53 protein-coding genes, 1 pseudogene and 2 riboswitches are annotated in these 56498 nt (G+C 61.3%); of the genes and pseudogenes, 23 read left to right on the forward strand and 31 right to left on the reverse strand.

Annotated features, from left to right (window positions below; translation table 11 throughout):
• The 3 genes and pseudogenes from VGG47_RS10510 to VGG47_RS10520 form a co-directional block, all read left to right on the forward strand.
• Positions 1-460: pseudogene (locus VGG47_RS10510) on the forward strand (hypothetical protein); the annotation flags it as partial.
• A 35-nt stretch (positions 461-495) separates the two neighbouring features.
• On the forward strand, positions 496-966 hold the full coding sequence (locus tag VGG47_RS10515; RefSeq protein WP_331538226.1) for a chemotaxis protein CheW: 471 nt from the start codon (positions 496-498) through the stop codon (positions 964-966).
• Between the two features lie 243 nt (positions 967-1209).
• On the forward strand, positions 1210-2133 hold the full coding sequence (locus VGG47_RS10520; RefSeq protein WP_331538228.1) for a ParB/RepB/Spo0J family partition protein: 924 nt from the start codon (positions 1210-1212) through the stop codon (positions 2131-2133).
• Between the two features lie 141 nt (positions 2134-2274).
• Here VGG47_RS10520 and VGG47_RS10525 read toward each other — a convergent pair whose 3' ends face one another.
• On the reverse strand, positions 2275-2727 hold the full coding sequence (locus VGG47_RS10525; protein ID WP_331538230.1) for a hypothetical protein: 453 nt from the start codon (positions 2725-2727) through the stop codon (positions 2275-2277).
• Between the two features lie 423 nt (positions 2728-3150).
• Here VGG47_RS10525 and ubiM point away from each other — a divergent pair, with 423 nt between their 5' ends.
• The 6 genes from ubiM (at position 3151) to VGG47_RS10555 (ending at position 9448) form a co-directional block, all read left to right on the forward strand.
• Complete coding sequence (gene ubiM / locus VGG47_RS10530) at positions 3151-4386, forward strand: 5-demethoxyubiquinol-8 5-hydroxylase UbiM (RefSeq protein WP_331538232.1); 1236 nt, start codon at positions 3151-3153, stop codon at positions 4384-4386.
• A gap of 177 nt (positions 4387-4563) precedes the next feature.
• The gene (locus VGG47_RS10535) at positions 4564-6603 is read left to right on the forward strand and encodes an NAD(+) synthase (protein ID WP_331538234.1); all 2040 of its coding nucleotides are present in this window, start codon (positions 4564-4566) and stop codon (positions 6601-6603) included.
• 115 nt (positions 6604-6718) lie between these two features.
• The gene (locus VGG47_RS10540; RefSeq protein ID WP_331538236.1) at positions 6719-7069 is read left to right on the forward strand and encodes a hypothetical protein; all 351 of its coding nucleotides are present in this window, start codon (positions 6719-6721) and stop codon (positions 7067-7069) included.
• Between the two features lie 129 nt (positions 7070-7198).
• Entirely contained in the window at positions 7199-8311 is a 1113-nt protein-coding gene (locus VGG47_RS10545; protein WP_331538239.1) for a WD40/YVTN/BNR-like repeat-containing protein, read from the forward strand.
• Entirely contained in the window at positions 8308-8619 is a 312-nt protein-coding gene (locus VGG47_RS10550; RefSeq protein WP_331538240.1) for a MoaD/ThiS family protein, read from the forward strand. Before VGG47_RS10545 ends, VGG47_RS10550 begins: the two co-directional genes overlap by 4 nt.
• A gap of 175 nt (positions 8620-8794) precedes the next feature.
• On the forward strand, positions 8795-9448 hold the full coding sequence (locus VGG47_RS10555) for a 3-oxoacid CoA-transferase subunit B (RefSeq protein WP_331538354.1): 654 nt from the start codon (positions 8795-8797) through the stop codon (positions 9446-9448).
• A gap of 125 nt (positions 9449-9573) precedes the next feature.
• Here VGG47_RS10555 and VGG47_RS10560 read toward each other — a convergent pair whose 3' ends face one another.
• Genes VGG47_RS10560 through VGG47_RS10575 form a run of 4 tightly spaced genes read right to left on the reverse strand, consistent with a single transcriptional unit; the run spans position 9574 to position 12747 of the window.
• Complete coding sequence (locus VGG47_RS10560; RefSeq protein WP_331538242.1) at positions 9574-10311, reverse strand: amino acid ABC transporter ATP-binding protein; 738 nt, start codon at positions 10309-10311, stop codon at positions 9574-9576.
• A gap of 1 nt (position 10312) precedes the next feature.
• Positions 10313-11161 (reverse strand): amino acid ABC transporter permease, encoded by an 849-nt coding sequence (locus VGG47_RS10565; RefSeq protein WP_331538244.1) that lies wholly within the window; start codon positions 11159-11161, stop codon positions 10313-10315.
• On the reverse strand, positions 11158-11913 hold the full coding sequence (locus VGG47_RS10570) for an amino acid ABC transporter permease (RefSeq protein WP_331538246.1): 756 nt from the start codon (positions 11911-11913) through the stop codon (positions 11158-11160). Before VGG47_RS10570 ends, VGG47_RS10565 begins: the two co-directional genes overlap by 4 nt.
• Before the next feature lie 21 nt (positions 11914-11934).
• On the reverse strand, positions 11935-12747 hold the full coding sequence (locus VGG47_RS10575) for a transporter substrate-binding domain-containing protein (protein WP_331538248.1): 813 nt from the start codon (positions 12745-12747) through the stop codon (positions 11935-11937).
• Positions 12748-13139: 392 nt separating this feature from the next.
• On the opposite strand from VGG47_RS10575, the gene VGG47_RS10580 reads away from it, so the two are divergent.
• Complete coding sequence (locus VGG47_RS10580) at positions 13140-14000, forward strand: SDR family NAD(P)-dependent oxidoreductase (RefSeq protein WP_331538250.1); 861 nt, start codon at positions 13140-13142, stop codon at positions 13998-14000.
• Positions 14001-14136: 136 nt separating this feature from the next.
• Here VGG47_RS10580 and VGG47_RS10585 read toward each other — a convergent pair whose 3' ends face one another.
• The 6 genes from VGG47_RS10585 to VGG47_RS10610 form a co-directional block, all read right to left on the reverse strand.
• Entirely contained in the window at positions 14137-14724 is a 588-nt protein-coding gene (locus VGG47_RS10585) for a PqiC family protein (RefSeq protein ID WP_331538252.1), read from the reverse strand.
• A complete protein-coding gene (locus tag VGG47_RS10590; protein WP_331538254.1) occupies positions 14721-16370 on the reverse strand; it encodes an intermembrane transport protein PqiB in 1650 nt (549 codons plus the stop codon). The genes VGG47_RS10585 and VGG47_RS10590 overlap by 4 nt, the downstream gene beginning before the upstream one ends.
• Positions 16330-17562: a paraquat-inducible protein A gene (locus tag VGG47_RS10595; protein ID WP_331538256.1), complete on the reverse strand. Its 1233-nt coding sequence runs from the start codon at positions 17560-17562 to the stop codon at positions 16330-16332. The genes VGG47_RS10590 and VGG47_RS10595 overlap by 41 nt, the downstream gene beginning before the upstream one ends.
• A 324-nt stretch (positions 17563-17886) precedes the next feature.
• Entirely contained in the window at positions 17887-18714 is an 828-nt protein-coding gene (locus VGG47_RS10600; protein WP_331538258.1) for a sulfite exporter TauE/SafE family protein, read from the reverse strand.
• Between the two features lie 219 nt (positions 18715-18933).
• A complete protein-coding gene (locus tag VGG47_RS10605) occupies positions 18934-19947 on the reverse strand; it encodes a zinc-binding alcohol dehydrogenase family protein (protein ID WP_331538260.1) in 1014 nt (337 codons plus the stop codon).
• A gap of 62 nt (positions 19948-20009) precedes the next feature.
• Entirely contained in the window at positions 20010-20177 is a 168-nt protein-coding gene (locus VGG47_RS10610; RefSeq protein WP_331538262.1) for a hypothetical protein, read from the reverse strand.
• Positions 20178-20309: 132 nt separating this feature from the next.
• On the opposite strand from VGG47_RS10610, the gene VGG47_RS10615 reads away from it, so the two are divergent.
• Positions 20310-21821: a CoA-acylating methylmalonate-semialdehyde dehydrogenase gene (locus tag VGG47_RS10615; protein WP_331538264.1), complete on the forward strand. Its 1512-nt coding sequence runs from the start codon at positions 20310-20312 to the stop codon at positions 21819-21821.
• A 169-nt stretch (positions 21822-21990) separates the two neighbouring features.
• Here VGG47_RS10615 and VGG47_RS10620 read toward each other — a convergent pair whose 3' ends face one another.
• From VGG47_RS10620 to VGG47_RS10635, 4 genes are all read right to left on the reverse strand, one after another.
• Entirely contained in the window at positions 21991-22890 is a 900-nt protein-coding gene (locus VGG47_RS10620) for a LysR family transcriptional regulator (protein WP_331538266.1), read from the reverse strand.
• A gap of 332 nt (positions 22891-23222) precedes the next feature.
• Positions 23223-24746 (reverse strand): SpoVR family protein, encoded by a 1524-nt coding sequence (locus VGG47_RS10625; RefSeq protein WP_331538268.1) that lies wholly within the window; start codon positions 24744-24746, stop codon positions 23223-23225.
• Between the two features lie 8 nt (positions 24747-24754).
• The gene (locus VGG47_RS10630) at positions 24755-26038 is read right to left on the reverse strand and encodes a YeaH/YhbH family protein (RefSeq protein ID WP_331538270.1); all 1284 of its coding nucleotides are present in this window, start codon (positions 26036-26038) and stop codon (positions 24755-24757) included.
• 17 nt (positions 26039-26055) lie between these two features.
• Entirely contained in the window at positions 26056-27996 is a 1941-nt protein-coding gene (locus VGG47_RS10635) for a PrkA family serine protein kinase (RefSeq protein WP_408841905.1), read from the reverse strand.
• A gap of 506 nt (positions 27997-28502) precedes the next feature.
• Here VGG47_RS10635 and VGG47_RS10640 point away from each other — a divergent pair.
• The 4 genes from VGG47_RS10640 (at position 28503) to VGG47_RS10655 (ending at position 32460) form a co-directional block, all read left to right on the forward strand.
• On the forward strand, positions 28503-29924 hold the full coding sequence (locus tag VGG47_RS10640) for a phospholipase D-like domain-containing protein (protein WP_331538274.1): 1422 nt from the start codon (positions 28503-28505) through the stop codon (positions 29922-29924).
• A 1-nt stretch (position 29925) separates the two neighbouring features.
• Entirely contained in the window at positions 29926-30519 is a 594-nt protein-coding gene (locus tag VGG47_RS10645; protein ID WP_331538275.1) for an endonuclease/exonuclease/phosphatase family protein, read from the forward strand.
• Between the two features lie 118 nt (positions 30520-30637).
• Positions 30638-31411, forward strand: coding sequence for an enoyl-CoA hydratase-related protein (locus VGG47_RS10650; protein WP_331538277.1), 774 nt, complete (start codon positions 30638-30640; stop codon positions 31409-31411).
• Positions 31412-31614: 203 nt separating this feature from the next.
• The gene (locus VGG47_RS10655) at positions 31615-32460 is read left to right on the forward strand and encodes a dienelactone hydrolase family protein (protein WP_331538279.1); all 846 of its coding nucleotides are present in this window, start codon (positions 31615-31617) and stop codon (positions 32458-32460) included.
• 163 nt (positions 32461-32623) lie between these two features.
• Here the strand turns inward: VGG47_RS10655 and VGG47_RS10660 are convergent, their stop codons facing one another.
• The 6 genes from VGG47_RS10660 to VGG47_RS10685 form a co-directional block, all read right to left on the reverse strand.
• Positions 32624-33253, reverse strand: coding sequence for a CoxG family protein (locus VGG47_RS10660; RefSeq protein WP_331538281.1), 630 nt, complete (start codon positions 33251-33253; stop codon positions 32624-32626).
• A complete protein-coding gene (locus tag VGG47_RS10665) occupies positions 33250-34131 on the reverse strand; it encodes an NAD(P)-dependent oxidoreductase (RefSeq protein ID WP_331538283.1) in 882 nt (293 codons plus the stop codon). The genes VGG47_RS10660 and VGG47_RS10665 overlap by 4 nt, the downstream gene beginning before the upstream one ends.
• A 34-nt stretch (positions 34132-34165) precedes the next feature.
• Positions 34166-36520, reverse strand: coding sequence for a xanthine dehydrogenase family protein molybdopterin-binding subunit (locus VGG47_RS10670; RefSeq protein ID WP_331538284.1), 2355 nt, complete (start codon positions 36518-36520; stop codon positions 34166-34168).
• Entirely contained in the window at positions 36517-36990 is a 474-nt protein-coding gene (locus VGG47_RS10675; RefSeq protein WP_331538286.1) for a (2Fe-2S)-binding protein, read from the reverse strand. The genes VGG47_RS10670 and VGG47_RS10675 overlap by 4 nt, the downstream gene beginning before the upstream one ends.
• A gap of 4 nt (positions 36991-36994) precedes the next feature.
• Positions 36995-37864: an FAD binding domain-containing protein gene (locus tag VGG47_RS10680; RefSeq protein WP_331538288.1), complete on the reverse strand. Its 870-nt coding sequence runs from the start codon at positions 37862-37864 to the stop codon at positions 36995-36997.
• A gap of 259 nt (positions 37865-38123) precedes the next feature.
• Positions 38124-38276 (reverse strand): hypothetical protein, encoded by a 153-nt coding sequence (locus VGG47_RS10685; protein WP_331538290.1) that lies wholly within the window; start codon positions 38274-38276, stop codon positions 38124-38126.
• Between the two features lie 322 nt (positions 38277-38598).
• Here VGG47_RS10685 and VGG47_RS10690 point away from each other — a divergent pair, with 322 nt between their 5' ends.
• The 4 genes from VGG47_RS10690 (at position 38599) to VGG47_RS10705 (ending at position 42443) form a co-directional block, all read left to right on the forward strand.
• A complete protein-coding gene (locus VGG47_RS10690; RefSeq protein WP_331538292.1) occupies positions 38599-39084 on the forward strand; it encodes a hypothetical protein in 486 nt (161 codons plus the stop codon).
• A gap of 249 nt (positions 39085-39333) precedes the next feature.
• Positions 39334-41355, forward strand: a complete 2022-nt coding sequence (locus VGG47_RS10695) for an FUSC family protein (protein ID WP_331538294.1) — start codon at positions 39334-39336, stop codon at positions 41353-41355.
• The gene (locus VGG47_RS10700) at positions 41352-41558 is read left to right on the forward strand and encodes a DUF1656 domain-containing protein (protein ID WP_331538296.1); all 207 of its coding nucleotides are present in this window, start codon (positions 41352-41354) and stop codon (positions 41556-41558) included. The genes VGG47_RS10695 and VGG47_RS10700 overlap by 4 nt, the downstream gene beginning before the upstream one ends.
• A gap of 12 nt (positions 41559-41570) precedes the next feature.
• On the forward strand, positions 41571-42443 hold the full coding sequence (locus tag VGG47_RS10705) for an HlyD family secretion protein (RefSeq protein WP_331538298.1): 873 nt from the start codon (positions 41571-41573) through the stop codon (positions 42441-42443).
• A 124-nt stretch (positions 42444-42567) separates the two neighbouring features.
• On the opposite strand, the gene VGG47_RS10710 is transcribed toward VGG47_RS10705, so the two are convergent.
• Genes VGG47_RS10710 through VGG47_RS10720 form a run of 3 tightly spaced genes read right to left on the reverse strand, consistent with a single transcriptional unit; the run spans position 42568 to position 45442 of the window.
• Positions 42568-43698, reverse strand: coding sequence for an NAD(P)/FAD-dependent oxidoreductase (locus tag VGG47_RS10710; RefSeq protein ID WP_331538300.1), 1131 nt, complete (start codon positions 43696-43698; stop codon positions 42568-42570).
• Positions 43695-44393, reverse strand: coding sequence for a methyltransferase domain-containing protein (locus VGG47_RS10715; RefSeq protein ID WP_331538302.1), 699 nt, complete (start codon positions 44391-44393; stop codon positions 43695-43697). Before VGG47_RS10715 ends, VGG47_RS10710 begins: the two co-directional genes overlap by 4 nt.
• Positions 44390-45442 carry a type III polyketide synthase gene (locus VGG47_RS10720; protein ID WP_331538304.1) on the reverse strand — a complete coding sequence of 351 codons (1053 nt, stop codon included), beginning with the start codon at positions 45440-45442 and terminating at the stop codon, positions 44390-44392. Before VGG47_RS10720 ends, VGG47_RS10715 begins: the two co-directional genes overlap by 4 nt.
• A 335-nt stretch (positions 45443-45777) precedes the next feature.
• Here VGG47_RS10720 and VGG47_RS10725 point away from each other — a divergent pair, with 335 nt between their 5' ends.
• Positions 45778-45987: a hypothetical protein gene (locus VGG47_RS10725; protein WP_331538306.1), complete on the forward strand. Its 210-nt coding sequence runs from the start codon at positions 45778-45780 to the stop codon at positions 45985-45987.
• A gap of 147 nt (positions 45988-46134) precedes the next feature.
• Here VGG47_RS10725 and speE read toward each other — a convergent pair whose 3' ends face one another.
• The 5 genes from speE to gcvT form a co-directional block, all read right to left on the reverse strand.
• Positions 46135-46995, reverse strand: coding sequence for a polyamine aminopropyltransferase (gene speE / locus VGG47_RS10730; protein WP_331538308.1), 861 nt, complete (start codon positions 46993-46995; stop codon positions 46135-46137).
• 54 nt (positions 46996-47049) lie between these two features.
• Complete coding sequence (gene speD / locus VGG47_RS10735; protein WP_331538310.1) at positions 47050-47502, reverse strand: adenosylmethionine decarboxylase; 453 nt, start codon at positions 47500-47502, stop codon at positions 47050-47052.
• 179 nt (positions 47503-47681) lie between these two features.
• The gene (gene gcvP, locus VGG47_RS10740) at positions 47682-50552 is read right to left on the reverse strand and encodes an aminomethyl-transferring glycine dehydrogenase (protein ID WP_331538312.1); all 2871 of its coding nucleotides are present in this window, start codon (positions 50550-50552) and stop codon (positions 47682-47684) included.
• On the reverse strand, positions 50552-50929 hold the full coding sequence (gene gcvH, locus VGG47_RS10745; protein ID WP_331538314.1) for a glycine cleavage system protein GcvH: 378 nt from the start codon (positions 50927-50929) through the stop codon (positions 50552-50554). Before gcvH ends, gcvP begins: the two co-directional genes overlap by 1 nt.
• A gap of 11 nt (positions 50930-50940) precedes the next feature.
• Positions 50941-51993, reverse strand: a complete 1053-nt coding sequence (gene gcvT / locus VGG47_RS10750) for a glycine cleavage system aminomethyltransferase GcvT (protein ID WP_331538317.1) — start codon at positions 51991-51993, stop codon at positions 50941-50943.
• 45 nt (positions 51994-52038) lie between these two features.
• Positions 52039-52136: riboswitch (glycine riboswitch) on the reverse strand.
• Positions 52137-52230: riboswitch (glycine riboswitch) on the reverse strand. It abuts the riboswitch before it with no gap.
• A gap of 244 nt (positions 52231-52474) precedes the next feature.
• Here gcvT and VGG47_RS10755 point away from each other — a divergent pair.
• Positions 52475-53407 carry a DnaJ C-terminal domain-containing protein gene (locus VGG47_RS10755; RefSeq protein ID WP_331538319.1) on the forward strand — a complete coding sequence of 311 codons (933 nt, stop codon included), beginning with the start codon at positions 52475-52477 and terminating at the stop codon, positions 53405-53407.
• Complete coding sequence (locus VGG47_RS10760; RefSeq protein WP_331538321.1) at positions 53404-53721, forward strand: hypothetical protein; 318 nt, start codon at positions 53404-53406, stop codon at positions 53719-53721. Before VGG47_RS10755 ends, VGG47_RS10760 begins: the two co-directional genes overlap by 4 nt.
• Before the next feature lie 145 nt (positions 53722-53866).
• Here VGG47_RS10760 and VGG47_RS10765 read toward each other — a convergent pair whose 3' ends face one another.
• Both VGG47_RS10765 and lpdA read right to left on the reverse strand, forming a co-directional pair.
• A complete protein-coding gene (locus VGG47_RS10765) occupies positions 53867-54589 on the reverse strand; it encodes a pyridoxine 5'-phosphate synthase (RefSeq protein WP_331538323.1) in 723 nt (240 codons plus the stop codon).
• A gap of 4 nt (positions 54590-54593) precedes the next feature.
• Positions 54594-55985, reverse strand: a complete 1392-nt coding sequence (lpdA, locus tag VGG47_RS10770) for a dihydrolipoyl dehydrogenase (RefSeq protein ID WP_331538325.1) — start codon at positions 55983-55985, stop codon at positions 54594-54596.
• A gap of 193 nt (positions 55986-56178) precedes the next feature.
• Here lpdA and VGG47_RS10775 point away from each other — a divergent pair, with 193 nt between their 5' ends.
• Positions 56179-56358 carry a DUF3309 family protein gene (locus tag VGG47_RS10775; protein ID WP_331538327.1) on the forward strand — a complete coding sequence of 60 codons (180 nt, stop codon included), beginning with the start codon at positions 56179-56181 and terminating at the stop codon, positions 56356-56358.
• Positions 56359-56498 lie beyond the last annotated feature (140 nt).

A 56498-nucleotide genomic window follows, 5' to 3' on the forward strand; every position in this document is an offset into this window, starting at 1 on the left:
CAACGCCTCCAAGGCGATCTTCGCCTTCAGCGACGCATCAATCGTCCGTCTCGTCTTGCTCATAATCCGCTCCATCTACACGACAGAACGGCGCCTTTTCCACCTTAACCAGTGGTCCCAAATCCGGGGGCCAGCTCAGAATTCGGCGGTCAACCAGATGGACCAGGTGACGCAACAGAACGCGGCGATGGTCGAGCAAGCGACGGCGGCGAGCCACAGCCTGTCAGAAGAAGCCGAGGAGCTGGCGCGCCTGGTCGGGCAGTTCCACATCGGCCAGGATTCTACTCCCGAAACAACCAAACCACGGGCCAATCAATCGTCTTCGGTGAGAGCCGTACTGACGCCGAAACGCCAGATCCAGAAGAGCAAAACAAAATTCCTTGCTCTTCCTTCCAACAACGGATCGGACCGTCGCTTGGCAACGGCAGGAGCCGGTGAAAATGACTGGAGCGAGTTTTGATCATGGGTCAAACCGCCAACCGCGCGGACAGTCAGATGACGGACGCAAATGAATTTCTCTCCGTGCTGATCGGCACGCAGGAATTTGCTCTGGACATCATGGCCATTCGTGAAATCAGGGGGTGGACAGCGTCCACTCCTCTCGCTCACGCCCCTTCCTACATCAAGGGCATGATCAATCTCAGGGGCGCGGTCTTGACCATCGTCGACCTCGCCGAGCGTCTGAACCTGCCCAGCACCGAGCCGAATGCCTCCTCGGTAATCGTGGTCGTTGAGTTTGGCGATCGGGTCGCCGGCCTGCTGGTCGACGCGGTATGCGAAATCTTCACAGTCACCGACGAGATGAGGCAGGCGACGCCGCATGCCGGCGATGGCGCTGCACGGGAATTCATCGAAGGCCTCCTCATGGTGGGAGATCGGATCATCGGCATCATGTCGATCCCCGCCATCATGCCCGACGCCGCCCTGGACGCCTCGGCCGAACTGCCCCCGGAGGCTGTAGGTTAGGAAAGGCTTCTTTTTGTGAACAAAAAGAAGCAAAAAAACTTTGTTAACCTGGGCCATGGGCGTTGTCGCTGACAATGCCCATGGCCCAGGTTAGCAGAAGTTTTTGCGCCGCTTTTTTCAAAAAGCGGCCGCTTTAGGGGCCCCGGCCAGTGGTTTGCAATACATCTCACCTCATGTACACTTACGATGTTGGCGGGTTTTTCATAGGCCGCTGACTCGCGCATATGTCTGAGGGTCTTTTCTATGGCGTTTGTTGTCACCCCGCTGAAATCTTTTACTGCGGAAGCGCAAGGCCAGAAAAATAGAAAATTATATCTATACCAGGTTGATCCGATGCTTCTTCAGGAAGAGGAAGGGTTCAATCTTCGGTATTATGACGATCCGAAAGTGGTGGCGCATATCGAGGCGTTTTGTGAATCCTACATGGCGGAGCGTTATGTTCCCCCGATGATGGTCCGGGCGCTGGATGACGGGCGGATTGTGATTATTGAAGGTCATTGCCGGCGCCGTGGTGTGCAGCTGGCGATCGCCCGCGGGGCTAAGATCCCCCTGGTCAGCGTCATTCCGTTCCGCGGCAATGATGCCGAGCGCGTCGAGGTGATGTTGCGTTCGGCGCAGGGTTTGAAGCTGGAGATTTTGGATATTGCGCGGGGCTATTCACGCCTGCAGCAGATGGGATTTAGGCCCGCCGAGATTGCCGCCTCTCAGGGCAAGACAGTGGCCCGTGTCGAGCAATTGTTGACACTCTCCGCCGCCAGCCGTGAGGTTCAGGACTTCGTTCGTGCCGGTTCGGTGTCCGCGGAGATCGCGGCCGAAGCGGTTCGCGCGCATGGCGAGCAGGCCGGGACTGTCCTGTCCGAGAAGCTTGAAGCTGTCAAGCAGGAGGGCCGGAAGCGGGTCACGAAAACTGCCGTCCCTGGCCGCTCAGTCTCACGCAAGACAGTCGATGCGGTGTTCGCCCGGGTTGAGTACGCGATGGCCAGAATACCGGCCGCCCTGAGGACGCAGACCGAGGCGTTACGGGCCATCCCGGAACGGGAGCGTGGTAACAAGAAGATAGAGGTCGACGCCAATGTGCTGATCGGGCTGTTACAGGCGGCAGAAGAAATCGAGACGATGAAAGCCAAGCGGGCCAAGAAACTGCTCCACGGCGAGGCGGCTGAGTAGGCCAGCTCGCTACGGAGAGAAGAAAGCAGCCGCTTTTTGAAAAAAGCGGCCTTCACTTTCGCTTGCAGCCTGGGGTTGCGGATGCCAAAAGCCGGACGCGTTTTTCTAGAAACCTCAGCTTCCGCCTAAACGCCTGACTTATTAACAAATTTCCTTAATTGCGGCCAGGATTGATGTTAGTTCTGCTTCAGTGGCTTCGGCATCTTCGTCCGCGTGGTGGGATTCTTCGTTGTCGTAGTTTCGTGTCGACCGTAGTGTCTTTGCGGCGACGGACTGGCCGTAGTTGTCAAGGATGCGCGCAAAAATATGCAGTGACTTGGTGGTGTCAGTTTGGGCAACCGGGCGATTGGAAAACTGCACGCCAAGTCTATTCTCCCTCTGCCAGCGCCTTCGCGCAAGATACGTGGTCCCTGTGCTTAACAGGAGAACGACGTCAGGCGGAACGGGGATGTCGTCGTCTAACTCAATTAACGCCCCATCATCGGACTGATCGAAAACGATGCAGTCATTGGTGGTGCCATCGTGATTAAATATCAGTTTGGCGCTTCTGATGACCCGCTTGCGCGCGGATTTTCTGTGCTCGATGTAGGGCAAGGCAGATGCTCCTTAATTCGCGGGTCCCATAAGGTCCTGATTTTTTATTCTCTAAAAGTTTAAGAATGATTCTTAATTCAGGAGGCGTGGTATGATTAAGGCAGCTCGGAATTTGTTGCAACGGTAAAATGCTGCAACCGGCGGATCTGCCCGAATCCTATGATGCGACGTGAACGTTAGTTATGTCGGTTAGGACTTTCAAGTGGCATCTCTGCAAGCTGTAGGGGGATTGTGTCGCCGTCACCGGTGAGCGTGACCAGATGCCAGGGCTCGACCGCTATGTCCGAGACGCAGATCTGGCCGCACGCGCCCCGGCGGACAGGGGGAGGGGGCTGTCCACCCCGGCGCCATCGTCTGATCTGGACAATCCACCGCCGCGCCCGCAGAAGACCGCATCTGCCAAGGCGCGGATGGAGTGCCAGAATGCTTGAGACCACAACGGATTTCGACGTCGTTATCATTGGCGCAGGGCCGGCCGGCCTCAGCCTGGCTGGCTCGCTCGCGGACCAGGGGCTCGCTATTGCCCTCGTCGAGCGCCTGCCTGCCGCAGCGCTCGCGGTGCCGGACTTCGACGGCCGCGAGATCGCCTTGACCCATTTCTCCGTCGACGTTCTGCGTGGCCTTGGCGCCTGGGAGCGCATCCCGTCCGATATGATCGCGCCGCTTTGTGAGGCGCGCGTGCTCGATGGCGCGGGCGGCCACGCCCTCTGCCTCAGTCCCGGCCGTGAGCAAGGCGAACGGCTCGGCCATCTCGTCCCGAATTATCAGATCCGCCGCGCGCTTTATGCCGCCGCGCAAGACAAGCCGAACATTCGCCTCTTCGCGGACAGCACCGCGATCGGGTTCACGGTCAGGGATGGGCAGGCGACGCTGAGCCTGGCCTGCGGCACCACCCTGACCGCCCGCCTGGTCGTCGCCGCCGATACGCGATTTTCCAAGATGCGCCGGCGCGCCGGGATCGGGGCTGCCATGCGCGATTTCGGGGCGAGCATGCTGGTTTGCCGCATGGCGCATGAGACGCCGCACCATGAGATCGCGACCGAATGGTTCGGCTACGGCCAGACCATCGCTATGCTGCCGCTGAACGGCACGGCGGAGGAAGCGCATCTTTCATCCCTGGTGTTGACCTTGCCGGCGCGCGAGATTGAACGGTTGCGGACCTTGGATGACGTGGCGTTCGGCGCCGAGATCACGCGCCGCTACCAGGGCCGTCTCGGCGCGATGCGCCCCGTCAGCTCACGCCATACCTATCCTCTGGTCGCGGTCTATGCCGAGCGCTTCGTCGCACAGCGCTTCGCGCTGGTCGGAGATGCGGCCGTGGGGATGCATCCGGTCACCGCCCATGGCTTCAATTTCGGCCTGCGCGGCCAGCACGTCCTGGCCGGCCTCATCGCCGGGGCCACGGATATCGGCGCGCCGGCGCTGCTCCAGCGCTACCAGCGCGCCCATCGGCTCGCGACCGGGCCGCTTTATCTGGCGACCAATGCCACGGCCAGGCTCTATACGGATGACAGCCTGCCCGCGCGCGTGCTGCGCGAGGCGATGCTGCGCATCGGCGAGCGCCTGCCGCCGGTCCGCCACGCGATGGTGGCAAAGCTGATGGAGAAGACCACCAAGCCGCGCGGGCCTCTCGGAGAGAGGAAAGCGGCCGCTTTTTAAAAAAAGCGGCGCAAAAATTTTTGGTTATGCTGGGTCGTGGGCGTTGGCGCCGACGACGCCCATGGCCCCAGGAGCAAAAAACTACTTTTTGTTCACAAAAAGTAGGCTTCCTCTTTGCTTGTCACGGGCCGGCCAGCCACGCTTTTTTCGGCGCGGCATTGGTGGCATAGTTTGGGAATGAAATTTTATTCCCTCTACGCTCAGGGGTTTGCCCGCGTGGCCGCCTGCACCACCGAGACGGCGCTGGCGGACCCCGCCCGCAATGCCGAAGCCGTGCTGGCGGCTGCCCGTGACTGCCATGAGCGCGGCGTGGCAGTGGCGGTTTTCCCGGAACTGACATTGTCGGGCTATTCCATCGAGGATCTGCTGCTCCAGGACACGGTTCTGGACGCGGTGGAAGATGTCATTGCTGTCTTGGTGGCGGCGTCAAAAGAGCTGTTGCCCGTGCTGGTCGTGGGCGCGCCGTTGCGCCATGCCGGCCGGCTCTACAACACGGCGCTCGTCATCCATCGCGGGCGCGTCCTGGGCGTCGTTCCGAAATCCTATCTGCCGACCTATCGGGAGTTTTACGAAGGGCGGCAAATCGCGGCCGGCGACGACCTTCGCGGAGACATCACCGTCGGGGGCCAGGCCGTCCCGTTCGGCAACAACCTCATTTTCGCCGCCGAGGATGTGCGCGGCCTCGCGTTGCATGTGGAGATCTGCGAGGATTTCTGGGTCCCGGTGCCGCCGAGCGCGCTCGCTGCTTTGGCCGGGGCGACCATCCTCGCGAATCTCTCCGGCAGCCCGATTACGATCGGTCGTGCCGAGAGCCGGCGGTTATTGGCGCAATCGGCCTCCATGCGCTGCCTCGCGGCCTATATCTACGCCGCGGCGGGCGCCGGGGAGAGCACGACGGAAGTCGCCTGGGATGGCCAGGTGATGATTTACGAAAACGGGGTCTGCCTGGCCGAGGCGGAACGTTTCCCCGAAGCGGGGCAATCGGTCATCGCCGATATCGACCTGGATCTGCTCCGCCAGGAACGGATGCGGATGGGGACCTTCGATGACAATCGCCGGACCCATGTGGCGGCGGATGCGTTCCGCACCATCTCGTTCCGGCTGGCCCCGCCGATGGGCAATCTCGGTCTGCAACGCCGCGTCGAGCGCTTTCCCTTCGTGCCCTCCGACCCCGCGCGGCTGGAACAGGATTGCTTTGAGGCCTACAACATCCAGGTTTCCGGTCTGGTCCAAAGGCTCCGCGCGACCGGCCTCAAGCATGTGGTTCTGGGCATTTCCGGCGGCCTTGATTCAACCCATGCCTTGATCGTCGCGGCCCGCGCCATGGATCGGCTGGGCCTGCCGCGGCGCAATATTCTCACCTACACCATGCCGGGCTTTGCCACCGGCGAAGACACCAAGGCCAATGCCTGGCGCCTGATGACCAGCCTCGGCACCAGCGCCAGCGAACTCGACATCCGCCCCGCCGCGCGGCAGATGCTGGCCGATCTCGGTCATCCTTTCGGTCAGGGGGAGCCGGTTTACGACATCACCTTCGAGAACGTGCAGGCGGGATTGCGGACCGACTATCTGTTCCGCCTCGCCAACCAGAACAATGCCTTCGTCATCGGCACTGGCGACCTCTCCGAACTCGCACTCGGCTGGTGCACCTATGGCGTCGGCGACCAGATGTCGCATTACGCCGTCAATGCCGGCGTCCCGAAAACGCTGATCCAGCATTTGATTCGCTGGGTGGCGCGCTCCGGTGGGTTCGGCGATGCGGTCGGCGCCACGCTCGAAGCGATTCTGGACACGGAAATTTCCCCCGAGCTCGTCCCGGTCGAGGCCGGCGCCACGCTGCAGAGCACGGAAGCGAAAATCGGCCCTTATGCGCTGCAGGATTTCAATTTGTACTACACGCTGCGCCACGGTTTCCGGCCTTCGAAAATCGCCTTTCTGGCTTTGCATGCCTGGGGCGACGTACAGGCCGGGGCCTGGCCGGCCCATTTTCCCGAAACGCGGCGGACGCAATACAGCCTTGGCGAGATCCGGAAATGGCTGGAGCTTTTCCTGCGGCGGTTCTTCGCCTTCAGCCAGTTCAAGCGCTCCGCCATGCCGAATGGCCCCAAAGTGGTTGCCGGCGGCTCGCTCTCCCCACGCGGCGACTGGCGCGCGCCTTCCGACGGCAACGCCACGGCCTGGCTCGATGAGTTGGCGCGCAACGTGCCGAAGGCGTAAAGCGGCCGCTTTTTTGTTCACAAAAAGAAGCCTTCCCCTTCACTAAAACGGCCCGGGGCGGCGCACCGTCCCGGGCTTTGAGAAGGCGCCGGGTTCAGGAGCTCTTGGGGCCCTGATGGCCGGGTTTCCCGTGTTGCTCCTGACCACCGCGCGTGCCAGGGGCGGTTTTTTCACGGTCGGCTTCGTTGCTCGCCGATTTTCCCGGAGGGTTGCTCGCCGGCTTGCGGCCCTGCTCGCCTGCTTTCCCTTGCTGTTCGTGAGAACGGCCGGGAGGTCCGCCCGTATTGGCCATGTTTCTCTCCTCTTGATTGTTTTGAAAGACGCCATTTTTGGCTCAGTTGATATACGCCATCCACAGGCGTCGTTTTCTCATTATTTGTTTAATTGGAATTCATCATGGTGGATGGAGGAAAGCGGCCGCTTTTTGAAAAAAGCGGCGCAAAAACTCCTTGTCCTCTGGGCCTGAGGCTGTGAAACCAGCACGGCTCCAAAGAAGCCTTCCTTATCTTACCTAACCGACACATGACGTTACGGAAATGTGGTGCGGTATCCGGCATTTCCGATCTAAACTCGTGCCAGATATGGAGCGTCGAATATGACCGCAGTCCGATTGCTGGTTGGCACCCGCAAAGGGGCGTTCATTCTCTCAAGCGACGATCGCGAGCGCTGGTCGGTCGCCGGTCCGTATTTTCCCGGTTGGGAGATTTTTCATCTCAAAGGATCGCCGATCAATCCGGATCGGATCTATGCCTCCCAAAGTTCCGGCTGGTTCGGCCAGGTGATGCAACGTTCCGAGGATGGCGGTCAGACCTGGTCCGTGATCGACAATCGTTTTGCCTATGAGGGCGTGCCTGGAACCCACCAATGGTATGACGGCACGCCTCATCCCTGGGAGTTCCGGCGCGTCTGGCATATCGAGCCGTCTCTCTTCAGCGCCGATACGCTTTATGCCGGTGTGGAAGATGCCGCCTTGTTCCAATCCGAGGATTCGGGCCAGTCCTGGCAGGAGGTTTCGGGCCTGCGGCGCCAGGATACAGGCCCGAACTGGATGCCAGGCGCTGGCGGCATGTGTCTGCACACGATCTTGCTGCACCCGACCGATCCGGCGCGGATTTTAGTCGCCATTTCGGCCGCGGGCGCGTTTCGGAGCGACGATGCCGGCCGGCGCTGGAAGCCGATCAATCACGGCTTGAATTCATCCCATCTGCCCGACCCGACCGCGGAGATCGGCCATTGCGTTCACCATATCGCCATGCACCCATCCCGCCCGGACACGCTGTTCATGCAGAAACATTGGGATGTGATGCGGTCGGACGATGCGGGGGAGAACTGGCGGGAGATCAGCGGCGATCTGCCGACGGATTTCGGTTTCGTCATTGACGTTCATCCCCATGAGCCCGAAACGCTATACGTCGTACCGATCAAGAGCGATGCGGAGCATTTTCCCCCGGACGGAAAGCTGTGCGTGTATCGGAGCCGGAGCGGTGGTCATGAGTGGGAGCCGTTGACAGAGGGCCTCCCGCAACGGGATTGCTACGTCAATGTGCTGCGCGACGCCATGTCGGTCGATCGGCTGGATCCGGGCGGGGTGTATTTCGGCACGACGGGCGGGCAGATCTATGCCTCCGCGGATTCCGGCGACCATTGGCGCGCCATCGTCCGGGACCTGCCGGCGATCTTGTCGGTCGAGGCCCAGACGCTGCCATGACCGCCACGATCCACGTGGAATTGCCCGCAAGCCTGCGGCAACTGGCGCAACTCAGTTTTGACACGGAGATCGACCTTGCCGTCATCGGCACGGCCAGTATTGGTGCCGTTCTCGAGAGTCTGGAGGCGCGCTATCCGGCGCTACGAGGCACAATGCGCGACCAGGACAGTAAGCGGCGGCGGCCCTTTATCCGTTTTTTCGCGTGCCAGAAGGATGTCTCGCATCAGGCTGCGGACGCGCCGCTCCCGCGTGCGGTCGCTGAAGGACGCGAACCATTCATCATCATCGGCGCCATCGCGGGAGGATGAAGCGGTAGGAAAGCAGCCGCTTTTTAAAAAAAGCGGCGCAAAAATTTTGCTCCGCTGGGTCACGGGCGTTGTCAGCGACAAGCCCGTGACCCAGCATCAATAAAGCTTTTTTTGCTTCTTTTTGTTCACAAAAAGAAGCCTTCCCCTTTTCTTGTCTGAGCGATATGGCAAACCAATGCCCTGGACACGCGAACAGATGGCCGCGCGTGCGGCCCAAGAATTGAATGACGGCGACTACGTCAATCTGGGGATCGGCATCCCGACCCTGGTTGCCAATTACATACCGGACCATGTCGCGGTGACCTTGCAGAGCGAAAACGGCATGCTGGGGATGGGCCCGTTTCCTGATCCGGCCGACGTCGATCCCGATCTCACCAACGCCGGAAAACAGACGATTTCTGCTCTTCCCACCTCGTCGTTCTTTTCCTCCGCCGAGAGTTTCGCCATGATTCGCGGCGGCCATATCGACCTTGCGATTCTCGGGGCGATGGAGGTTTCCGTAAAGGGCGATCTCGCGAACTGGGCCGTGCCTGGAAAATTCGTAAAAGGCATGGGGGGCGCGATGGATCTCGTCGCCGGGGTCAAACGCATCGTCGTGGTGATGGAACATACCTCGAGAGACGGCCACTCCAAGATCGTCGAAGAATGCAGCCTGCCACTGACCGGTGCGGGTGTGGTAGACTTGATCGTCACGGATCTCTGTGTGCTGGCCTGTGACAAGGTGAAGGGCGGTTTGACGCTGCGCGAGCTGGCACCGGGTGTGAGCCTTGATGAGGTAAGGCAGAAGACCGAAGCTGCCTTCAGGATAGAGGAAGCAGCCGCTTTTTGAAAAAAGCGGCGCAAAAACTTTTACTATGCTGGGCCACGGGCGTTGTCCCCGACAAAGCCCATGGCCCAAATTAATAAAGTTTTTTTGCTACTTTTTGTTCACAAAAAGTAGCCTTCTCTTACTCTCTACAGAATCTGACTAAGAAATGCCTGCGTTCGCGGATCGCGCGGGGCGGAAAAAAACTGCGCCGGCGGGGCGTGCTCGACGATCACGCCCCGATCCGTGAAATAGACCTCGTTTGCGACCTCGCGGGCGAAGCCCATTTCGTGGGTCACCAGGATGCAGGTCATGCCTTCTTCGGCGAGCTGGCGGATGGTCAGCAGAACTTCACCGACGGTTTCCGGATCGAGTGCGGCGGTTACTTCGTCGAAGAGCATCAGATCCGGCTTCATTGCGAGTGACCGCGCGATGGCGACACGCTGTTGCTGCCCGCCGGAAAGCTCGCCCGGGTAGGCATGTTCCTTGCCCTCGAGACGAACTTTCTTGAGCAAGGCGTAGGCTTCCGCTTCGACCTCTTTTTTGGGACGCTTCAGCACCTGGATTGGCGCCATCATCACGTTCTGCAGCGCGGTTCGGTGCGGAAACAGATTGTACTGCTGGAATACCATGCCGACATGCTTGCGCAGCTTCAGCTTGTCGAGCTTAGGGTCGTTCACCTCGATGCCCAACACCTTGATCGAGCCGATTTCGAACGGCACCAACGCGTTGACGCAGCGGATCAAGGTCGATTTTCCGGATCCCGACGGGCCGATAATGCAGGCGACGTCGCCCTTCGAAACAGCAAGACTAACGCCCTTGATGACTTCGACATGGCCGAATGATTTGTGCAGATTGTCGATGACGACGAGTGGTTCGGTGGTCATGTCAGTTCCGTACCTGATAGCGGCGTTCAAGGCGTTGGGTCGCCCATGCGATGGGATAGGTATAGATGAAGAACATCAGCAAGACATAGGCGTAGATGGGCGCCAGCAGGTTGGGCCGGCTGCCTTCCGCCGCCAGGACCTGGCCGGCCAGCGTCACCACCTCGTTCACGCCGACGATCGAGGCGAGTGTCGTCGAGGTGGTGAGGATGGCGTAAAGGTTCATCCACGGCGGCAGCATGCGTTTCACGCTCTGCGGCAGGATGATCAGCCATAGTTGCTGTCGCCTCGTGAAGCCGAGTGATTCGGCGGCTTCCCATTGGCCGGGAGGGATCGAGAGCACCCCGCCGCGCACGATCTCCGCGACGTTGGCCATGACCGGTAGAGCGAGGCCGATCACCGCCTTCAGCCAGCCCGGGAGGCTGATGGTGTGCGACCCGACATGGATCTGGAAGGGCAGCAGAAAGATCATGAAAAACAGCAGGACCAGCCAGGGGGCATTGCGGAAGAACTGGGTCAGCAGCCAGGACATCGCGCGGGTCGGCCGGGATGGTGTGATCAGTCCGAGGCCGAGAAACGCCCCCAGGACCGTTCCGATGGCCATGGAGAGGAAGCTGATGAGTATGTTCAGCCCGAAACCGCGCAACAGCAGGGGGGTCCAGTTTGCGAGGACGGCCAGCACGCCGGCCTGCGTGGCCTGTCCCGTTGCGGCATCGGCGGCAGCCGACGAGAAGAGGATAATGGCCGCCAACACGATGCCATGCCAGGGGGCCAGCCGTAGCGTCGGCAGACCGCCCGGCTGGCGTTGCAAAGTCGCATTCAGTGGCAGGATGACGGGAAATTTCGCGCTCATGTTCCGAGACCCGGTCGACGCAAGGCGCGCTCCCATGCGTGCATCGCGAAAACCAGAATGCCCACCAAGGCGATATAGATCACGAACAGGACGAGCATCATCTCGGGCACATTCTCATTGTCCGACCAGATCTGGTTGGACACATAGAGAAGTTCGGGAACGGCGATGGCATAAGCGAGCGTCGTGGTCTTGACCAGATTGACGAGGTTGTTGGTGAGTGCTGGCAGGCAGATGCGCAAAGCGAGTGGCAATGTCACCTGAATGTAAGTCTGCAGCCGCGTAAAGCCGAGTGATTCGGCCGCCTCGGTCGTGGCGGTCGGAATCGCCTCGATGCCGGAGCGAAAAATTTCCACATTGAACGATCCGGCAAAGCAGATCAGCGACAGGCAGGCCCAGGCGAAACCGTTGATCAGCGGCTCCTCGAAGCCCACGCCGTTTCTCATTTTGGGGAGTAGCGCGCTTAACCCGAAATAGAAAAAATACATTTGCACAAGCGGGGGCGTGTTGCGGAACAGCTGGATGTAGCCCTCAACGAGCCACCGTATCCATCCTTGCCGCGACATCTGTCCCCAGGCGCCGACGATGCCCAGCAGCACTGAGCCGACGATGGTGACGCCGGACAGCTCCAGCGTCACCCAAAACCCATTCAGAAACCGCGCGCGATCGTAGGGATCATAGAAAATCGTGAAGTTGACGCCGGTAGTGTCGTTAAGATGCGAAAACCAGTTAGCGATGGCGAGACCCGGCGTCACTCTCTTTTCCTTCGAGACGCGTTAGGATTTGTATTTGTCGTGCTGTTGCACGGCATAGGCAGAGTGGGGGATCCCATACTTCGTTTCTAGGGAGAGGATATATCCGGTCTTTTCCCAATCCTCGCTTGCCTTGGAAACGAAAGCGGCGAAAGCGGGCTCGCCGTTCTTGACGGCCATGCCCCAGGGCACCGCGCCGAGAGTGGGCAGCGGCATATCATAGGCTTTCCAGGTCGGATCCGTCAGTTTTCCTGCGATCGCAGTGTCATCGTAGAGGAACGCGTTGCAGCGGCCTTGTTGCAGGGCGGTCAGAGCTTCGGCCACGCCGGTGAAGGCGACCAGCTCAGCGCCATATTTCTCGCCGACGTCCTTGTTGTAGAAGGAACCTTGAATGGCGCAGACCGGCATCCCTTTCAGAGCGTCCCAGCTCGTTAGTTTCACGGTCTTCGGGACCATCACGTTATAGCCGGACGCGTAGTAGTTAGGGTGAATGATATCGACGATTTTTTCTCGTTCCGGCGTATCGTTCATCGTCGCGATCAGCAGATTGATTTTGCCTTGCTGCAGGAACTGGATTCGATTCGCTGCGACCACGGGGACGAATTGCACTTTCACGCCGAGACGCTGCGCCAGATTGCGCGCGAGGTCGGGTTCGATGCCGATGCTCGCCCCGGTCGGGCTCAGATAGCCGAACGGCGGATAGTCGGCTTTAACTCCCACCACCAGGACACCGCTGGACTTGATGTCCTGAAGTTCATCGGCCCGCGCCATGTTTGGCCCGAAGACGACCATCGCGCCAACCAGCAATCCCAGACAAGCCACTTTGTTTTGAATCATAGGCCACCCTCCCTTATGAACACCCCTGAAATGATGGGGTCGACGACGACGTAAGGCTTTCGACTCTCATGATTCCATGGTGCCTAGTTTGGCGGCGTGTGGCAAGGATTGCCTTCATAACGCCCACCAAAAACAAAATTTTGAGACGATTACTCGAAAAAGTACGAAATTATCGTTATTTTCGGTTGTTGTGAGACGGAGTAGAAACGAAAAAACCATCCGTGCTCAATATTTAAGCGCCCGCACGGGAGGCATTCTGGCACCTACGGGGCGAGGTAAAGTGCCGTGGACATGGGTGGTAGCCGTACGTTTGGTTCCTAGATATGCAGCGTCGGGTTCGCGCGGGCAAAGTGCCCGTGCGAGCCCATGACTTTGTGAGTGAAGGAATTGCAATGAACACCAGTCATCCAGCTCTGGCGGCCGGACGTGTCGCCGTCATCACCGGTGCGGCGAATGGCATCGGCCTCGCGGCCGCCAAGCGCTTTGCTTCCATGGGTATGAAAATCGTCATGGCGGACCTGGCGTCAGAGGCCCTGCAGCTTGCGGCGCACGAAGTTGCGGCGGTGCAGCCGAACGGTCAGGCCGAGGTTCTGGTGGTCGCGACCGATGTCAGCGATCTCGGCCAGGTCCAGGCGCTGGCGGACGCCGCTTACAGTCGCTTCGGTGAAGTGGCCGTGCTGATGAACAATGCGGGGATCGGTAACGGCGGCGGGCCGTGGGAGCATATCGATCGTTGGCGGAAGGTCCTGGAGGTCAATCTGTGGGGCGTCATCAACGGCGTGCAGACATTCGCGCCGCGGATGCTGGCGCAAAAGACCGCCGGCGCCATCATCAATACCGGTTCGAAGCAGGGGATCACCTGCCCGCCGGGCAATACCGCCTATAACGTCAGCAAGGCCGGGGTGAAGGTGATGACCGAAGCTTTGGCGCATAGCCTGCGGAATGAGGCGGGCGCCCACATCTCCGCGCATCTGCTGATCCCGGGCTCGACCTTTACGGAAATGACCCGCGCGGGTCTGACCGGCAAGGAAAGCACGGCCTGGACCGCGGATCAGGTGATCGACATGCTGGTGACAGAGATGGCGGCGGGCACGTTCTACATCCTCTGCCCCGATAACGAGGTGACACGCGATGTGGATAACCGCCGTATCCTCTGGGCCGCGCAGGACGTGATCAAAGGACGTCCGGCATTGTCGCGCTGGCACGCTGACTACAAGGATGAGTTTCAGCGGTTTTTGAACGCCGATAAGTAAAAGAAAGTAGCCGCTTTTTAAAAAAAGCGGCGCAAAAACCTTTGCTAATGCTGGGCCATGGGCTTTGTCGGGGACAACGCCCATGGCTCAGGAGCAGAAAACTACTTTTTGTTCACAAAAAGTAGCCTTCCCTTCACTATTCTTGGAGGGCCGCCTGCGCCACGCCGGCAGCGATCTGATCGGCGGCGGACGCCCATAAAGCGCTCATGGCGGCGACAACATCGGGTGCCGTGGCGCCGGAGGCGAGCGTGCGGTTGATGGTCTGCACGCTCAGCAATGTATGGCCAGCGCCGGCTTTCAGGGCCACCTGCATGGTCAGTTCGACGGCGCCCACGGACGGATCAAAACGCAGCACGTTGATTTCGACCTGCAAATCGGACGGCATTTCGATGGAGCCGCCGCTGTCGATGACGGTGGCGCCGTTCAAGCGCTGCGCCAGATCTTCGACCATCGTCGTTTGCAGCGTGTCGGCGAATGGACCGGCCCAGACGGAGTTGGGGAATGAACCGGCTTCGAAGCGGCTGACCGGCGTGGGGACGTTGCCCTGGTCGAGATAGGCAGGGATGCTGATCCGGCGGACGCTGATGGTGAGGGGCGCGACGTGCTCGATCGGCCCCGGCTCACTCGCCAACCGGTATTGTGTCACCGGCGCCGAGGTGCAGGCCGCGGTGAGGGCGGTCACCATGAAGGCGGCGATGGCACGGATCGATCGAGCCCGGTTCATTGGTTGCCCCGTCCCAGAAGCAACGCCTGAGGGTGGCGGTTCAGATAGTCCGCCAGCATCCTGATGGAACGCAGAGTGTCGTTTGCCTCATTCATGAGTTGGTCCAGGTTGCGTTGGAAATCTGAATCGTTGCCGTAGGTTTGCGTCACCGTCTGCAGCGTGCCGTTCGCATTGCGCAGCGTCTTGTTGAGTTCCGTCAGGCTTTGTCCGATTTGCGGATTGGACAGTGTGCCGTTAGCCGTGGTCAGCAGCTTGTTGAGGTTGTTGCTGAGCTGATCGAAGGGCACTTTCGACAGATTGTTGGAGATGCTGGCGAGGGAATTGATGATGTCGTCGAGTCCGCCGGACTGGCTGGGAATGACCAGGGCATCACCTTCTTTGGTGATCTTTGTCGGTTTGGCGCCGGCGATCCAGGCAAACGTAATCTCTTTCTGGCCGGTGACGTAGCTGACGGTGTCGAGCTGCGCGCGCAGGCCTTGATCGACCATTTTCTGGAGAACCTGGTCAGGACTTAGGGTCTTGGGGAATTGTCCGGCCTCCAGAACGCGTTCCGGCTGGATCTCCATGAACACCCTGGCCTTGGCTGTGCCGGCGTAGGGATCGATGATGAGCTTGACGCTTTGCACCACGCCGATCTGGATGCCGAGAACATCGACTGGTGCGCCGTGTGCCAGGCCCGCGACGGAGCTGGTGAAGTAGGAAACAACCGGAATTTGGTTCTGGTAGCCGGCGGATTTGGCGTCGTCGTGGGAGTCGAACAGGGGAAACACGGCGTTGTCGGGGCTGGGCGCGCTGCCCCTGCCTTCAAGTGGCAGATCGAAGGTCACGCCTCCCGAGATGATGGCTTGCAAGGACTGAAATTCGATATGGAAGCCGCCGTTCTGAAATTGGGCGGTGATCCCGGACGATTTCCAGAAATGACTTTGTGGACGAATCAGATGGTCGAAGGGCGCTCGGACAAAAATATCCACGGTGACCGGGCCGAGACCGTTCCCGATATCATATCCAAGCACTTCGCCAACGACGATGTCACGGTAGAAGACGGGCGAGCCGGCGGCCAACGAGCCGATGGTTTCGGTTTTCAGCTGGTAGGTTTGGCCCGGCTCGTCGGAGCGCACACCAGGGGGGCCTTCCAGGCCGGTAAAATGGTCTTGGTATTGGCCACCGGGCAGCCCCGGGTCGACGGCGATATAGGCGCCGGAGACGAGCGTCTCGAGGCCCGATATGTTGCTGGCGCTAAAATTGGGCCGCACGACCCAGAACCGGGCATGGGAGGTGAGGAAGCGCCTGCCGATATCGTTCATGCGCACCCGGACCACCACCTGGCTGTTGTCGCTGCTGAGATCGACGCTTTCCACGGTGCCGAGGGCGACGGCCTTGTACTTGACCTGCGTCTGACCGGCCGTAATGCCTTCGCCGCTGGTAAAGGTGACGGTTAGCAGTGGCCCCTGTTCAAGAAGCGTTCGATACCCCAGATAAACGGCAATGACCGCGGCAATGAGCGGTACCAGCCAGACAAGGGAAAAGCGCGGGCGACGCACATGCGCGGGCGGCGGACTTTGCGGGGGCGGCGCGTTGCTGGTGGCGGGAGCGTCGACAGGCATTTTACGGGGTTCCGGGTTCCAGATCGCGCGCGTGATGGGCATGGATTTGTGGTGCTTCGGCCGCGTCCCACATTAGACGCGGGTCGAAGGTGGAAACGGCGAACATCGTCAGCACGACGACGGCGGCAAAGCACGCGGCGCCCACTTCGGCGCGTACATAGGCGATTTCGCCGAAATGCACGAGTGCGACCAGAATCGATATCATGAAGACGTCAATCATTGACCAGCGGCCGATGAATTCCACGATTTTGAAAGCATGGGTCCGGCCGACCAGGCGGCTGCTGCTGCCGGCCTGGGTGAGGATGAGCATGTATGCCAGGGATATGAGCTTGGCGAGGGGAATGACCATGCTGGCAAAAAACACCAGAAGTGCCAGCGGCCATAGGCCATAACTCTCAAGTTCAACGATGCCGCCCATGATGGTGAAGGAATGGGAAGTTTCCAGCTGGGTAATCAGCATGACCGGGTAGATGTTCGCGGGCATGTAAAGGAGGGCTGCGGCGATCATCAGAGCCCAGCTGCGGCTGATGCTATAAGGCTTGCGATGGTGCAGGATTTCCTCGCAGCGGTGGCATCGTTCACCGGGATGGGCATGGTTGACCATGCCGCAGGCATGGCAGCCGATGTACGTGAAAGCCGGTCGATCGGCAGGCTGACGCGCAACATTTTCCGGGGCGGAAGGGCTGTCAGCCTCATGCAAGGCGCGCCAGACGGCCTCCTTGTCGAGGGCGGCATCGGCGGCGGCCATGGAGATCATCAAGCCGATGAGAAGATAAACTGCGGTGTCGAGATGAACCGTGGCGATGGCGGTGAGGCGCGTATAAGCGACCAGAAACCCGAGGAGATAGACATCGATCATGGCCCAGGGAGCGACCGTTCCGTAGAAACGAAAGATCCTTTTGAGCACGCGGGGCGCCACAAACCGGGTCTCCAGTCCAATCAGCGTGACCAGCATGATGCCAAGCTTGAGGCCGGGAAATATGACGGTGACGGCCAGGACGAGCAGGCCGACATTGGAGAAGTGCTGCAGGATCAGGCGCACAGGGCCGGTTTCAAGAAAGGCGAGTTGAAATCGCCCATACACCGAGATCTCCAGAAACGGCGCCACCAGCGCGAATATATAAAACAGCAGGGCCGCAAGACCGCAGGCAAGAGGAAATTCAAACGGGACTCTCCGCATGCGCCACAAGGTATAATGACAGCGTGGGCAATCCGCGACCAGGCCCGGACGCATGTCCGGGAGGACCGAAAACAGGCCGCATCTTGGGCATTCCCGCCAAGCCTCGGTCGGTGATCCACAGGTCAATGTCGCCACGCCGGAACCGGGCATTACAAAGTGTGGTCTTGAGGGCTTGTCATTGCTTCGCCGGGGAAGGCGGCAACAGATGACTCGTTGCGCTGCGGAAATTCAGTGATTTACCCTTTCGATCAAGCTTCTGTGTCATGGTTCCGTGCAGATTTAGGCGATATGCTTTTCAGTCTGCAAGTCATGGGCGCTGGCGCCGACACGAGCGGCCGGGGCCGAGTCCCTTTTTACAGGATATGGGGAGCCGGAAGCTCAAAACCCCGTGCTTTTCAAAAGGGCGGGGAGCAGGTGAGAGTGAAGAATCATTTGCACGGCGGCGGACAGGATAAAAATCAGGACGATTGCACGGAAGATCGCGGGTGGTAAGGCGTCCCGGAGAGGCCGGCCTAATTGAATGCCGATCACGACGGGGATGGCTGCGAGTGCCGAAAACAACAGATCAGCTCCGCTGGCGTGGCGTGATTGCCCGAAAGTGAGGATCAGGGCCGCGATAGAGATGATTAGGACAAGGGCGATCTGCTTGGTGAACTGCTTGCCCGTCGCACCTGTGGCCAACAGATAGGTCGCCAACAGCGGTCCGGGAATCGCGGAAATACCTTCCATCAGGCCACAAACAAACCCGACCACAAGACCGACCGGGCCTGCGGTCCGTTTGGGGAGTTTGAATTTTGGGGTGACCAGCAGCACCAGGCAGGCTGTGAGGAGGATGAGGCCGGCAAGGCCGACCGCAAGATGCCCCGGGATGCTGAGGAGAATTTTGACACCCAGCGCAATGCCGATGACGGTGCCGATCACGAGAAAGCCGATATGTTTGAGCGTCTTCCAGGTATGTCCGCCCTCGAAAGCCTGAGGGACATTGCCGATCATGATCGGCAATGAGAGCAGGAGCACCGCCTGTTTTACCGACAGAATGCCCGTCAGGAGCGGGAGGGCGACAAGCGGTACGCCAATGCTGACCACGCCCTTCACCAGCCCACCCACCAAAAGTGTACAAATGAGGATGAGCCACTCACGGGTCGAAAGAGCCTGCAAAGTCGGCCAGAGGAGACTGTGAGGGAAGGTAAGGTGAAACAGCGACATGGCGGTCGTGTAACGTTTGCCAGACGTATCGGCAATGTAGGCTGGAAAAAGGAAGCAGCCGCTTTTTAAAAAAAGCGGCGCAAAAACTTCTTCTATGCTGGGCCATGGTCATTGTCGGCGACAACGCCCATGGCCCCAAGTTAACAAAGTTTTTTTGCTTCTTTTGGTTCACAAAAAGAAGTCTTTCCTCTTGCTTGCCCCTGCAGCTTCTAACTTTTTCTAAAAACCTTCCAAGACCAGCTTGCCTTTTGTACTTCCGGATTCAAGAAGCGCGTGGGCGGTTTTCAAGTTGCCGGCGTTAATTTTGCCGAGCGTTTCACTGAGAGTTGTGCGGATCGCCCCCGCATCGACGAGCCGCGACACTTCATTCAGCAGAGCGTGCTGGGCTTGAATGTCCGGGGTTTGGAACAGCGAGCGCGTGAACATGAGTTCCCAGTGAACGGAAATGCTCTTGCGCTTGAACGGCATGATGTCGAGCGTCGCCGGGTCATCAATGACGCAGAGGCGCCCTTGCGGCGCGATCAGTTCGACGATCGAGGCGAGATGCTGGTCCGTCTGGGTCGTGCAAAATACGAAACTGGGGGCGGCAAGACCCTGCGCGGCAATTTCCTGGGCGAGCGGCTTGCTGTGGTCCAGGACGTGATGAGCGCCAAGAGACCGGACCCAGTCCTGGGTTTCGGGCCGTGAGGCGGTCGCGATGATCGTGAGGTCGGTGAGCTGACGCGCCAGTTGAATGGCCATCGAGCCGACGCCGCCGGCACCGCCGATGATGAGGATCGAAGGTGCGATGCCACTCACGGGCCGTTTGACGTCGAGGCGGTCGAACAAGGCTTCCCAGGCGGTGATTGCCGTCAACGGAATGGCGGCCGACTCGGCCCAGTTGAGAGAGCGCGGCTTGGCGCCGACGAGGCGCTCATCCACCACATGAAATTCCGCGTTTGTGCCCGGGCGGGTGAGGGCGCCGGCGTAGAACACTTCGTCTCCGGCCTTGAACAGGCTCGTCTCGCTGCCCGTCGCGACGACGACGCCTGCCGCATCCCACCCCAGGATTTTTGCAGACCCCGCTTCCGGCGCCACGCCCCGCCTTACTTTTGCATCCACGGGATTGACGGAGACGGCGCGGATTTCAACGAGCAGGTCCTTGGGGCCTGGAACAGGGGCTGGCGTTTCGATGTCGAGCAGCGCTTCTGCATGCTGAATGGGAAGGCAAGTTTTATAACCGACTGCGCGCACGGAAATCTCCTAAAATAACTTGATGCTAATGTTGCTCTTCATGAAAATTTTCAAGTGCAGGATCAAGAGCCGCCTGTCTCGTGCTCCAGGCCGGCTTCTGGGAGAGAGGAAAGCGGCCGCTTTTTAAAAAAAGCGCCGCAAAAATTTTTATTGTGCTGGGCCATGGGCGATGTGACCGACAACGCCCATGGCCCAGCATAAATAAAGTTTTTTTGCTTCTTTTTGTTCACAAAAAGAAGCCTTCCCCTTCGCTTCCTCGAGGTGCTTGCCCCTCGCCGGATCTGGACTAAAGTTCCAGATGATCTTAAAAAATCGAATTCATTAAAGGCAAAAACTAAAATAATCGAAGGGAGTTTACGGCGATGCAATCAGGATTTGGGGCGGGAATCACGATCCCTCATTTTGTCGGCGGCAAACCCTTGGTCGGCGCGGGACGCTTCGGCGATGTCTACAATCCTGCGACCGGGCATAGTGCCGCGAGGGTCCCGTTGGCCTCAGCGCAAGAGGTCGCCGATGTTGTGGCCATCGCCCAGGCGGCCTTTCCGGGCTGGGCGGCGCAAACGCCGTTGCGGCGGGCCAGGGTGATGTTCAAATTCAAGGAACTGTTGGAACGCCATGCCGACGAGATTGCATCGATAATCTCAGCCGAGCACGGCAAGGCTGTCAGCGATGCGCTGGGTGAAATCATGCGGGGCCTCGAAGTGGTCGAGTTCGCCTGTGGAATACCGCAGCTTCTGAAAGGTGATTTCACCGAAGAAGTGGGGAAGGGCGTCGATAGCTGGTCGGTGAGACAGCCTTTGGGGGTCGTGGCAGGAATTACCCCCTTCAACTTTCCGGCCATGGTGCCGCTCTGGATGATCCCGGTGGCCTTGGCTTGCGGCAATTGCTTCGTTTTAAAGCCGTCAGAACGTGACCCATCGGCGTCCGTGCGGCTTGCCGAGCTGTTGCAGGAGGCTGGTCTTCCCGACGGCGTGTTTAACGTCGTTCATGGCGACAAAGAAGCCGTCGATGCGATTCTCGAAAACCCGGACATCAAAGCCGTCAGCTTTGTCGGTTCCACACCCATTGCGGAATATATTTACAAAACCGGCACGGGAAATGGCAAGCGTGTGCAGGCGCTGGGTGGTGCCAAGAATCACATGGTGATCATGCCTGACGCCGACATGGAACAAGCTGCGGATGCGCTCATGGGGGCTGCTTATGGTTCTGCTGGCGAGCGGTGCATGGCGATTTCTGTCGCCGTCGCGGTTGGTTCGGCGGGTGACAAGATTGTCGAGCGACTGATCCCCAGAATTGAGGCATTGAAGATTGGTCCTGGCGCCGACGCCGCTACTGAAATGGGTCCGCTCGTGACCAAGGCGCATTTGGACAAAGTGCACCGCTATGTCGAGATCGGGCTGGAGGAGGGCGCAAAACTGCTCGTGGACGGCCGAAACTTTCGCGCGCCTCAAGGGTATGAGGGGGGATTTTTTCTCGGCGGCTGCTTGTTTGATCATGTCTTGCCAAATATGAGGATCTACCAGGAAGAGATCTTTGGCCCCGTGCTGGGAGTCGTGCGGGTTGATTCCTTTGACGAGGCTGTCAAACTGGTCGATGACCACGAATACGGAAATGGTACCGCGATTTTCACGCGCGATGGCGACGCAGCGAGGGACTTCGCGCATCGCATTCAGGTCGGTATGGTCGGCATTAACGTACCCATTCCCGTACCGATGGCATTCCATTCATTCGGCGGCTGGAAGCGTTCCTTGTTCGGCGACCATCATATGCATGGTAGTGAAGGGGTTCGTTTCTTTACAAAGCTCAAGGCTGTAACCTCAAGGTGGCCGACCGGTATTCGCAAGGGGGCCGATTTTATCATGCCGACGATGTAATATCCTGCGTGCAGGAAGCGGAGCAGAAGACTTCTTTTTGTGAACAAAAAGAAGCAAAAAAACTTTATTAATTTGGGCCATGGGCATTGTCGGTGACAACGCCCATGGCCCAGCATCGTAAAAATTTTTGCGCCGCTTTTTTTAAAAAGCGGCCGCTTTCTAAACCTTGCTAAGCCAGATGCGTGCCAAGGTCTGCCGATGTCGCGATCGAGAGGAGCGTCCCGGCAATCGGCGACAATGGTTCACGGTTCGGCAAAACGAGCCCTAACATCTGGGAAGCCGCGGGCTCGACAAGCGGCAATGCGCAAAGGTCAGGCATACCTCCGAGCATGAGCTGGAATGTATGGGGCATGATGCTGGACCAGTTGCCCAAGGTCGTATGGGCATAGACGCCTAGGAATGTGTTGCTCACAACAACAGGACTGACACGCGTGCCGACCGACGCCGTGATCTCGTCGATGATTTGGCGGTTTTGCATGGTTTCACTCAGCAAGCAGAGACGTTCCTTGGCCGCTTCCGCCCAGGTGATTGTGCTCCTGTCTGCGAATTTTTCGCTGCGGCGGGTCACGAAAACATAGCGTTCCGTGTAGAGCGGAATGCAGCGGATATTTTCAAGTGGCTTGTGCTCGATATAAGTGATGCCGGCATCAATCTCAAATGTCTCGATCGCGTTCTGGATGGCTCTCGAGGTCATCGATTGAACATTGATGGTGACATTGGGATGCTGCGAAGCATAAATCTGGGTGATAAAGGGGACTGCCGGCATTGCTGCGGGTATCACCCCGAGTTGAAGGGTGCCCGATAAACCGGACGGCGAGCCGCTCAGGCCTTCCCGTAGGCTGTCATAGTCGGAGAGGATGCGGCGCCCCCATTGCAGGACTTTTTCTCCGTCCGGCGTGAGCCCCATGAACCGGTGACCACGGACGACCAGGACAACTTGCAGATCTTCTTCAAGTTTTCGGATGGCGGCGGACAGGGTCGGCTGCGCTATATTGCAGATTTCGGCAGCGCGGGCGTAGTGTTTTTCACGCGCCAGAGTCACAAAATAGGAAAGATGTCGGATTAACATTCAACGTGCCAGTTCATGAGGGGGAGTCTATAGGTCGATAAGATTGCCGATGGCGAGTATCGGATTTTACGCGGTTGTGGACAAGGGAAGGCCTGAAATGCCACCCTATGAGATGCCATCTGTTTCAAGGTGACAGGTTTATGAAGGATGTCAGGCTCGGCTGGCAAGCCCCACCCACCCGAGGCCGCGCCAAGCTGCGGCGTGCTTCACACCATCCTGGCGGCCTGCCGATCATACGGTCGCGTCGCCCCTCCCAATCGAACGGATCGCGTCAATGGCCGCCTTGCCTGGCGAAGCGTCGCAGCCGAAAAGGCCACGCAACGGACCATGATCTATCGCTCCGGTCCTACTGAATATTGCTTTATCGTCGCGTCGGTTTGCGCAGAGACTTCGGAGAGTGTGACTTCATATCCCCAAAGATTGGCGAGATGGCGGAGGACATCTTTTATGTCCCGTTCGTCGATAAGGCGCCCATTGTAAATTCTATGTTGCAGGATCAGTTTGCGATCCCCGTTCAAGTCGACATCGACGATTTCGATCTCAGGTTCGTTTTGAATGATGTCGAACTGGTCGGCAAGATTTGTACGAATGGTCCGATAACCATGTTCGTTATGAATGGCCTTTACCAAAAGGTCCGATTTCCCGTCATCGTAAAGGTCGAAAAATTTCATTTTTCGGATGAGGTGAGGGCTCAGATATTGTCGTATGAAACTCTCATCTCGATGGTTCGTCCAGGCGTCCTTTAGAGCCCCGACCCAGTCTTTGCACCCGGAAAGTTCCGGGTTCCAGGCTTTATCCTCGTCGGTTGGATGTTCGCAGACACGTTTAATGTCCTGCATCAACCCGAAGCCAAAGGCATAAGGATTAATGCCATAGTATCCGGGATGGTCATAGTCCGGCTGAAATACCGCGGCGGTATGACTTTGGAGAAACTCCAACATGGCGCCCTCGGTCAAAAAGCCACGCTGGTGCAATCTGTTCATGATGTAATAATGAACGAATGTCGCGCATCCTTCGTTCATCATCTTGGTTTGCTTCTGGGGATAAAAATACTGCGCGACATGCCGGACGATCCGCAGGATTTCCCGCTCCCAAGGCTTGAGGAGGGGGGATTTTTTTTCTAGAAAATACAGGATATTTTCTTCGGGAAGCCCAAGCAAATTTCTTCTTTCTGAAACGCTGTGAGGCGCGTTCAGGTTCTTCGGGGAAGAAGGGACGGTGTTCCAGAGTTCATTGTAGGAGCGCTCCTGTTCCTCAAGTCTTTCTCTGGTCTTGCGTTCCTCATCGCTCAGATTGAATGTCTTGCGCTTTGGGTAGCGACTGACGCCTTGCGCCATAAGAGCATGGGCCGCATCGAGGATCCGCTCTACTTCGGCTTCCCCATAACGAGCTTCACAGGTCGAAATATAGCCTTTGGCGAATTCAAGGTATGAAAGAATGCCGTTTGCATCCGTCCATTGCCGAAACAGATTGTTGTTCTTGAAAAAATAATTGTGGCCGAATGCGGCGTGAGCGATCACCAAAGTTTGCATCATCATGGAGTTCTCTTCCATGAGATAGGAGATGCATGGGTTCGAGTTGATGACGATTTCATAGGCAAGGTTACGAAGGCCATGACGATAAAGAAGTTCGTCTTGTGCGAAATTCTTTCCGAATGACCAATGTTGATACATCAAGGGCATGCCGATCGAAGAGTAAGCATCCAGCATTTGTTCAAAGGTAATGATCTCGATCTGGTTGGGATAAAGATCGAGGGCGAGATCGTGCTCAGCGATGATGCTGATTTCGTGGTAAATGCGTTTAAGGCTCTCGAAATCCCAGTCTTTCGCACCCTTGTCTGTCGTTGCGTAATTCATGGCAAGCCTCACTTTGCCTTTTTGGTCGGCGCAAAAAGGTCGCGAAAAACAGGAAAAATTTGCGATCGGTCATTGACCTTCCGTGCGGCGATCGGCTCCCCACCACGAATGAGGGCTTCATATGTTCGCCAGAGGTCGGTCATCTGGGCCATGCCATCCTGATGACCGACTTCAATATAGGCAAAATACTGACAGGCGGGCAAAATCCTGTCGCGGAGAAGCGCTATGACCTTGGCATTGTCGCTGGGAACGTTGTCACCGTCAGAGGCCTGGGCGGCATAAATGTTCCAATTGTCGGCAGGGTATCGCTCTCCCACAACACGGAGCATCTCCTCAAATGCCGTCGAGACCACGGTGCCACCGGTCTCGGTGCTGAAAAAGAAGGTCTCTTCGTCGACTTCGCGCGCCAGATGCGTATGGCGAATGAAGACAAGGTCCACGTCCTTGTAGCGCCGGCGCAAAAAAAGATAGAGCAGCTTGTAGAAGCGCTTGGCCAGATCTTTCATATGTTCCGTCATCGAGCCCGAGACATCCATCAAACAGAACATGACGGCGCTGGTGACAGGCTGCGGGACGAGTTCAAACCGGTTATAGCGAACGTCGAGCGGGTCGATAAAGGGGATGCGTTGGCTTCTCCTCCGCTGCCTCTCGAGTTGTTCAGAAAGTTCCGCGCATTTTTGGACGCGGTCCGGATCGTCCGACTCTGCAAGGCGGGCGATTTCCGCTTCGAAGGCCGCGAGTGTGGCAGGATGCGGCCGTTTGAGGGCGATGCGACGTGCCAGGCTGTTCCTCATGGTCCGCATGAGATTCATGTTGGGCAATGAGCCGCTGAGCGCATGCCCGGCGCGAACCGGCGTAAAATTGTCGGACGACTTCATTTGCTTACGCAAGAGGTCGGGGAGCTCAAGGTCGTCAAAAAAAATGTCGAGAAATTCTTCCTGGCTGAGCACGAACTGAAAACCGTCATCGCCGTCGCCATCGAGCGATGCCTGGCGGCCGCCCAAGCCGCTTTGCGATGAGGGGCGCTTGATGCGGTCTCCTTCTTCATATTGTTTGTTGCCGGGAAGCACATGGTCCCGTTGGCCCAAAGCGGAGGAATGCCGTATTTGCGGTTCTTTTAACCGGCTTGTTCTGACCCAGATCTTTTCATCTCCGCCGAGGTCGGAAATGCCGCGTTCCGCGGTTGCCTTATGAACAGCTTCCGCCAGTTCTTGTTTGGCGCGCCGGATAAATCGCCGACGGTTCGACAGGCTCTTGCCTTGGGGGTTCAAACGACGGTCGATGATGTTCATGTTACGTGCTCATCTGGCTATCCCGCTTGCTTCACGCGCATATACCACTCCACGAGGCGTCGGACCTGTCGCTCGGTGTATCCACGCGTCATCATGCGCTCGAGGAATTCGGAATGTTTTTTCTCAGTCTCAACTTCTTTTTTGGTGCCGAAACTGATGACGGGCAAAAGGTCTTCGACCTGACTGAACATCCGCCGTTCGATGACCTCGCGGATTTTTTCGTAGGACGTCCATGAAGGGTTTTTGCCCTCACGTTGCGCCCGCGCGCGGAGGGCGAATTTAACGACCTCGTTGCGGAAATCCTTGGGGTTGGCAATTCCGGCGGGCTTTTCGATCTTGGTCAATTCCAGGTTCAGTTGCTCGCGATCCATCATTTGTCCGGTATCGGGATCCTTGAAGTCGAGATTCTCGATCCAGGCATCGGCGTAATCAAGATAGCGGTCAAACAGATTCTGTCCGTAGTCGTTGTAGGATTCGAGATAGGCTTTCTGGATTTCATTGCCGATAAATTCGGCATAGCGCGGTGCCAAAACGCCCTTGATGAATTCCAGATATTGTTTCTCGATGTCGTCGCCGAACTGCTCTCGTTTGATGGATTGCTCCAGCACAAACATTAAATGTACAGGATCGGCGCCAACCTCGCGCGTGTCATGGTTGAAGGTCGCGGAAAGGACCTTGAAGGCGAACCGGGTAGAGATGCCTTCCATGCCCTCGTCGACCCCGGCGGTATCGCGATACTCCTGCATGGTCTTCACATTCGGTTCGGTTTCCCGCAAATTTTCGCCGTTATAGACCCGAAGTTTTGCAAACAGATTGGAGTTCGGGTGGGGGCGCAAGCGCGATAGGACGGCGAATCGCGCGAGCATTTCCAGCGTTGCCGTCGCACAGGGCGCGGCTGCCAACTCGCTGTTACGGATCAGCTTCTCGTAAATTTTCTGCTCTTCGGTCACACGCAGGCAATAGGGAACCTTGATCACGCAGATCCGGTCGATGAAGGCTTCATTGTTTTTGTTGTGTTTGAAGCTCTGCCATTCTGCCTCATTCGAGTGGGCCAGGATGATGCCCTGGAAGGGGATGGCACCGATATTTTCGGTGCCGATATAATTGTTTTCCTGCGTCGCGGTCAGCAAAGGATGAAGGATTTTGATGGGCGCCTTGAACATCTCGACGAATTCGAGGATCCCCTGGGTGGTTCGGTTGAGGCCGCCGGAATAGCTGTAGGCATCCGTGTCATTCTGACTGTGCAGTTCGAGCATGCGGATGTCGACTTTTCCGACCAGGCTGGAAATGTCCTGGTTGTTCTCATCGCCGGGCTCGGTTTTCGCAATTCCGATCTGACGCAACCGCGAGGGGTATAATTTCGTGACGGTGAATTTTGAAATGTCACCGCCGAATTCGTCCAGGCGCTTGACCGCCCAGGGCGACATCAGGCCCGGCAGCCGGCGCGGCGGGATGCCGAACTGGGTTTCGAGCTCCGCGCCCATATGGTCGGGATGAAACAGGCCGAGCGGTGTTTCAAAGATGGGGCTGAGCTGCGTCCCGGCTTTGAGCACATAGATCGGGATCTGCTCCATCAGTTGCTTCAGGCGCTCGGCGATAGAAGATTTTCCTCCGCCCACCGGGCCAAGAAGGTAGAGAATTTGCTTGCGCTCTTCGAGCCCTTGCGCGGAATAGCGAAAGAAATTGACGATCCGCTCGACCGTGTCTTCCATGCCGAAAAAATCGGCAAAGGCGGGATACATTTTGATCGTACGGTTCATGAAAATCCGTCCGAGGCGCGGGTCTTTCGCGGTATCAATCATTTGTGATTCACCGATCGCGGCGACCATGCGCTCGGAGGCGGAGGCGTAGGTCATGGGGTCTCGCCGGCACAGATCGAGATATTCGAGGAGCGACATTTCGTTTTGCCGCTGGGCCTCATATGACTGCATCGAGCGAGAGAAAAGCTGGTCGATCATACCCATGCGTGACTCCTGTCTTCAAATTCTGTGCGGCCGCGTCCTCTTTTTCCGGCGCATTCGGATGTTCCATGTTTCATTGTTGATCTAAGCAAGTATAGTGCCTAAATAAGGCTACGTGATACAAGATATGGGTTTTGTTACAATTTCCCTGAAAAGCCTCAGCTTTTTGATTTTGTATAAATTGTCCCGGTTCTTCTGAGCCTAAAAGTCTAAGCCCGATAGTGGCGGATTCGCCAGAAGAAAAGTCAAAGAACACAGGAATTTATCGGCATCTGCCTCGGTCCATCTGATTTACGAAGGGAAAAGAAGATTTCAAGGTCGCATTCCTTGCGCTTTCCTTTCGGGCCCATGAATACGTCTTGGTTTCTTACTTAATTTTCGCAACACGATCGGAGACTTAAGTGGGCGAGTCGCGGCGACAGGCGGGCATTTTTGCGTTTGGGGACGGGCCTTTAAACTTAACTTGGTTTGTGTTTATTTTTGGTTTCAATTGAAAATAAAACATGGACAACATTGATCCTCTTGAAGCGCTGGACAGCCGCGCCTTTTCCCGTGTCGCGGACGCCCAACGCTCCTCAGGAAATCATGTGCGAATTTTACGCGATGGGCCGGAGACTTTCGCGGTCTGGTTGCAAGCGATCGATCGCGCGTCCGCAACGGTTCATCTGGAAAACTACATCATCCAGGAAGATGAAATCGGCGCGGCTTTTTGCGCAGCGCTCATCAACGCCCGGAAAAGAGGCGTGGCGTGCAAGCTCATCTATGATTGGCTGGGATGTGTGGCCAGGACCTCGCGGCGGTTTTGGAACCAACTGTCCGATGCGGGGGTGGAGGTGCGCCAATATAACCCACCGCGGTTTGCGAACCCTTTGCGTTTGATCAGCCGTGACCACCGGAAGGTTCTGTGCGTCGATGGCACGGTGGCCTTTACGGGTGGGCTTTGCATTGGTCATGACTGGGTGGGAAATCCGGCGCGGGGCGTTCCGCCATGGCGGGATACGGCGGTGGAAATCCATGGTCCGGCGGTGGCCGACGTCGAGGCGGCGTTTTGGGACAGTTGGGAGGCGGTGAGGGGGCTGGGCCCTCCGCCTTCGGGCTGGCAGCCTGAAATTGCCCTCCCGGCCGGCGACAGTGACGTGTCGGTGATCGCCGGTCGTCCGGAAGCGATGGGGTTGTATCGCCTGGAGCAACTTGTCGCGGAAGTGGTGGAACGGTCGCTCTGGTTAACCGATGGCTACTTCGTGGCGACAACCGGGTATGTGCGCGCCCTGGGGGGCGCCGCGCGGGCGGGGGTTGATGTCCGTCTGCTTGTCCCTGGGTCGAGCAATTGGCCGCTGGTCGGGGCGTTGTCCAAATCGGCTTATCGTCCTTTGCTGCAGGCGGGGGTGCGTGTCTTCGAGTGGAACGGTCCGATGTTGCATGCGAAAACGGCCGTTGCCGATGGCTGCTGGACACGGATCGGTTCGAGCAATTCCAATCTGGCGAGCTGGGTTTCCAATCGTGAACTCGACGTGACGATCATGGACCGGGAGCTCGCGGGACAGATGGAAAAAATTTACCTGGCAGATTTACAAGGCAGCACGGAGATTGTGTTGCGCAAGGGCCGAGGCGAAACAAAAACAGTTCCGGTTTCGCCCGGTCATCAGGTTTCCCTGGTGAGACCGAAGGCCGGGCGGCTGCTTTCGGGTATGATCGGCCTTGGCAGCACGTTGGTGGCATTGCTGTCCCAGCGGCGGCATGTTCAGCCGACGGAGGCGCTGGTGATATGGACCGGTGGCGCGGTGCTGGTCTTTCTGGCGCTGATCGCCTTTTTCTTCCCGCACGTGATTGCCTGGACCATTGCCTTAATCGCCTTGTGGTCGGGCATCGGTCTGTTCATGAAAGCCTGGCGGCTCTGGAGTTCAGCTGGCACGACAGACAAGTAGAATGAAAATCATCAGCTGGAATCTGCGGCATTCGCGCGGGGCCGAGGTCGTTCATATTCAGGAATTGGTTTGCGAGCATCGGCCCGACTTGCTTCTCATGCAGGAAGTAACAGCCGAGATCGACGGGGTGGCAGACCGGCTTGGCGGCTATTATGCACGGTCGGCCTTACCGGGACGCAAGCACGGACTCGCCGCGTGGAGTCCTCATCCCTTTCATCGGCCCGCCCAAAATCTGGCTTTGCAACGCGGCGTCCTTGTACGCCGGATCTGTCAACTTCTGGAGTGCGAGGGCTACACCATCGCCAATGTCCATCTGTCGCATGGGCAAATGCTGAACCGGCTGCAGTTGCGGCGGATCGCCCGGGCACTATCGCCGCGGGCGGCGATCCTGGGGGATTGCAATATGATCGGCGCCCCCTTTCTGCGTGGCTTCCAGGACGTCGGGGCGCGCCAGCCCACGCATCGTTCGGCGGGCCTGGTCCCCTTGCGCTTGGATCGCTGTTTCGTTCGAGGCTTCCATTGCACCGGGGCCGCGGTTCTGGCGCCGGGGGCGTCAGACCATCATCCATTGCTGGTGTCGCTGGTGGCTATCTGAGCGTCAGCCGGCACTGTTGGGGCGATTGCTCCCGCTCTGCCCCTGCGGTACGAACAAACAGTTCGGCCGCACCGCACAGCAGATTGGCCGCAACCCAGCGATTTTTCGGGAGGGTATAATGGGTCATGAAACATTGCTTCTTACCCAAGAGGCGGCGGTCACGGTGGTTCAGCTCAACCGCCCGCAGGCGCTGAATGCGCTGAACAGCCAGGTGCTTCAGGAACTCGGGGAAGTCTTTTCCGAATACGAGCGCGATCCTAGCAAGCGCTGCCTGATTTTAACCGGCAACGAAAAAGCCTTCGCCGCGGGCGCCGATATCAAGGAGATGCAACCGAAGGGCTTCGCCGCCATGTACGGTGAAAATTTCTTTGCCGGCTTCGAGCGCATCACCGCGACCCGGAAGCCGTGGTTTGCGTCGGTTGCCGGATTCGCCCTGGGCGGCGGGTGCGAACTGGCGATGATGGCGGATTTCATCATCGCGGCCGATACCGCGAAATTCGGCCAGCCCGAGATCAAATTGGGGATTGGGCCAGGGATGGGGGGCTCGCAACGTCTCACCCGGGCGGTCGGCAAGGCAAAGGCGATGGAGATGTGCCTGACCGGGCGGATGATGGAGGCTGAGGAAGCTGAGCGGTGCGGCTTGGTCGCCCGGATTGTCCCAGCCAGCCAGTTGCATGAAGAAGCGTTGAAGACGGCGCAAACCATCGCCGGGATGCCGCCGCTTGGGGCGATGGCGGTTAAGGAAATGGTGAACGCGGCCTTTGAAACCGGCCTGGCTCAAGGATTGCTGTTTGAGCGGCGTCTGTTCAACGGCCTGTGCGCCACGGCAGACAAGGCGGAAGGAATGTCCGCCTTTATGGAAAAGCGCAAGGCGGTGTGGCAGGGGCGTTAGAAAGCGGCCGCTTTTTGAAAAAAGCGGCGCAAAAACTTTTGGCTATGCTGGGTCATGGGCGTTGTCACCGACCACGTCCATGACCCAGCATGGCAAAGTTTTTTTGCTACTTTTTGTTCACAAAAAGTAGCCTTCCCCTTCACTTACTTAAGAAATCGATACAAAATCTCTTAAATCATCTGACGACGGGCAGGGAGACCGACATGCGCTATCTGATGGCAATGGTGTTTATGCTGTGCCTCGTGGGACAGGCTCATGCCCAGGAACTGGTCCACTTTCCGTCTCTCGATGGGCCACCGGCAACGCAATTGGACGGCTATCTTTGGCGCGCCCCGGGGCCGGGGCGGTCCCCGGCCATCGTCCTTCTCCATGGCTGCAGCGGCATGTTCACAAAGTCAGGAAAGATCTACTCACGCGATCGCGACTGGGCCATGCGCTTCACCTCCATGGGCATGAGCGTCCTCGAAGTTGACAGCTTCGGACCACGGCACCACGGCCAGATGTGCTCACCGCGGACGTTCAGTCCGAGCCTCTACGCAGCACGGGCTTTCGATGCCTATGCGGCACTCCGCTACCTGCAGTCCCAAAACTTTGTCGAACCGGATCGGATCGGTCTGCTCGGTTGGTCTCAAGGCGGCGGGACCGTCCTGAATACCATAAGGACGTCAAGCCGAGCCCGTCCGACCTCTCTTCCCGACGGTGACTTCCGCGCCGCCGTCGCCTTCTATCCCGCGAGCTGCCGGAAGCGGGTACAGGGCGCCGTTTGGTCCAGTTCCGTGCCGCTCCTCGTTTTGATCGGCGCGGATGATGTCTGGACGCCGCTTCCCCCCTGTCTCGCTTTGATGAACTCGCCGGCTCCGAATACCAAAGTGACCATGAAGATCTATCCGGGCGCCTATCACGACTTTGATTGGCCAAACCTACCCGTGCACCAGATCCCAGCGTTTCGGACCAAGAAGGGCGTCATCCCGATCGAAGGCACAAACAATGCCGCCCGCGCCGATGCGCTCCAGCGCGTGCCGGCTTTCTTCGCGTCCTACCTTCGGTAGCGGAAGGCTTCTGTAGGCCGTGCTGGTTTCAACGCCACGGGCTCAGTCCGAGGCGGCAGCTTCGATGTTCCCGTCGTCCCGCTGCACCAGCACGACGAAATGCGCGCCGGCGGACGGTGGAGGCAAGCAGCCGCTTTTTTTAAAAAGCGGCTGCTTGCCTTCTCTAAATCCGCCCGAGCACCGCCAGCGTCGCGACGATGCCGACGCCGGCGCCGGCCACGAGCCAGGCGAAGCGATCGATCAGGGGGAAATATCCAGCGGCAGCCACCGGCAGGGCGGCAGCGGCCGGCACGGCGGATGCCACATGCACGGCGGCCGGGGTCGGCGCTGCTTCCCCCACCGGCACGGCAACGTCGCCGGTGATCGCGCGGCCGAAATTCTCAAAGAATTCCCCGGCCAGCTTGTTGGCCACGCCGCCGATGAGACGGCTGCCGACGCTGGCAAGCTTGCCGCCGATGTCCACTTCGCAACGGTACCGCAGGATCGTGCCGTCGCCATCCGGCGTCAGCCGCACCTGCGCGCTGCCCTTGGCAAACCCAGCCGGGCCGCCCTGCCCGCGTCCGGACAAAGTGTAGCCGTGCGGCGGATCGAGGTCGGAGAGTTCCACCTTCCCCTTGAAGGTCGCCGAGACCGGGCCGATTTTCGCCGTCACCGTGGCGGTGAATTCGGCGTCGCCGGTCTGCTCCAAGGTTTTGCAACCGGGCAGGCTCACTTGCAGCACCGCCGGGTCGTTCAGAGCCTCCCACACGCGCTGCGGAGGCGCGGGGATGCGGTATTCGCCCTCGAGGTTCATGCGCCGGCGTAGAGGCGGAACAGGGCCTGGGTGCCCTCATCGTCATGACCGGCGGCGGCCAGCCGGTCGTACAGCGCCTTGGCCTGGGTCAGGCCCGGCAAGGCCAGCCCCAGTGTCTCCGCCTCGGCGAGTGCGATGCCCATATCCTTGATGAAATGGCGCACATAGAAACCGGGGGCGAAATCGCCGTCGAGCATGCGCGGGCCGAGATTGTTCAGCGCGAAGCTGGCCGCCGCCCCGGCGCCGATCGATTTCAGCACGACCTTCGGATCGAGCCCGGCCTTCTTGGCGTAAGCGAGGCTCTCGCACACCGCCATCATGTTCGAGGCGATGGTGATCTGGTTCGCCATCTTGGTGTGCTGCCCGGCCCCGGCCGCGCCCTGGCGCACCACGTTCTCGCCCATCAGCGCCAGCAGCTTGCGGACATGTTCGACCGCCGGTTCCGCGCCGCCGATCATGATCGAGAGCTTGGCATTGCGGGCGCCGACATCGCCGCCGGAAACCGGCGCGTCCAGCACCGCAACCCCCTTGGCCGCGCCTGCCGCGGCGATGCGCTGCGCCAGCGAGGGGCTGGAGGTGGTCATGTCGATCAGCACCGTGCCGGGCCGCGCCCGTGCTACCAGCCCATCCGGCGCCAGATAGATGTCTTCGACGTCCTGCGGGAAGCCGACCATGGTGATCACCACGTCGCACACCGCGGCGATCTCGCCGGGCTGGTCATGCCACGTAGCACCCCGGGCGATCAGCTGTTCGGCTTTCGCCCGGCTGCGGTTGTAGACATGCAACTGATAACCGCCGGCCAGAATATGCCCGGCCATGCTCTGGCCCATGATGCCGAGGCCGATGAACCCGACCGTCTTGATGTCCGAAAAATCCATGCTCAAAAATCCCTGTGCTTCAGGTCTGGGTGTGTCAGGTACGGCCGCGCAGCAGGCCGCGCAACGTGGGAGGGGTCAAAGGCTGATGCGTGGCGGTGACGCCGAACGGTGAGAGCGCATCGTTGACGGCATTGGTCACGGCGCCGATCGCGCCCATCACCCCACCCTCGGCCATGCCCTTGATGCCGGCCGCGGTGCGCCGGTTCGGCGTGTGCATCGGCAGGATCTCGAAATTCGGCAACTCGCTGGCCGTGGCGACCAGATAATCGGCCAGCGTGCTGCTCAGGTTCTGACCCGAAGCGTCATAGACCACATGCTCGAACAGCGAGCCGCTCAGCCCCATGGCGATGGCGCCCTGCTGCTGGCCGCGCACCACCACCGGGTTCAGCACCATGCCGCAATCCTCGGCCACCACATAGCGCAAAATAGTGACGCGCCCGGTCGCCACGTCCAGTTCGACCTCGCAGGCATGGCTGCTGTTGGAATAGGTCATCGCCGGCGGGTCATAGGCGTGCGAGACGTCGAGGCCGGGCTCCATGCCGGGCGGCAGCGCCAACGGGTCGAGATAGGCGACGCGGGCGATATCCGTCAGGCTGATGCCGGTGCCGGTCCAGTCGCCGCCGATCAGCCGCTCCACCCTACCCTCGCGCAGCCGCAGATCGCCGGCGCTGTTCAGCGTCAGCAGATGTGCCGCGATGTTAAGAACCTTCTCCTGGGCTTTGCGCGCGCAAAGATAGAGCGCCCCGCCGCCCGCCGTGGCGCCGCGCGCGCCGCGGCTGCCCATGCCGTAGGGCGCGACATCGGTATTGCCGAGCTCCAGCTGCACGTTGGCGGCGTCCACGCCCAGCCCTTCCGCGACCGCTGACGGCAACGAGCTTTCATAGCCCTGCCCGGTCGCCTGCAGCCCGACCGAGGCCCGCACCGTGCCGGTCGGCTCGATCCGCACCCAGGCGGACTCGTGCCCGGAACCGGCAATGCCGGCGGCCTTGTAGAAGCGCGAGCCGTAAGTGGTCGGCTCCACCACAGTGCACAGACCCAGGCCGAGATAGCGCCCGGCTGCGCGTGCAGAAATCTGGCGATGACGGAAATCTTCATAGCCGATGGCGGCAACCACCGCTTCCAGCGTCTCGGACGGGGTGATGTCCTCCAGCAGCTCGCCGGTCGGCATTGTGTAAGGCAGCTCGGAGGCCTGCAGCATATTGACGCGGCGCACCTCCAGCGGGTCGAGGCCGAGCTGGCGCGCCACCGCGTCCAGCGTGCCGTCCATCACCCAGCTCGCCATCGCCATCGGCGCGCGCATCGGCCCGGCACCGCATTTATTCGTCAGCGCGATCCGCACCTCATAGGCGTAATCGGCGATGCGGTACGGGCCGGTGAGGATCAGCGCGATCACCCGCGCGATGTAATTGCCGGGGAAGAAGCAGTAGGCGCCGAAATCCTCGGTGAGGGTGAGTTCGAGGCCGAGAATGCGGCCGTCGGCGGCCACGGCGGCACGGGTCTCGCAGCGCGCCTCGCGGGCATGGCTGGCGCCTTGCAGATTCTCCAGCCGGTCCTCGCGCCAGCGCACCGGGCGGTTCAAGTGCCGGGCCAAAGCGGCGACCGTGAGTTCCTCGCGGTACAGAGCGATCTTCTGGCCGAACCCGCCACCGACATCCGGGCAGATCACGGTGATCTGCGATTCCGCCAGGTTCAGGCGCCGTGCCAGCGACGTGCGCAACGGGTGCGGCACCTGGTTGCCGGTATGGAAGGTGAGATGCTGGCGGCCCTCGTCCCACACCACAGCACAGCCGCGGGTTTCCAGCGGCAATTGCGTCTGCCGGTGTTGCGAGAAGTGCGCGGTGACCACTTCATGCGCCGCCTTGAAACGCGCCGCCACGTCGCCGGCGGAAAAATGCTGTTCCGAGAGCTGGTTGCTGGCCAAGTCCTCGTCAACGCGCGGCGCACCGGGGCGAAGTGCGGTGTCCATATCCGCCACGGCGCCCAGGATATCGTATTCGACCTCGATCGCCTCGGCGGCGTCCTCGGCCAGATAGCGGTCGGTGGCGACAACGCAGGCGACCAGATCACCCTGGAACCGCACTTTCTCCACCGGGAAAGGCAGCATCGACGTCGGCTGCAACCCCTCGATCGGTGGCGCCATCTGCTGCACGCTCGCCCATTGCGCGACGTCGCGTCCGGTGAAGATGCCGGCGATACCCGGCATGGCGGCGGCGGCTTCGGTATCGATCCGCACGATGCGCGCATGGGCATGCGGGGAACGGAGGAACGTCACGTGCAGCGCCTGCGGGATCACGATGTCGTCGACATAGCGGCCGGCGCCGGTCAGGAAGCGCCGATCCTCGCGGCGCGGCAGAGCCCGGCCGATCTGCGTGAAAGGCGCCTCCGTCATTTCCGCCCCGCGCGCATCACCGCCGCGGCCTTTTGCACCGCGGTGACGATGTTCTGGTAACCGGTGCAGCGGCAAATATTGCCGGAGAGCACGTCGCGGATTTCCGCCTCGCTCGGGTCCGGGTTGTCGCGCAGATAGGCTTCGAATGTCATCACGATGCCGGGCGTGCAAAAGCCGCATTGCAGCCCGTGCTCCTCGTGCATCGCCTGCTGCAACGGGCTGTACACGCCGCCCTGCGCGACCGCCTCGATGGTGGTGACCTCATGCCCCTCCATCTGCACCGCATAAGTCAGACAGGCACGGGCCGGCCGGTCGTCGATCAGCACGGTGCAGGCGCCGCACACCCCGTGCTCGCAGCCGACATGCGTGCCGGTGAGGTGCAATTTTTCGCGCAGCACATCGGAGAGCAGATATCGTGGCGATACGGCGACCTCGTGCGTTTCACCGTTGACGGACAGAGAAATCAACATCTGCTCAGCCATTCTTCTGCGCCGCCTCCCGCGCCAGGGCCGCAGCGACGGCGCGCCCGACCAGGGTCATCGTCAAGTCGCGGCGATACGCGGCCGGGATGCGCGCATCATCCTCCGGCGCGATGGAAGCCGCCACGGCTTCGGCCAGTTCGGCGGCCCACGCCTCATCCGGCGCTCGGCCGAGGAAGGGGACCAGAAAATCGGTCCAGGATACCGGCGCGATGCCGACACCGCCCAGCGCCAGCGCCATATGCGCGACCTCCCCGGACGGGGTACGCCGGACCGTCGTCGCAACCGAAACGATAGCGAAATCGCCATGGCGCTGGGTGAAAATTTCCAGCCCCCACCCCGCTTGCGCCACCGGAAAGCGCACGGAGACGATCATCTCGTCCGGCTGCACCGAAGTGACCAGGCTGGAGACGAAAAAATCTTGCGCCCGCACCATGCGCGTGCCGGTGCGGCCAGCGATGCTGATTTCCGCGTCGAGCAGCGTGGCGATCAGAGGCAGCTGCGCGGCCGGGTCGGCATGCGCCAGGCTGCCGCCCAGCGTGCCGCGCTGGCGAATCGCGTAATGGCCGATGCTGGCGGCGGCGGCGGCGAGAATGGGACAGGCGGCGGCCACCTGGCCGTCGGTCGCCACGCGATGATGCCGCGTCAGGCTGCCGATCTCCAGCGCGCCCGGCGCCGTCCGCACAAAGTCCAGCTCCAGCAGATCGTTGAGGTCGATGAGGTGCGCCGGCCGCGCCAGACGCAGATTGAGCATGGGCCCCAGACTTTGCCCGCCCGCGAGCAATTTTGCATCGGAGCTGGCCAGCAGATCGAGCGCGTCGGCGACTGTCTGCGGCCGGTGATAGGCGAAGGGGGCAGGCTTCACGGCGTAATTTTGGCTCTCATCAAGGTCGGGCCCTTAATCGCCTGTCAGCCGGCCCGCTGCAACCCCCGGCCGCGGGCGGAAGAAAGCGGCCGCTTTTTAAAAAAAGCGCCGCAAAAATTTTTGTTATGCTGGGCCATGGGCTGTGTCGGCGACAACGCCCATGGCCCAGCACAATAAAGTTTTTTTGCTACTTTTTGTTCACAAAAAGTAGCCTTCCCTTGCTCTAAACCAGCACGCCACCGCCATCGACGGTGACGACCTAGCCGGTGCTGAAAGTCTGGCGCATCAGGTACAGATAGGTTTCCGCCACCTCGTCGGCCTCGCCGACCCGCTTATCCTTGTAACTAATATGCCACCCCGAGGCTATTGATCGCCGCCTTGTATCGGCCCCCGGAGAACGGACAAGACCCACGTAACGCGCCGCCGCGATGGGCAACGCCGGAACAAGGCTTGGGTAAGCAAAAATAAAGGAAGGCTAGTTTTTGTGAACAAAAATTAGCAAAAAACTTCGCCAATCTGGGTCGGAAGCGTGGTCGCCGACAAAAAACCCCGGCAATGCCGGGCGTTTCAGCGGCAAGCCAAAAAAATATGCAATAAATGCAAGCCGCTATGTGCTCTACGCCAAATGCATTTCGCGCATACCCCAGAAAAATTCACAAGTTTTTCAACCAGAAGCTGCTGACTCCCCGGCTTCGGGTGGTGACGAACGCGCCTCGGTGCATTAGGAATGGTTAATGACCATGCCTAACTTCGTGAAAACCCCGTCGCTGCGGGGCCCCAGGAGTTTTCCCTGGCTTATCGCCTTGGCGCTGTCCGCCGGGTTGTCCGGCTGCGCCTCGCTGAGCCGGTACGAACAATCTCTCGTCCCTCCCCGTCCGGACACTGCGCCACCTCCCGCTCCCGCGGTGCTGCGCGAAGCGGAAGCTCGCGGGTATGAGGAAGGCCTGGAAGCGGGCAAGCGCATCCAGGCCCGCCACGATCAATCTCTCGCGCAGGCGACGCAGACCAAGGCTCCCACCGTGGCCCCGGTGGTTGCACCGGAACCCGTCGCGAAAACACAGTGCGCAGCGGCGACCCAGAAACCCGACGACCCGCCCCCGCCGGCGGTGAAGCCCACCCCAGCTGCGGCAAACGCCACCGCCATGCGGACGAACAACCCCGACGCGTTCGCCCCCAGCGGCCCGGCGCGGCCACTCGGCGCCTCGCCGGATCCGTTTTAAGCCGACGTCTCGGAGAGAAGTAAGCAGCCGCTTACTTCTGCTATGCTGGGCCATGGGCGTTGTCATCGACAGCGCCCATGGCCCAGATTAATAAAGTTTTTTTGCTACTTTTTGTTCCCAAAAAGTAGCCTCCCTTCCTTTGACAAACCCGACCCGCGCATCAGTCCATTGTTTTTGCGCGGCATCTCTGCCAAGCCAGAACGCGCTAAACAGGTCCACCTCTCTGCCATTTTTATAGCCCTGGCGCCCATGCCGAAATTAGATGAAGTCTCGTTCGCGCTAAAAACGTTCCTCGGGGCGATGATGGCTTTGTACCTGGCCTTCTGGTTGGGGCTCGACAATCCGTATTGGGCGATGGCGACCGCCTATATCGTCGCCAATCCCCTCACCGGGCCGATGCGCTCGAAGGCGCTCTACCGTTTCATCGGCACGTTCACCGGCGGCACCGCCGCGGTGGCGCTGGTGCCGAACCTGGCCAATGCGCCGCTGCTGCTCAGCCTCGCTTTGTCCCTCTGGGTCGGGCTCTGCCTGTATCTCTCACTGCTCGACCGTACCCCGCGCGCGTACATGTTCATGCTGGCCGGCTACACCGCGGGCATCATCGGCTTTCCCAGCGTCGATGCGCCGCAGCTGATCTTCCAGACCGCGCTCACCCGGGTGGAGGAGATTACGCTCGGCATCGTCTGCACCACCGCGGTCGGCACCGTGGTGTTCCCGCGCGCCATCGGCCCGGTGCTGGCGCGGCGCATCGCCGCCTGGGTGAAACCAGCGATCGACTGGGCGACCGCCGCCCTGGCCGGGCGCGAGGATGAAGCCGATATCGGCGCGGCGCGGCGGCAGCTGGCGGTCGAGGCCACCGACGTGGCGATGATGACGACGCAACTCGCCTACGACACCTCGCATCTGCAAAGCGCGGTGCGCTACATCGTGCATCTGCGCATTTATGTGCTGAGCATGATGCCGGTGCTGAGCTCCATCAACGACCGCGTCGCCGAATTGCGGCGGCTGGACGGCATCACCCCGGCGCTGCAGCAGGTGCTGGATGCGGTGCGCGACTGGATCCAGCTCGGCGGGCCGGAAAGCAGCGCCGGCCTGAACATGCAGATCCACGCGCTGGAGCACGACGGTTTGTCCTGGAGCGGGCTGCTGCGCGCCAGCCTCGCGCGGCGGCTCGAGGAGCTGGTGACCCTGATGCATCACGCGCGCGCCATCCGCCGGCACATCGTCGACGGCGACCCGGCCCCCGACGGGCTGTTGCTGCGCGCGGAATACCTCGCCAATGCCTCGCTCCTGCGCGATCACGGCATGTCCCTGCTCTCCGCCATCGCCGCCATCGTCGCCACCCTGCTCACCTGCGTTTTCTGGATCGAATCCTCCTGGCCCGCCGGCGGCACGGCGGCGGTGATGGTCGCCATCGCCTGCTCGTTTTTCGCCGGACTGGACGATCCGGCCCCGGCCATCGCCCGCATGCTGCGCGACGTGCTGGTGGTCAGCGTCTTCGACGGCCTGTATCTTTTTGTCGTCCTGCCACGGGTGGAAACCTTCGCCGCTCTGGGCCTGGTGCTGCTACCAGCCGCTTTGGTGGTCGGCGTGCTGATGTCCCGCCCGGCGACGTTCATGACCGGCATGGTCATAGGCGCGTTCGGGCCCACCATCCTGGCGCTGAACAACGGCTATAACAGTAATTTCGGCGCTTACGCGAATGCCATCCTAGCAACGATCGGCGGCATGGCGGTGGCGCTGGTGGCGACCAGGCTGATCCGCTCGGTCGGTGCAGAATGGAGTGCCAAGCGCCTGATGCGCGCGGCCTGGCGCGACATCGCCACCGTGGCGCAAACCAAGGGCGCCGCCGATCGCGCCGCGCTGACCGGGGTGATGGTGCAGCGCTTGGGGCAGATGATGCCGCGCCTGGCCGCCGTCTCCGCGGGGGCCGATGAGGCGGCGGTGGCCTTGCTGCGCGACCTGCGGGTCGGGCTCAACCTGATCGGCCTGCAGGATCTGTTCGATACGCTCCCACCGGCGGCGCGAGAGCGCACCGGCGAGGCGCTGTCCAGCATCGCCGCCTTCTATGCGAAGAATCCGCGCCAGGCGCCGCCGGAAGCGACGCTGGCGGCGATCGACGCGGCGATACGCAGTCTCACTGGCGACGCCGTCCGCTACGGCGAGGCCCTGATGCTGCTCTCTGGTTTGCGCAGCGTGCTGTTCACCGGTGCGCCGCCCCCGCCGGTCGAGAGCTGGTATGCCGCCCCCGGCGCGAGGGCCGTCGCATGATCGGCGAAATCGACCTGTTCGGCGTGTTCTTGCCGCCGCTGCTGGTGTGGCTGGGCCTCGGCCTGCTGCTTTCCGCCGCCATGCGCTGGAGCCTCTCCCGGATCGGGCTGTACCGCTATGTCTGGCACCGGCCGCTCTTCGACCTCGCCCTCCTCGTCATCCTGACCGGCGCGGTCAGTTATGCCGCCCAGCGTCTCTTCTGAAAACGGGATTCCATGAAAGCCGCATCGCTGATCCTCCGCCTTCTGGTCACCATCCTGATCGTCGCCGTCGCCGCAATCGTCGCCTGGCAGCTCTGGATCTATTACATGGAGGATCCCTGGACCCGCGACGGCGCGGTGCGCGCCGACACGGTGCAGCTGGCGCCCGACGTGTCGGGTCCGGTGACGCAGGTGTTCGTCCATGACAACGAAATGGTGAAGGACGGCGAACCGCTCTTCCAGATCGACCCGACGCGTTTCGTGCTGGCGATCGCCCAAGCCCAGGCCGAGACCGCCCGCGCCAAGGCGGCGATGCAGGATGCAGAGCGCACCGCGAACCGTTATACCAGCATCGCCAACAACGCCGTGTCCAGCGAGTCCCGCGACAACACCATCAGCGCCGCGCAGCAAGCCACGGCGGCATACGCTCTGGCACAGGCCAACCTGGCGCTGGCCAAGTACAATCTGCAGCGCGCCACCGTGCGCGCCACGGTGAACGGGACCATCACCAACTTCTCGATGCGGCCCGGCGATTTCGTGACCGCCGGCAGCCCGGTTCTGGCGCTGGTCGATGCCGATTCGCTCTATGTCGACGGCTATTTCGAGGAAACCAAACTGCGGCAGATCCAGATCGGCGATACCGCGCAAATCACGCTGATGGATGGCAGCCCGGCGATCATCGGCCATGTGCAGGGGTTTGCCGCCGGCGTTACCGACAGCCAGCGAACCGCGAGCCCGACCTTGCTCGCGGATGTGAACCCCACCTTCACCTGGGTGCGCCTGGCGCAGCGCGTGCCGGTGCGCATCGTCCTCGACCACGTCCCCGCCGGCACCAAACTGATCGCCGGCATGACCTGCACCGTCGTCATCGGCCCGGTCCGGGGCTAGGGAAAAGGAAGGCTACTTTTTGTGAACAAAAAGTAGCAAAAAAAACTTTGTTAATTTGGGTCATGGGCTTTGGCGCTGACAACGCCCATGGCCCAGCATAACAAAAATTTTTGCGCCGCTTTTTTTAAAAAGCGGCTGCTTCCTTCTCTTCAAGCCTCGTCCGCGCGGCCAGAAATCCGATGCTGGCGGGAAACTTCTCAATTCCATAAAACCAGGCGCCGCCCAGAAACGGGATGGACCGCGCGCGATCCAGCCATCCGGCGCGGCGGATTTGCCCGGCGACTTGGCCCGCCAAGCGGCGGTGATAGGTTTCCGCCCCCTCTCCGGCGATTATGCAGCGCGCCGCCAGGGCGGCGCTGTGCAAGGCGATCGCCATGCCGTCCCCGGTGAAGGACGGGATTACCGCCGCCTGATCGCCCAGCCGATAACAATTCGCCGCGTCGTCCCGGGCGTGGCGGTGCACGAAACCGTAGGGCATGCGCGCGATACTGAGCGGGGCGCGCAGCTGCTCAGCACCGCGCAGCCGTGCGGCGAGACGCGGGCAGCTCTCCTGCACAGTGGCGAGAACCTCGGGCCAGCTGCCCAGGCGCCGCAGCACGGCCGCCTCGATGACCAGACAGAGATTCGCGCGTCCGCCCTCGACCGGCTGCAGCCCGGCATACCCGCCGGCGAAGAGAATAAGCTCCACGTGACCCGACAGCTTATCGCGCTCGGCGGCCTGCAACCGGAAATAAGTTTTAAAGCCGACCAGCGTGCCCGGTGACGCCGGCCGGGCCAGCCCCCGCGTCTCATGCTTGCCGGTCGCCAGCAGCAGCGTTTTGGGCCCGAAATTTTCCGCCGCGGTTTCCACAATGCCATCGCTGATGCGGCGGACGGCCACACCGCGCCGCACTTGCGCCCCGGCTTGCGCCGCCAGCGCCAGCACCGCCTCATCCAGCACCTGCCGGGAGATGCCGAGCCCGCGAAACGGCAAAGGCGCACGCACTTCCCGCCGCCCGCGCACCAGGCGGACGTGATCGATCACCTCGCCGCCCAACCCCGCCACATTCAGGCCAAGCCGCTCCAGCGTCGCCACCGCCTCGTAGCTCAGAAACTCGCCACACACTTTGTCTTTCGCCACCGCCTCACGCTCCAGCAGCAGCACGTCACGCCCGGCCTGGGCCAGGAGCACAGCGGCGGCCGCCCCCGCCAGCCCGCCGCCGGCGACGAGGATATCTGGTCGCGCCGCGACCGGGATTTCCGGTCGCGCCGTCATTTCAGCCGGCTGACAGTGTAGCGGAACAGCAAATGCCAGTTGATCTCGGCTTGAATGTTTATGTCCGCCAGAAGCCTCTCCCAATCTTCGCGGATGAAGGAACGGGCTATGGAAATCTGCCCGTCGCACCGCACGATGCGGTTCCAGCGCATCAGCCGGGCCAGGAGCGGATATAAGTAATAAGCTGCCTTGTGGCGGTGCAGATCGGCGACATGCCAGCCGCATTGCGCCTGTGCCTCCATCCAGGCGAGCAGGCGCAGAATCTCCGCGCTGGTCAGGTGATGGGTCAATTGCGAGGTGACGATGAAATCCGGCCGCTGCGGCAACACCGCGGCAAACACATCGCCGGTGCGATAATCGATTTTTTGCGTCGGATCCGCCGCCCGCGCGGCGGCCGCGGCGCGCGGGTTCATGTCGATGCCGGACAATGCCGCCACAAAGCCGCGCCGTGCCGCCCAGGCGGCGATCGCCCGCAGCAAATCGCCCTGGCCATAGCCGATATCCAGCACCGCGATTGAGCTCCCCGGCGGCCAGGATTTTGTGGCGCGGCCGAGCCAGCGCAAGGTCGGCCCGTGCGTCAAAGTCACCCGGTTCACCACGGCCAGATCGGCCAGGCAGCGCCGATACACCGCCTCGTCCAGACCCGGCTCATCCATCGCCTCGGCCAGCATGGCGCGGGACGAAAACTCCATCATGACATCGAGAAGCGGAATGTCTCGGCGACCATGCCCGGGCCAAAAGCCATGGCCAGGCCAAGCTGCCCAGGTGCTGCGCTCCGCAGCATGCCGGCCAGCACGAACATCACGGTGGCGGAGGACATATTCCCCTGCGCCGCGAGCACCACGCGCGACGGTGCCAGCGCCGCCTCCGGCAAGCCCAAGCCCGCCTGCACCGCATCCAGCACCGTGCGCCCGCCGCCATGCACGGCCCACAGATCAATCTTCTGGTCCTCCCCCCGCAACAGCGTCCGCGGCGAGTCGCGTAAGGTGCGCAAGATCGCCACCGGCACCTGGCCGGAGAGGTGCATGACAAACCCCTGATCGCCAATCTGCCAGGTAATATATTCCTCGGTTCCGGGGATCAACACGTTCACGAAATCGCCCAGGCAGAGCCCCTCCGGTTCCGCCGTCACCAGCGCCGCCGCAGCACCATCGCCGAACAGCAGGGACGAGAGCGCCTCCTCCAGGCCCGTGGTTTCCTGCAAATGCAGCGTGCACAGCTCGACATTCACGACCAGCACCCGCGCCGCCGGATCGGCCAGCACGATCGCCTGCGCCGCGCGCAAGGCTGGAACCGCGGCGGAACAGCCCATGAAGCCGATCAGCAGCCGCTGCAGATCAGGCCGCAGCCCGAGCTGTCGCGCTAAAATCTGGTCCAGCCCGGGGGCGACGAAGCCGGTGCAGGATGCGAGGATGAGATGCGTCACATCCCGCACCGGCCGGCCCAGCGCCTCGACAGCCTGCATGGCCAGAACCGGCGCGTGCGTGGCGTAGGCACGCATGCGCGCCGCCGTCCCCGGATAGGCGCCACGGCGGTAGAATCCCTCCCGCGCCTCATCCGCCTCGACCATGCCGTCCTGTTGCAGCACCGAATAGCGGTGCGCGATGCCGGCACGATCGGCCATCCGCTCGAACACGATACGGTGCCGCCCGTCCAGCGCCTTGGCGATGAAATCGCGGTACGCCGCGTGGATGTCATGCGGCGGTATGGCCGTGCCGATGCGATTGATGAAAGCACGGTTCATGTCCTCTATCTGTGCCACCGCCGGAACGGATCAAGGGAAGGAGAACTTCTTTTTGTAACCACAAAGAAACCTTTGTAACCCAAAAGCGGCCACTTTCCTCTCCTTCGAAGCCGGCCTGGCGCATGCCCTCACGGCAATTTTCCGCCCGGCCTTCCTTGCCCTGGGCCGCTACAGAACCGGCCCAATTCTTGACACAATGGAGGCCTAATCGCCGCAGTGTCGTTTACGTATCGTTACAGCTAACCCCGCCACCTGCGGAACGGAGCCTCGTCTTTCATGTCGCCCTGCCTCACCCGGAACGAACGCTACGCTGAACAGCGCCACGGAGCGCGGGCATGAGCTTTTTCGATGCGGGCAAAAAACGCTTCAATTGGGCCCCGTCCCTACCGCTGCAGACCTCCGTCCGCGCCGAGCCAGGCTGCGTGCAATGCGGCAGCCGGCTCGAATCGGCGGCCGTCGGAAAGCTCAATTTTTTAGGGACATGCTTCAACTGCTCGGTCTGGGTGTCCGAGGATGACGAGGACTTCGAAGAGCTCGAGGACTGAAGCGGAAGTAAGCGGCCGCTTTTTAAAAAAAGCGGCGCAAAAATTTTTTTACGCTGGGGCATGGGCGTTGTCGCTGACGCAACCCATGACCCGGCATAGCAAAGTTTTTTTGCTACTTTTTGTTCACAAAAAGTAGTCCCTTACTTCCTAGGGCAGATGCTTCGCGATGTAAGGCGGCAGCCAGAATGACGCGACGTGAATTTCCGGCGACCAGTACTGGCTCTTGCCGGTGATCCCCGCCGCCTCGGCGCGTCTTGCGATCTCCTCGACCGGCAGCCGGGTAGACGCGGCGTCCTTGCCCGACCAGCCCAGCGTCATATAGCCGCCGACATAGGTCGGCACCGCCGCGACATAGGCGCTGACATGGGAGAAGAATTGCGCGCGGCGCCGCGACGTCTCGGCCAACTCGTCAGCCTGCATGAACGGCACGCCACATTGGTTCACGACGATGCCGCGCGGTGTCAGAATCCGCGCCGCGTTCTGGTAGAACGCATCGGTGAACAGCACCTCGCCGACGCCGATCGGGTCGGTTGAGTCGACGATGATCACATCGAACGCGCCGTCAGGCGCTTGGGCCACATAGTCGATGCCGTCGCCGACGATCACGTCCGCACGCGGATCGTTCCAGGCATCGCCGCCGATGCCGGACAGGAACCGCTTGGCAAGATCAATGACCTCGCCGTCGATCTCCACCATCACCGCGCGCTCGACGCCTTTATGCATCAACACATGCTTGAGCACGCCGCCATCGCCGGCGCCGATGATCAACACATTCTTGGCCGCGCCATGCGCCAGCAGCGGCACATGCGTCAGCATTTCCTGATACACGAACTCATCGCGCTCGGTGATCTGCACGACGCCGTCCAGCGTCATCACGCGGCCATGGCTGTCGGTTTCGAAAATGGCAATATCCTGGAACGGGCTTTGCACCCGCGCCAGTTGCCGCGTGAAACGAAAGCGCTGTCCCCAATCCGGGTACAGCGTCTCATTCAGCCAGGTATCTGTCATGCTATCCCCGCTCGCAAAGCCTGCGGCCGGTGCAAAAACCGGCCGCATGATGTGTCAGGCGATCAGGCCGCGCTTCTGTTCGCTGACCTGGATATGGGTGGGCCCAAAAGCTTCCTTCAGGAAGGGGAGCACCTTGTACGGGTCGCAGACGCCGCACATGAACACGTCGAGCGCCGCGAAATTGCGCTCCGGCCACGTGTGAATGGAAATGTGGCTTTCCGCCAGCACGACCACGCCGCTGACGCCGCCATTCGGGGAGAAATGATGGAAATGGCTGTGCAGAATCGTCGCCCCAGCCTCCACCGCGCCGGCGCAGAGCGTCTCGTCGATCAGCTGCGGGTCGGCGAGATTCGTCGCGCCCCACAGATCGATGAGCAGATGCATGCCGGCAAACTTCACGCCGTCGCGTTCCACGAAATAGTCTTTAGCCGGCTCCACGGAGACCGTTGTCGTCTGGTTTTCGCTCGGAGTCTCCGAGACCATCCCCAGTCGGGCAAGTGCGTTCATTTTCGAACCCCCTCAACTAGTAGACAGCCATCAGGGGCACGACACCACGTCGTGCCCCCCTGGGCCAAGAGCGCCGGCTTATGCGGCCATACCCCCCTCATGGCAAGTGTTTTTTTGCCCCTGGAATGTGAAATTTACGTCGCCGTTTTCTCCAGGTGTTTCCTGCCTTTTTTGCGCCATTATTCGGCGGCCTCCGCATAGGCTTCGAGCGGCGCGCAGGAGCACACCAGATTGCGGTCGCCATACACGTTGTCCACACGTTTGACCGGCGGCCAATACTTTGCTCCAGCCACGAAAGGTAGCGCGAACGCCGCCTCCATGCGGCTATAAGCGTGCCGCCATTCCGTATCCATCACTTCGGCGGCGGTATGCGGCGCGTTCCGCAGCGGGTTGTCGGTCTGGCTCCAGCGCTGATCGGCGATCTTGGCGATCTCGCCGGCGATGCTGATCATGGCGTCGCAGAACCGGTCGATCTCGGCGCGATCCTCGCTTTCGGTCGGCTCGATCATCAGCGTTCCCGCCACCGGCCAGGACATGGTCGGCGCGTGGAAGCCGTAATCGGCGAGGCGCTTGGCGATGTCCTCCACCTGCACGCCGGTCGTCGCGGCGAAACCGCGGCAGTCGACGATGCATTCATGCGCCACCCTGCCCTGCGCGCCGCGATAAAGGATTGGGTAATGGCCCTGAAGCCTCGCCGCCACGTAATTGGCGTTGAGGATCGCCACTTTCGTGGCATGGGTGATGCCCGCAGCACCCATCATGCGGATATAGGCGTAGGGGATCGGCAGGATCAGCGCCGAGCCGAACGGCGCCGCCGCGACCGGGCCGAAGCCGCTCGCCGGCCCCGCCGCTGCGCAAAGCGGATGGTTCGGCAGATGCGCCAGCAGATGCGCCGCCACGCCGATCGGCCCCACGCCCGGCCCGCCGCCGCCATGGGGGATGCAGAAAGTCTTGTGCAGGTTGAGATGGCACACATCCGCGCCGATCGCCGCCGGCGAGGTCAGCCCGACCTGCGCGTTCATATTGGCGCCGTCCATATAGACCTGGCCGCCGGCCTCGTGCACGGCGCGGCAGATGTCGCGGATGCCGGGCTCGAACACGCCATGCGTGCTCGGATAGGTGATCATTAGCGCCGCGATCTGGCTCCGATGCGCCTCGATCTTGTGCCGCAGATCGGAGAGGTCGACATTGCCCTGGCGGTCGCACCCCACCACCACCACCTTGTAGCCCGCCATGGCGGCGGAGGCCGGGTTGGTGCCGTGCGCCGAGGACGGGATCAGGCAGATTTTTCGGTCCCCCTCGCCGCGTGCCTCGTGATAGGCGCGGATCGCCAGCAACCCGGCAAACTCACCTTGCGCGCCGGAATTGGGTTGCAGCGACACAGCAGCAAAACCGGTCACCGCCTGCAAAAATTCCGCCAGCCTGGCGATGAGCTTGCGGAAGCCCACGGTCTGGTCGTCCGGCGCAAAGGGATGGACGTTGGCGAATTCGGGCCAGGTGATCGCCGCCATCTCGGCGCTGGCGTTCAGCTTCATCGTGCAGGAGCCGAGCGGGATCATCGAGCGGTTGAGCGCGATGTCCTTGTCTTCGAGTTTTTTCAGGTAACGCAGCATCGTATGCTCGGAATGATGCGCGCTGAACACGGCCGCCGCGCAGAACACGCTGCGGCGCTGCAACTTCGCCGGAATCGATGCGGCGGCCGCAACGGGATTGCCGCCCAGCACGCCGAGGAGTTTTTCGAAATCTTCGCGCGTCACCGTCTCGTCCACGGCGATGCCAACTCCGGTTTCATCGATGCGGCGGAAATTGAACCCCGCTTCAACCGCGCGGCGCATCAGCGCCTCGCAACCCGGCCCGGCCTCGATGGCGATGGTGTCGAAGAACGCGTCATGGCGGAGCGCAAACCCGGCGTGCAGCGCCGCATCGCCCAGCAGCCTGGCCAGCAGATTGACGCGCCGGGCGATCCGCTTCAGCCCTTCCGGCCCGTGCCAGACGGCATAGAAGCCGGCGATGACGGCGAGCAGCACCTGCGCGGTGCAGATGTTGGACGTCGCTTTTTCGCGGCGGATATGCTGCTCGCGGGTCTGCAAGGCGAGGCGCATGGCCGGCCGCCCGGCCGCATCCTGCGACACGCCGACCAGCCGCCCCGGCATCTGCCGCTTATACTCATCCTTGGTGGCGAAATAGCCGGCATGCGGACCGCCAAAGCCCATCGGCACGCCGAAACGCTGCGCCGAGCCCACCACCACATCCGCGCCCATCTCGCCGGGTGGAGTGAGCAGGGTCAGCGCCAGCAGGTCGGCGCATACCACCGCGAGCCCGCCCGCCGCCTGCGCGGCCGCGATCTCGGGGGCAAGGTCGCGCACCGCGCCGGTGCTGCCGGGATAGTTCAGCACCAGCGCGAAGGCGCCGGCGGCCGCGATCGCCGCGACATCCCCCGGCGCCACGTCCACGACGGTCCAGCCCATCGGCCAGGCGCGTGTTGCGATCACCGCGCGGGTCTGGGGATGCACGTCCGTCGCCACCGCGATGGTGGTGGATTTCTGGCGGTGCAGCCCATACGCCATGGCGACCGCCTCGGCCGCCGCGGTCGCCTCGTCCAGCAGCGAGGCATTGGCTATGGCCATGCCGGTCAGGTCGCAGACCGCGGTCTGGAAATTCAGGATGGCTTCCAGCCGCCCCTGCGCGATCTCCGCCTGATACGGCGTGTAGGCCGTGTACCAGCCGGGATTTTCCAGCACGTTGCGGAGGATCACCGGTGGCGTGATGGTGCCGTGATAGCCCAAACCGATCAGCGAATGTTTCACCACGTTCTGAGCGGCAAAGCCGCGCATTTCACGCAGGATCGCGGCCTCGTCGATCGCTGGCGGCAGCGCCAGTGCGGCATTGCTGCGGATCGATTCCGGCACGGTCTGCGCCATCAGATCGTCCAGGCTCGCAGCCCCCACATCCCCCAGCATCGCCGCGATTTCGGCCTCGTCCGGGCCGATATGGCGCGCCACGAACGCGTCCGCCGCCTCCAGACGGCTCAATTCATCCTGCCAAAGCATCAAAGACTCTCCAAAAATTCGCGATAGGCGTCCTGGTCCAGCAGCGTGTTCAGCGCGGCGGGATCGGCCAGGCGCAGGCGGAAAAACCAGCCCTCCGCTTCCGGCGCGCTGTTCACCAGCGCCGGCTCGTCGATGATCGCGGGATTATGCTCAGCGACGGTGCCGGTGAGCGGCGCGTACAGGTCGGAGGCGGCTTTCACGCTCTCCACCACCGCGCAGGCCTCGCCCTTGGCGACGGACCGCCCCGGCTCCGGCAGTTCCACGAACACGATGTCACCCAGCGCGTTCTGCGCATGGTCGGTGATGCCGACGGTGACGAGGCCGTCGGCCTCGAGGCGCACCCATTCATGGTCCTTGGTAAAATATGTCTGCGACATAACGAGTCCTTTCAACGGGCGTAGCGGTGAGGAATGAAGGGCAGCGGCGCGACCGTGCCGGCGAGCGGCTTGTCGCGCACGATGAGGGTGAGCGCGGTGCCGGCGGCGGCGAAATCGGCCTGCACGTAACCGAGGGCGATCGGCGCGTTCAGGCTGGGCGCGAAACCGCCGGAGGTGACCTGGCCGATCGGCCTGCCGTCGGCGCTGTGGATTGCCGCGCCGGCGCGGGCCGGGGCGCGGCCGTCGAGCCTGATCCCGACGAGCTTTTGCTTAGCCCCTTGCTCCTGCATCGCGCGCACCTGGGCGGCACCGAGAAAATCCCAATCGGTCTTGCGACGCTTGCCGATCGCCCAGGCGAGATTGGCTTCGATCGGGTTGGTCTCGGCGCCGATCTCGTTGCCGTACAGGCACAGCCCGGCCTCCAGCCGCAGCGAATCGCGCGCCCCCAGCCCCGCCGGCACCGCCCCGCGACGGAGCAAAAGCTCCGCCAGCGCCTCGGCCTGCGCCGCGGCACAGCCGATCTCGAACCCATCTTCCCCGGTATAGCCGGAGCGGCTGACGATGCAGGGAATGCCCTCGATGGTGACGCCGGCCGCGTCCATGAATTTCAGCGCCGCCGCTTCGGGCAGAAGCGAGGCAGCCTGCGGCCCCTGCAGCGCCAGCAGTGCGCGGTCGAATTGCGGCGTCACGCTCACGCCATGGGCGCGCAAATGCGCGACGTCATCGTGTTTGCGGCTGGCATTGAGCACCAGCTGGAAACGATCGCCGAGATTGGCGACCATCAGATCGTCGACGATGCCGCCGGTCTCGTTCATCAGCAGCGTGTAGCGCTGCCGCCCCGGCGCCAAGCCGCGCACATCGCCGGTCACGACCGCCTCGAGCGCCACCGCGTCGGCAACGTCCGCCTGGCCCATATGCGAGACGTCGAACAACACCGCGCCCTCGCGGCAGGCGGTATGCTCGGCGATGATGCCACTATATTGCAGCGGCATCTCATAGCCGGCGAACGCGACCATCCGCGCGCCGAGCCGCCTATGCAGGCTATCCAAAGGTGATTTCAGCACATTTCCCCCAAAACAGATCAGCGCCCGGCCAAGTGCCGTGCCAACTGACCCCCCTCTGTTTTGGGACCTGAGAGATTCGGGCGCGGTGACGCCCTTGACCCCGTCGGTGCGGCGGAGATTCGCCGGCTTTCCAGAGTGTCCCGCTTACGAACGCAGCCCTTTTGCCTGAGCGTTTCCGGGGGCCGGTTGCGCCTTCGGCGGCGGGTAAAGTCCCCCGCTCTCTCCTGCGTCCGAATAAGGACACCGCATAGTGACGCAGGGGCCGAGTTTTGCAAAGCTAATTTTCAGGTCGTGGAGGCATCAGGCAAAGAGAAGACTACTTTTTGTGAACAAAAAGTAGCAAAAAAACTTTGTTATGCTGGGCTATCGGCTTTGTCTGGGACGAGGCCCATGGCCTAGGCTTCTTTCCTATCTCCAAGAAGCTAGCCTATGTTGACGCGCCGCCCCTGCTGCCGGGCGCGACAAAACCCAAGTGAGGTCCATGGCTGACGATCCATACAAGACGCTCGGCGTCGACAAGAGCGCCAGCGCCGAAGATATCCGCGCCGCCTATCGCAGGCTGGCAAAGAAACACCATCCGGACCTCAACCCCGGCAACAAGGCGGCGGAAGAGGCGTTCAAGAAGGTTACCGCAGCCAACGAGCTGCTCTCCGACTCGGAAAAGCGCGCCCGCTACGACCGCGGCGAGATCGACGCCTCCGGCGCCGAACGCGAGCGGCCACGCACCTATCGCAACTATGCCGAAAACAGCCGCGGCGAGCGTTACGCCCATGCCGGCCCCGGCCCTGGATTCGGCGGCGGTGGCTTCGCCGATGAGGGGTTCGAGGACCTGTTCGCGAATATTTTCCAGCAGCGCGGTGGCCCCGGCGGCCCGGCGCGCGGCCAGGATGTGCGCTACGTGCTGCAGGCCTCGTTCCTGGACGCGGTGAACGGCACCACCAACCGCCTCACGCTGCCGGACGGCCAGACGCTGGACGTGAAAATCCCTCACGGCACCGCCCAAGACGACGTGCTTCGCCTGCGCGGCCGTGGCCAGCCCGGACGCCAAGGCGGCCCAGCCGGCGACGCGCTGATCGAGATCCATATCACCCCGCACCGTTTCTACCGCCGCGAGGGCCAGGATATCTTTCTGGACCTGCCGGTGAGCCTGAGCGAGGCGGTGCTGGGCGCCAAGGTGAACGTGCCGACCCCGCGCGGGCCCGTGGCCATGACGCTGAAACCCCATGCCGATATCGGCACCGAATTGCGGCTGCGCGGCCGCGGCGTGCCGGCACACGGCAAGCTGCCGGCCGGCGACCTCTACGTGAAGCTGCGCGTGGTCATCGGCCCGGCGGACGAAAAACTGGAAACCTTTCTCCGCACCTGGACGCAGCCCGGCTTCGACCCCCGCGCCGGGATGGGAGACGCAGAATGATGGTCACGCTCGAGCGGCTGCGCCTGGAGATCAGCGGCCTCGACGAGGCCGAGCTGGAACGCTGGATCGACGCTGCCCTGGTCCGCGCCGAGGGGGCGGAAGGCGCGCGGCTGTTCGAGGAGATCGACGTCGCGCGCATCCGGTTGATTTTCGAGCTGCGCCACGAATTGGACATCGAGGAACAGGCGCTGCCGGTGGTGCTGTCACTGATGGACCAGCTCTACGACCTGCGCCGGCACGGCGCGAAACTCAACGCAGCGCTGGCGGACCTGCCCGTGGAGGTCCGCCAGGCCATTTTGCGCCGGCTTGGTTAAGGAGAAGAAAGCACTACTTTTTGTGAACAAAAAGTAGCAAAAAAACTTTGCTCTGCTGGGCCATGGGCGTTGTCGCCGACACAGCCCCAGGCCCAGAGTCGCAAAAGTTTTTGCGCCGCTTTTTTTAAAAAGCGGCTACTTTCCTTTACCTAACTCGCGCCTGCAACATCAGCCGGCGCATCTCCCGGATCGCGGCCGGCAGGCCGGTGAGCAGTGCTTCGCCGATCAGGTAATGGCCGATGTTCAGTTCGCGCACCTGCTTCAAGGCCGCGACCGGGCCGACATTGGCGAAGGTCAGTCCGTGCCCGGCATGGCATTCCAGCCCGAGCTCTGCGGTGAGCCGCGCCGCCGCCGCCAGATGTTCCAGCTCGCCCGGTTTGTCATGGGCATAGGCGCCGGTATGCAGCTCCACCACCGCGGCCCCAACCTCGGCGCTCGCACGCACCTGCGCCGGTTCCGGGTCGATGAACAGCGAGACGCGGATCCCCGCCGCGTTCAGCCGGGCGATGATAAGCGTGAGTGTGGCGCGATGGCGCACCACGTCGAGCCCGCCTTCGGTGGTGATCTCCTCACGCTTCTCCGGCACGATGCACACGGCATGCGGCTTCAGGCGACAGGCGATCTCCGTCATCTCGTCGGTCGCGGCCATTTCCAGGTTCACCGGCGCACCGTTCCAGGCGCGGATGCGCTCGGCATCCTCGTCGCGGATATGCCGGCGATCCTCGCGCAAATGGATGGTGATGCCGTCCGCCCCCGCCGCCACGGCCGCTTTGGCCACGGTCAGCGGGTCAGGATGCACGCCCCCGCGCGCGTTGCGCAGGGTCGCGACGTGGTCGATGTTGACGCCTAATCTGATCGTTTCAGTCATGGCGTCAGATATGCAGCGCCCGCCCGTCCGCCGCCAGAGCGGCTTCCTTCACGGCCTCGCTCAAAGTCGGATGCGCATGGCAGATGCGCCCCACATCCTCGGCTGAGGCGCCGAACTCGATCGCGGTGGTGAGCTCGGCAATCAGCGTGCCGGCGTCGGGCCCGAGAATATGCGCGCCGAGCAGCCGGTCCGTGCCTTTCTCGGAGAGAACTTTGACGAAGCCGTCGGTGGCGCCCATGGCGCGGGCGCGGCCGTTGGCGGTGAAGGGGAACTTGCCGACCACATAGCTCACCCCGGCGGCCTTCAGCTCTTCCTCGGTTTTGCCGACCGCGGCGACTTCCGGCCAGGTGTAAACCACGCTCGGGATGGCGTCGTAATTCACATGCCCAGCCTGGCCGGCCAGGCGCTCGGCGACTGCCACGCCCTCATCCTCGGCCTTATGTGCCAGCATCGGCCCGGCGATCACGTCGCCGATCGCGTACACGCCGGGCACGTTGGTGGCGAAATGCGCGTCGGTCTTCACCCGGCCGCGCTCGTCCGTCTCAACACCCGCCGCCGCAAGGTTCAGCCCCTCGGTATAGGCATAACGGCCGATCGACAGCAGCACGATGTCCGCCTTAATCTGCTCCGCCTCGCCGCCTTTGGCGGGCTCGACCGAGAGCGTCACGCCCTTGTCGGACACAGCGGCCGCGGTGACCTTGTGGCCGAGCATGAATTTGAAGCCCTGCTTGGCGAGCACTTTCTGGAACGCGGTCGAAACCTCGTTGTCCATGCCCGGGGTGATACGGTCCAGGAACTCGATGACCGTGACCTCGGCGCCCAGACGGCGCCAGACGCTGCCCAGCTCCAGGCCGATCACGCCGCCGCCGATGACGACCATGTGGCCGGGAACCTTGTCCAGCTCCAGCGCGCCGGTCGAGGTGACGATGCGCTTTTCGTCGACTTCCACGCCCTTCAGCGGCACGGAGTCGCTGCCCGTGGCGATGACGATGGATTTCGCCGCGTAATCCTTGCCTTCGACCGCGATCGTGTTCGGGCCGGTAAAGGCCGCGGCGCCCTTGATCCAGGTGATCTTGTTCTTCTTGAACAGGAATTCCACACCCTTGGTATTGGCCGTGACCACCTCGCCCTTGCGGGCCTGCATCCGCGCCAGGTCCAGCTTGACCTCGCCGATCATGATGCCGTGGTCTTTCATGTCATGCGACATCTGGTGGAAGTTTTCGGAAGATTGCAGCAACGCCTTAGAGGGGATGCAGCCGATGTTCAGGCAGGTACCGCCCAAAGTGGCCCGCTTTTCGACGCAGGCGACCTTCAGACCCAGTTGGGCCGCGCGAATGGCGCAGACATAGCCTCCGGGCCCGGAGCCGATCACGATAACGTCGAAATTCTCAGCCATTGCTTTTCCTCACTTCGCAGGTTTGTGAACGCGCGGAGGTCATACCCCCCCTCCCCCTATCAGGCAATTCAACCCAGCAATCACCTGAAAGCTGGTCAGGTCGTAACGACGATTTAATGCCCTGGCCCTTTCCGCCGCCGATCCGGTTCACAACGTTAATGAATGAGATTGAAGTTTCCGGGGGGAGAGAACCATGACCTTGATTCTGATCATCGTGCTGCTGGTCCTGATTTTTGGCGGCGGCGGCGGGTATTACGCACACCGCTCCTACGGCGGTTATGGTTCCGGCGGCTTGCTCGGCGTCATCCTTATCGTGCTGATCGTGGTCTGGCTGTTCGGCGGGTTCGGGGGGCCGGGCTATTATCATTATTAAAGCGAAGCGGAAGACTACTTTTTGTGAACAAAAAGTAGCAAAAAAACTTTGTTAATGCTGGGTCATGGGCGTTGTCAGTGACAACGCCCATGACCCAGCATAGCCAAAAGTTTTTGCGCCGCTTTTTTTAAAAAGCGGCC

The organism is Acidocella sp. (assembly GCF_036489515.1).
In the GTDB taxonomy this organism is placed as follows: domain Bacteria; phylum Pseudomonadota; class Alphaproteobacteria; order Acetobacterales; family Acetobacteraceae; genus Acidocella.

Bases quoted from the DNA above. Each gene is read 5' to 3' on its own strand.
- VGG47_RS10515 (WP_331538226.1), top strand. From the start codon at position 496: ATGACGGACGCAAATGAATTTCTCTCCGTGCTGATCGGCACGCAGGAA.
- VGG47_RS10520 (WP_331538228.1), top strand. From the start codon at position 1,210: ATGGCGTTTGTTGTCACCCCGCTGAAATCTTTTACTGCGGAAGCGCAA.
- ubiM (WP_331538232.1), top strand. From the start codon at position 3,151: ATGCTTGAGACCACAACGGATTTCGACGTCGTTATCATTGGCGCAGGG.
- VGG47_RS10535 (WP_331538234.1), top strand. From the start codon at position 4,564: ATGAAATTTTATTCCCTCTACGCTCAGGGGTTTGCCCGCGTGGCCGCC.
- VGG47_RS10540 (WP_331538236.1), top strand. From the start codon at position 6,719: ATGGCCGGGTTTCCCGTGTTGCTCCTGACCACCGCGCGTGCCAGGGGC.
- VGG47_RS10545 (WP_331538239.1), top strand. From the start codon at position 7,199: ATGACCGCAGTCCGATTGCTGGTTGGCACCCGCAAAGGGGCGTTCATT.
- VGG47_RS10550 (WP_331538240.1), top strand. From the start codon at position 8,308: ATGACCGCCACGATCCACGTGGAATTGCCCGCAAGCCTGCGGCAACTG.
- VGG47_RS10555 (WP_331538354.1), top strand. From the start codon at position 8,795: ATGCCCTGGACACGCGAACAGATGGCCGCGCGTGCGGCCCAAGAATTG.
- VGG47_RS10560 (WP_331538242.1), bottom strand. From the start codon at position 10,311: ATGACCACCGAACCACTCGTCGTCATCGACAATCTGCACAAATCATTC.
- VGG47_RS10565 (WP_331538244.1), bottom strand. From the start codon at position 11,161: ATGAGCGCGAAATTTCCCGTCATCCTGCCACTGAATGCGACTTTGCAA.
- VGG47_RS10575 (WP_331538248.1), bottom strand. From the start codon at position 12,747: ATGATTCAAAACAAAGTGGCTTGTCTGGGATTGCTGGTTGGCGCGATG.
- VGG47_RS10580 (WP_331538250.1), top strand. From the start codon at position 13,140: ATGAACACCAGTCATCCAGCTCTGGCGGCCGGACGTGTCGCCGTCATC.
- VGG47_RS10585 (WP_331538252.1), bottom strand. From the start codon at position 14,724: ATGAACCGGGCTCGATCGATCCGTGCCATCGCCGCCTTCATGGTGACC.
- VGG47_RS10590 (WP_331538254.1), bottom strand. From the start codon at position 16,370: ATGCCCATCACGCGCGCGATCTGGAACCCGGAACCCCGTAAAATGCCT.
- VGG47_RS10595 (WP_331538256.1), bottom strand. From the start codon at position 17,562: ATGCGTCCGGGCCTGGTCGCGGATTGCCCACGCTGTCATTATACCTTG.
- VGG47_RS10600 (WP_331538258.1), bottom strand. From the start codon at position 18,714: ATGTCGCTGTTTCACCTTACCTTCCCTCACAGTCTCCTCTGGCCGACT.
- VGG47_RS10615 (WP_331538264.1), top strand. From the start codon at position 20,310: ATGCAATCAGGATTTGGGGCGGGAATCACGATCCCTCATTTTGTCGGC.
- VGG47_RS10620 (WP_331538266.1), bottom strand. From the start codon at position 22,890: ATGTTAATCCGACATCTTTCCTATTTTGTGACTCTGGCGCGTGAAAAA.
- VGG47_RS10625 (WP_331538268.1), bottom strand. From the start codon at position 24,746: ATGAATTACGCAACGACAGACAAGGGTGCGAAAGACTGGGATTTCGAG.
- VGG47_RS10630 (WP_331538270.1), bottom strand. From the start codon at position 26,038: ATGAACATCATCGACCGTCGTTTGAACCCCCAAGGCAAGAGCCTGTCG.
- VGG47_RS10635 (WP_408841905.1), bottom strand. From the start codon at position 27,996: ATGATCGACCAGCTTTTCTCTCGCTCGATGCAGTCATATGAGGCCCAG.
- VGG47_RS10640 (WP_331538274.1), top strand. From the start codon at position 28,503: ATGGACAACATTGATCCTCTTGAAGCGCTGGACAGCCGCGCCTTTTCC.
- VGG47_RS10645 (WP_331538275.1), top strand. From the start codon at position 29,926: ATGAAAATCATCAGCTGGAATCTGCGGCATTCGCGCGGGGCCGAGGTC.
- VGG47_RS10650 (WP_331538277.1), top strand. From the start codon at position 30,638: ATGGGTCATGAAACATTGCTTCTTACCCAAGAGGCGGCGGTCACGGTG.
- VGG47_RS10655 (WP_331538279.1), top strand. From the start codon at position 31,615: ATGCGCTATCTGATGGCAATGGTGTTTATGCTGTGCCTCGTGGGACAG.
- VGG47_RS10660 (WP_331538281.1), bottom strand. From the start codon at position 33,253: ATGAACCTCGAGGGCGAATACCGCATCCCCGCGCCTCCGCAGCGCGTG.
- VGG47_RS10665 (WP_331538283.1), bottom strand. From the start codon at position 34,131: ATGGATTTTTCGGACATCAAGACGGTCGGGTTCATCGGCCTCGGCATC.
- VGG47_RS10670 (WP_331538284.1), bottom strand. From the start codon at position 36,520: ATGACGGAGGCGCCTTTCACGCAGATCGGCCGGGCTCTGCCGCGCCGC.
- VGG47_RS10675 (WP_331538286.1), bottom strand. From the start codon at position 36,990: ATGTTGATTTCTCTGTCCGTCAACGGTGAAACGCACGAGGTCGCCGTA.
- VGG47_RS10690 (WP_331538292.1), top strand. From the start codon at position 38,599: ATGACCATGCCTAACTTCGTGAAAACCCCGTCGCTGCGGGGCCCCAGG.
- VGG47_RS10695 (WP_331538294.1), top strand. From the start codon at position 39,334: ATGCCGAAATTAGATGAAGTCTCGTTCGCGCTAAAAACGTTCCTCGGG.
- VGG47_RS10700 (WP_331538296.1), top strand. From the start codon at position 41,352: ATGATCGGCGAAATCGACCTGTTCGGCGTGTTCTTGCCGCCGCTGCTG.
- VGG47_RS10705 (WP_331538298.1), top strand. From the start codon at position 41,571: ATGAAAGCCGCATCGCTGATCCTCCGCCTTCTGGTCACCATCCTGATC.
- VGG47_RS10710 (WP_331538300.1), bottom strand. From the start codon at position 43,698: ATGACGGCGCGACCGGAAATCCCGGTCGCGGCGCGACCAGATATCCTC.
- VGG47_RS10715 (WP_331538302.1), bottom strand. From the start codon at position 44,393: ATGATGGAGTTTTCGTCCCGCGCCATGCTGGCCGAGGCGATGGATGAG.
- VGG47_RS10720 (WP_331538304.1), bottom strand. From the start codon at position 45,442: ATGAACCGTGCTTTCATCAATCGCATCGGCACGGCCATACCGCCGCAT.
- VGG47_RS10725 (WP_331538306.1), top strand. From the start codon at position 45,778: ATGAGCTTTTTCGATGCGGGCAAAAAACGCTTCAATTGGGCCCCGTCC.
- speE (WP_331538308.1), bottom strand. From the start codon at position 46,995: ATGACAGATACCTGGCTGAATGAGACGCTGTACCCGGATTGGGGACAG.
- speD (WP_331538310.1), bottom strand. From the start codon at position 47,502: ATGAACGCACTTGCCCGACTGGGGATGGTCTCGGAGACTCCGAGCGAA.
- gcvP (WP_331538312.1), bottom strand. From the start codon at position 50,552: ATGCTTTGGCAGGATGAATTGAGCCGTCTGGAGGCGGCGGACGCGTTC.
- gcvH (WP_331538314.1), bottom strand. From the start codon at position 50,929: ATGTCGCAGACATATTTTACCAAGGACCATGAATGGGTGCGCCTCGAG.
- VGG47_RS10755 (WP_331538319.1), top strand. From the start codon at position 52,475: ATGGCTGACGATCCATACAAGACGCTCGGCGTCGACAAGAGCGCCAGC.
- VGG47_RS10760 (WP_331538321.1), top strand. From the start codon at position 53,404: ATGATGGTCACGCTCGAGCGGCTGCGCCTGGAGATCAGCGGCCTCGAC.
- VGG47_RS10765 (WP_331538323.1), bottom strand. From the start codon at position 54,589: ATGACTGAAACGATCAGATTAGGCGTCAACATCGACCACGTCGCGACC.
- lpdA (WP_331538325.1), bottom strand. From the start codon at position 55,985: ATGGCTGAGAATTTCGACGTTATCGTGATCGGCTCCGGGCCCGGAGGC.
- VGG47_RS10775 (WP_331538327.1), top strand. From the start codon at position 56,179: ATGACCTTGATTCTGATCATCGTGCTGCTGGTCCTGATTTTTGGCGGC.